The organism is Streptomyces sp. NPDC041135, from assembly GCF_055592085.1.
Genome location: NZ_JBVIYZ010000018.1, coordinates 1 through 56,260, shown reverse-complemented (window position 1 = coordinate 56,260; position 56,260 = coordinate 1). Strand labels below are relative to the sequence as shown.

Below are 56,260 nucleotides of genomic sequence, written 5' to 3'. Positions count from 1 at the left end.
CGTCGGCGACGGCGAGTTGGACGTGCACGTGTTCGAGGCGCGGGTCTCCGAGGCGCGCGCCGCGCACGCCCGGCGCGACTGGGCGGGCGTGCTGCGCGCCTGCGCGGCGGCGCTCGCGCTGTGGCGCGGCACGCCGCTCAGCGGGCTCCCCGCCGACCTCGGCGGGTACGCCCTGGTGCAGCGGCTGACGGAGGCGCGACTGCTGCTGCTGGAGTGGCGGTACGACGCCGAACTGGCCCTGGGCGGCGCGCGGTCCGGCGGACTCGTGCCCGAGCTGGCGGCCCTCGTCGCCGAACACCCGTTGCGCGAGGCGTACCACCGTCAGCTGATGCTCGCCCTGCACCGCACCGGCCGCCAGGCCGAGGCCCTCGCGGTCCACCGCGACCTGCGCAGCCGCCTGATCGAGGAACTCGGCGTCGAGCCGGGGCCGGCCGTCCGGGACACCCATGTGGAAGTGCTGCGGGACAGCGCCGACCCGGGCGGCGGAGGCGAACTCACGGTACGTGGGGCCACGGAGCCAGGGCCCGTCGCGCCGGTGGTGTCTCCGTCCGGGACCGACCGCCCCGAGGTCACCGCGCCACCGGTACCCGGACCGGCCCCGGAACCGGCCCCCGTACCGGAGGGCACCGCATCGCCGGGCGCCGCCCCCGACGACACCGCCCCGCACCCCACCGCGCCCGGCACCGACGCCGCCCCCGCCGCCACTGCCTCGGCCACTCCCCGCCCCGCGCAACTGCCCCCTCCCCCCGCCCACTTCACCGGCCGTGCCGCCCTCCGCGACGATCTCCGCCGGGCGCTGACCAGGACAGCGGCGACCCACCCGGCCGATGCGGCCGACGCCACCGCCGTGACCGCCGTGATCAGCGGCATGGCCGGGGTGGGCAAGAGCGCGCTCGCCCTGCACGTGGCGCACGAGCTGCGGGAGCGGTTCCCGGACGGGCAGCTGTACGTCCATCTGCACGGCGCCACCCCCGGCATGTCCCCGCTCACCCCGCCGCAGGCGCTCGCCGCGCTGCTGCGGGACCTCGGCGCGGACCCCCGCCGGATTCCCGAGCATCCGGACGCGGCCGCCGCGCTGTTGCGCTCGCTCCTCGCGCCCACCCGCACGCTGATGGTGCTGGACGACGCGGCGAACGCGGCGCAGGTACGGCCGCTGCTCCCGGCCGGCGCGGGCTGCGCGGTGATCGTGACGAGCCGTTCCCCGCTGGCCGCGCTCGACGGCGCCCACCGCGTCGCGGTCGGTCCCCTGACCGGCGAGGACAGCGCGGCGCTGCTGCGCGCGGTGAGCGGGCGCAGCGGGCTCGACGCCGGTCACCCCCTGGTGGAGCTGACGGGACGACTCCCGCTGGCGCTGCGCGTCGTCGCGGCCCGGCTGGCCGCCCGCAGCGCTCTCACCCCGGCGGTGCTGGCCGGTCAGCTCGCCGCGACCGCGGGGCGGCTGCACCATCTGGAGTACGACGACCTCAGCGTCCGGCGGTCCCTGGCCGTCGCCCACGACGCGCTCGCCGCCGCCGGGCGGGAGGCCGACCGGGACGCGGCGCTCGCCCTGCGGCGTATCGGCGCGCTCGACCTGCCGACGTACGGCGCCCCGCTGGTCGCCCGCCTCATCGGCACCGACGAGCGGCGCGCCGAAGCCGCGCTGGACCGGCTGGTCGACGTCGCCCTCCTGGAGGAGACGGCGTACGGCCGTTACGCCCCCCACGACCTGGTCCGCGACTTCGCCCGCGAGCTGGCGGACGGTGCGCCCGGCCACCGCCCCGACCCCGGGACAGGCACGGGGACCGGTGGCGGGGCCGTCCCCGACCGCACCGCGCTGCGCTGGTACGCCGCCGCAGCCGAGCGCCTCCTGACCGCCATCGTCGAACCCGGGCTCGACCTGGACGACCGCCGCCGCCCCACCGCCGCCCAGCCGCCCGGGCACGCCGCCGACGTGGCCCGGCTGCCGTCCTTCGACTGCCCGGAGCAGGCCTTCGCGTGGGGGGACAGCGAACTGGAGAACATCGTCGCCCTGGTGGAGCGCAACGCGGCCACGCCGGACGACCGCACGGCCGCCCACCTCTCCGTGCTGGTCCGGCTGTTCCTCCCGTACGTACAGCGCAGCGGCCGGGTCGCCGAGATGGAGGTGCTCGGCCGGGCCGCCCTCGGCGCGGCGCGCCGGCTCGGGGACGCGGCGGCGGAGGCGTACGCACTGGCCGACCTCGCCGGACTGCACTTCCTCACCGGCTGCCAGAACGAGGCTCTCGCCCTGACCGACCAGGCACTGGAGATCTGGCGGCGGCTCGGCCGGGTCTCCTGGATCCGGCGCTGTCTCAACCACCGGGGGCTGCTGCTGGAAGGGCTGGGCCGGTACGCGGAATCCGGAGCGGCGCTGCGGCTGAGCCTGAAGTACTCGCGGCAGCTGAACGATCCCCACGGCGAGGCCGTCACCCACAGCCACCTCGGCAACCTCTACGAGCACACCGACCCCCGTGCCGCCATCGAGCAGCACCGGCGCTCACTGGCCATCGGGGACGCGATCGGCGCCGTCATCGTGCAGCACTCGGCACGCTGCAACATCGGCTACGCCCATCTCGCCCTGGGCGAACCGGCGGCCGCCGCCGAGCACTTCGAAGAGAGCCTGCGCATCCTCGGCCGCCACGGCGACTGGCACGGCGAGTCGCAGAGCCGGCTCGGCCTGGTGCGGGCGCTGCGGCAGCTGGGCCGGACCGGGCGCGCCGGGCGCGAGTGCGCGGAGCTGCTGCGCCGCGCGGACGCCCGCGCCGACCACTACACCGGCGCCCTCGCCCGCCACCAGCACGGCTTCCTGCTGCGCGAGCAGGGGCGCGAGGAGCAGGCCCACGAGGCCTGGCGCGCCGCGCTCACCGCGCTGGACGGCACCGACGAGCAGGCGGTCCTGGCGGAGCTGCGGGACCTGATCGCACACGGCCGCTGAGCGCAGACCCGCCGTACCGGACGCGCACCGCGGCTCAGCTCGGCTCACTCGGCCAGCTGCGCTCACTTCGCGTCCGCGTAGCACTCCACCACCGCCGTGGTGAACGGGAACCGCACCGGCGTCTGCCCGAACGTCAGCCGACCCGCCAGGTCCGCCGCCTCCTGGATCGCCCGTACGACCGTCTCGGCCTCCTCCTGCGGGCAGTGCACGATCACCTCGTCGTGCTGGAAGAAGACCAGCTCGGCCGAGAGGTCCGCGCAGGCCCGGCGCAGCCCGGCGAGCAGCAGCAGCGCCCAGTCGGCGGCGCTGCCCTGGACGACAAAGTTGCGGGCGAAGCGGCCACGCGCGCGGGCGCGGGTGGAGGCGTGGCCCGGCCCCCGGGACGGTCCGTCGGAGTCGTCGTCGCCGAGCGGGATGCCCGCCTCCTCGGTCGGGTCCTCGCCCGTGGCGGCGACCGGCGGGCAGGTGCGGCCGAGCCAGGTGCGCACCAGTCGCCCTTCCTCACCGGCGCGGGCCGCCTCGTCCACGTAGGCCACCGCCCTCGGGAAGCGGCGGCGCAGCGCGGCGAGGTTCTTCAGGCCGTCGCCGGAGGTCTGGCCGTAGACCGCGCCGAGCACGGCGAGCTTGGCCTGGGCGCGGTCGCCGGAGAACGCGCGCTCGGAGACCGCCTGGTAGAGGTCGCTGTCGCGGCCGGCCACCTCCATCAGTCCGGGGTCGCGGGAGATCGCGGCCAGCACGCGCGGCTCCATCTGGTCGGCGTCGGCGACCACCAGCCGCCAGCCGGGGTCGGCGACGACGGCCCGCCGGATCACCTTGGGGAGCTGCAACGCGCCCCCGCCGTTGGTGACCCAGCGCCCGGTGACCGTCCCGCCGGCCAGGAACTCCGGCCGGAACCGGCCCTCGCGCACCCACTCCTGCAGCCAGGACCAGCCGTGCGCCACCCAGATGCGGTACAGCTTCTTGTACTCCAGGAGGGGTTCCACGGCCGGGTGGTCGACGGACCGCAGCTCCCAGCGGCGGGTCGACCTCACCTTGATCCCGGCCTGGGCGAACGCCTTGACCACGTCCGCCGGGAGGTCGGGGCGGACCCGGCGCCCGAAGGCGGCCGAGACCTCGTCGGCCAGTTCGGCGAGACGGCGTGGCTCACCGCCGCCCGCGTACCGCTCGCCGAGCAGGTCGCGCAGCAGCTCGCGGTGCACGTCGGCGCGCCAGGGCAGGCCCACGTGGTTCATCTCGGCCGCCACCAGCATCCCCGCCGACTCGGCGGCGGTCAGCAGCCGCATCCGGTCGGGCTGGAGCGCCGCGCGGTGGCGCCGCTGCTGGTCGGCGTAGACCGCGAGGAGGTCGTCGAGCGGCAGCCCGGTCTGCTGGGGCTCGAACAGCGGGGACTGGGCGCTCGGCCCGGTGGGGCGGGGCGGGTCGGGCGGAACGGGGCCGCCCCGGAGGCGGGCCAGCGCCGCGGCCGCCGAGCGTGGCTCGCCGTGCCGTCCCTCGTGGCCCAGCAGCAGTGTCTCGGCGTCCTCGACGTCGTAGCACCGCTCCACCCGCACCCCGGCGGCGAGCAGGCGCGGGTAGACCTCGGGCGTCGACCGCCACACCCAGCGCGTCACCTGCGGGCGGCCGCGGACCGCCTCGGCGAGATCCGGCTCCCGCCGCACGGGTCCGGCGGGCAGCCCGTCCGGGCCGAGGGGGGCCAGGTCCACCCCGCCGTCCTCGGCCGGTGCGAGCGCCCACCGGTCGGTCATGCCCCGAGTGTCGCAGCCGGCTCTGACAACGGGCCCGACCTGAGCCGCTGCCGTCTCTCGGCGCCGGTCGCTACGCCTGTCCCTGGTCTCCTGCCGCCCGCTGCTGCACCAGCAGTGCCAGCACCCGGGCGACGTACTGCTCGCTCCGCGCCTTGTCGACGCCGAGGCCGCTCAGGACGCCCTCGCCGTTCTCCTGCTCCAGCAGGGCCAGCAGGATGTGCTCGGTGCCGACGTAGTTGTGGCCCAGGCGCAGCGCCTCACGGAAGGTGAGTTCCAGGGCCTTCTTGGCGTCGGGGCCGTAGGGGACCAGCTCGGGGGCCGCGTCGGAGGCGGGCGGGAGCGCGCCGGCGGCGGCGGCGCGGACCGCGTCGAGCGAGACGCCCTGGTCGGTGATCGCCTTCGCGGCGAGGCCGTCGGGCTCGGCGAGCAGCCCGAGGACCAGGTGCGCGGGCAGGCCCTCGGTGTTGCGGGCCTTCTTGGCCTCGTTGTGCGCGGCCATGACCACGTTGCGGGCCCGCGGGGTGTAGCGGTCGAAGCCCTGGTTGGGGTCGAGGGCGGTCGACTCCTTGGGGACGAAGCGCTTCTGCGCCGCCTGCCGGGTGACTCCCATGCTCTTGCCGATCTCGGTCCAGGAGGCGCCGGAGCGGCGGGCCTGGTCGACGAAGTGGCCGATCAGGTGGTCCGCCACGTCACCGAGGTGGTCGGCGGCGATGACCGCGTCCTGGAGCTGGTCGAGCGGCTCGTGATGCACCTTCTTGATGGCCGCGATGAGGTCGTCGAGACGTACGGACGACGTGATGGCGGGGCCGGCCGGTCCGGCCGGGTCGTTCGGTTCGGTCGTCATGCGTCAACCTTAGGTTGACAGCGGGGCGGCGTCAACCCGGAGTTGACGCCTGAACGCTGACTCCCCAGGTTGTCCACAGGCTGTGGACAACTTCTGGGACTGTCGGCGTCCCGTGGCACGATCGAGGAGTGACCAGCACCGACAGCAGCACCGTCGACCGAGCCTTCCAGGCCGCGCTGTACGACGACACCGATTCCGGCCTCGACACGGGCGCCTCCCTCCTCGCGGCCGACCCCGCCGCGGACGCGGAACTGGCCCGGCGCGGCGAGGAGTTCGTGGCGGCGGCCTGGCGGCGCGGCTGGCAGCCCGCCGACGTCGTACGGCTGGTGCGGCGGGACCTCGGCGGCCCGCACCTGACCCTCGTCGCGGAGCTGATCCGGTCGCAGGCTCCGGGAGACCGGCCGCGCGGCCGGCGCTGGGCCGCCCAGCTCGACGCCCTCGGCGAAGCGCAGGAGAGCCCAGCGCGTGCGGCGGACCGCTTCTCCCAGGCCACCACCGCCCTCGAGCTGTACCGCCTGCTGCTGCGCCTGCCCACCCTGGAACCCCTGGAGGAGCCTCTCCAGGGGCACCGGCCCGCCGCCTCCCGGATGCTCACCCGCATCCGCGCGCTGCTCGCCAAGGCCGAGGCGACCGGGTTCCCCGAGGAGGCGGAGGCACTGAGCGCGAAGGCGCAGGAGCTGATGGCCCGGCACAGCATCGACGAGGCGCTGCTCGCCGCCCGGGCCCCGGCACCGGACGCGCCCGGAGCTGCCCGGATCGGGGTCGAGCCGCCGTACGAGCAGGCCAAGGCGGTGCTGCTGGACGCGGTGGCGACCGCCAACCACTGCCGGGCGGTGTGGAACGAGCCGTTCGGTTTCTCCACGGTCGTCGGCTTCGAGGCGGACCTCGAGGTGGTCGAGCTGCTGTACACCTCGCTCCTCGTGCAGGCCACGCACGCGATGACCCGGGCCGAGGCGGCGCAGCGAGCCGGCGGGCGAAAGCGTACGAAGACCTTCCGGCAGTCCTTCCTCGCGGCCTACGCGCACCGCGTCGGCGACCGGCTGGCCGCCGCCGCCGTGACCCAGGTGACCGAGGACCTGCTGCCGGTCCTGGCCACCCGCGACATAGCGGTCACCGACCGGCTGGAGCGGATGTTCCCGCGGACGACGACCAGCCGGCTGCGCGGGGTGACCGACGCGGCCGGCTGGGAGGAGGGCGCGCGGGCGGCGGACCGGGCCCAGGTCAGAGGCCGTCCGGCGATCGGATGACCGGTCGGACCGGTCGGGCCGGCCGTCCGCCTGTGGGCCCGGGCTCAGTCGCCCGCCTGCTGGAAGGCGCTCACGGAAGCCTGCGCGGTGCTCGCGCCGCCCTGACCGGCCACGGGGCCGTACGTCCAGGGGAACTCCTTGGCTGCGTCGTCGCCGGGGAGGGTGACCTGCAGCTTGGTGGCGTCGAGGCTCGCCTTGTCGCCCGACCCGGCGCGGACGTACATGACCGAGAAGGACGCGGCGTCGCCCTTGGCCAGCTTCAGCTTCTGCGGCTTCGCGCCCTGCTGCGGGTCCAGCCGGTCGGAGGTGCCGCCCCCGCTCAGGCGGACGGAGGGAAATCCGTCCAGGGTGCACGGGCCGCTGTGGTTGGTGATGCTGACGGGCACCTCGCCGGTGTCACCGGCCGCGGGGGCCGCGCTCGCCGCGCCGACCTGGAGGGAGACGGTGCCGAGCCGGCAGGCCGAGTCGTCCTTGCTCTTGCCGCCGCTGTCACCGCCGTTGCCGCAGGCGGTCAGGGCGAGGGCGGCGGCGAGGGCGGTGACGGTGAGCGGAATGGCGCGCATGTGTGGTCCCTGTCGAGGCGGTGGCAGTCTCCGGACATCATCCCGCCGACGAGCGCCGCCCGCTCGCGCGCCCCCGCCCGACCGGCACCCTTCGCACCCACTCGCAGGCGCACGTCACACCTCGCCGGCGCGCACCCACGGACGCACGCCCCCGGCCCACTTCGCCGCGCCGGGCCCCGCGGCCTCACTGCCCGAAGGCGGTGGGCAGACCGGACGGCAGCCGGCCGCCCTCGGCCTTGGTGTACGTCTCCTCGCCGAGCTTGCCCGACCAGGTCACCTTCATGGCCTTCGAGCCGACCGAGTCGACCATGCCGGTCGTCCGGGACGTGCCGCCGTCGGCGCAGGTCAGGTGGATCATCCGCATGCCCGCCTCCTGACCGGCGGTGCCGCTGCACACGGTTCCCCCGGTCGCGAAGAGGCCGGCCTGCTTCCCCGTGATCACCAGGGCCACGACCTTGCCGCCGGTCGTGGTGATCCAGCTGCCCTGGAGCTTGCCGGACGCGGTCGCCGTACCGCCCGTACCGCCCGTGCCGGCGGAGCCGGAGGCCGTCGCGGAGGCCGGCGAAGCGCTCGGGGTGCCCGCGTCGCCGTCGGAGCCGCCGTCACCGCTGCACGCGGTCAGCGCGAGGGCGCCCACCAGCCCCGCGGCCGCGGCCGCGCTCCGCACCCTCGCCGTCGGAGATGTCACTGGAAGCTCCCAAGCTGTAGCCGGCCCGGCACCCGGTGGCCGGGAGAGTCCGCAGCAAGCTACCAGGCAGTTCGCGGCCAGGAGGAGCCCCCGAGGCCGTCGGGTCACACGGCTCGCCCGAGCGGAATAAGGTGGCAATGGTCATCGTTTTCAGGCACATGGCACGCAACGAAATCCGCCCGGTCGTCAAGCTCCGGTCCACCGCCCGGACCGGTTTCACCTACGTCACCCGCAAGAACCGCCGCAACGACCCCGACCGCCTGACCCTGCGCAAGTTCGACCCGGTCGCCGGCCGGCACGTCGACTTCCGCGAGGAGCGGTAACCCACCGGCGCGCACGCCGGGGACCGGCCGCTGACCGCACACCACGACAGGCAGGGATTCACCCGCGAGTCACGCGGGTGAATCCCTGCCTGCGTGTCCGGGGGCGTTCCGCTGACCGCTGCCGGAGGCCCGGCGCGCGCGTCCGGCCTCCGTCGACGTGCGGGTTCTCTCCTACGGCAGGCAGCGGAGGCCGTCCGTCCGGTGGACGGGGGCCGATCCGGCCGATTCCGCGGGCTGGACCAATATGCGGACACGGGAACAGGAAGGCCTCCACGCGCGTCTGTTCCTCATACATGAGGGATTCGATCCGGACGACCTTGCGCGGGCGACGGCACGACGACGGCACGACGACGGCACGGACGATCACGGCGGGGGCCGGCGACCGCATGGTGCACGGGCCCCGGGGCAGACGCTGAACCAGCTTCGATGAAGCGTGCGCCCATGCTGTAACCGCAGGAACACCGCGCGTGCACGTGCATCTGCCCATGCAGCTGCACGTGAACAACGTTATGATCCGGATCAGTTGACCACAGCATCTATGGCCACATCAGCCAGTGCACCACCGGGGAGCGACCTGTGGACCGCGACGTTGACAGCGTGAACGGGTACGACGTGTACAACGGCATGGCTGCTACGCAGCTGAACGGAGTGGCCTGGCAGAAGAGCCGGCACAGCAATTCGCAGGGTTCCTGCGTGGAGTTCGCCCGATTGCCCGGCGGCGACGTCGCGGTGCGCAACTCGCGCTTCCCGGACGGGCCCGCGCTCGTCTACACGCGCGCGGAGATCGAGGCGATGCTGCTCGGGATCAAGGACGGCGAGTTCGACCACCTGACAGCGAGCTGAACGCCCCGTTCCGGCGGCGCCGTCGCCGGTGCGCGGGCGATGGCCGCTCGGTCCGCCCGGTCGACGCGCGTAGCGTCAGCGGTCGTGGTGGTGGCGAGGACGGCAGTGGTGCCGCACGGAGCGGCGGCGGGCCGGCCGGGCGGCTGAACGCGCGTAGAAAGAGGGCGTCAGGCGGCGCCCCTCGGTGTCACTCGGCCGGTTGCAGCCGGAACAGCGCCCAGACGACCTTGCCGCTGAGGGTGCCCGCGAGGGGATGCCAGCCCCAGCCGTCGCTGAAGGAGTCGACGAGGAACAGGCCCCGGCCCGACTCGGCCGAGAAGTCGTCGGAGTCCCGGGCGGTGGGTGTCTCGTGACTGGGATCGCGCACCGCGCACACCAGCCGCTCGGTCCACCGCATCAGGTGCAGCCGGACGGACGGGGAGTGCTCGGCGCAACCGGCCGGGTCGGCGGGCAGCGCGTGCCGCAGGGCGTTGGTGACGAGTTCGGAGACGACGAGACAGACGTCGTCGAAGCGGTCGCCGGCGTCCCACTGGTCCAGGGTTCTGCGGGTGAAGTGCCGGGCTTCGCGCACCGCTTCGTAGCGGGAGGGCAGTGCGCAGGAGGCGGCGCTGGACACGGCCGCGGGATCAAGCGGCGGAAGGCCCTGCCGTAACGGCTTGAGCATGGTCGATCCATTCGTCCCCATGCGAGGCACTCCCGGAATTCGCGGTCGTTGCGATGCAGCGGTGGCGCGGGACCATGGTTTCGGATGCGCACAGCAGATGCAAGGGCAGATGCACGTGCACGCGACCGAATTGAACCCTCCCGTACCGCTTCTTGGCCATTTTTTCCGCCATCTTCCCCTGGTTGGCTCACCTTCTCCTTGCGCCTTCCTGCGCGGTAACTTTGGCTCCTTTCCGTTTCCGTAACCGGACGAGTACTGCTCGAAGTGTTTTAGTGGCAGACTGCGGCCCCTGAAGACGGTTGGGGAGGCTGGCGAACGTGAGCGCGGGAGAGCCGGGATCGGTGGTGCGGCGCATGCTGCTCGGATCACAACTCAGGCGACTGCGTGAGGCGCGGGGGATCACGCGCGAGGCGGCGGGTTACTCGATCCGCGCCTCCGAGTCGAAGATCAGCCGGATGGAGCTGGGCCGGGTGAGCTTCAAGACACGGGACGTCGAGGACCTGCTGACGCTGTACGGCATCACCGACGAGGCGGAGCGGGAGTCCCTGCTCTCCCTCGCCCGGGAGGCCAACGTCGCGGGCTGGTGGCACAGCTACTCCGACGTGCTGCCCAGCTGGTTCCCCACCTACGTGGGCCTGGAGGGCGCGGCGTCGCTGATCCGGGTGTACGAGGTGCAGTTCGTGCACGGCCTGCTGCAGACCGAGGAGTACGCGCGCGCGGTGGTGCGGCGCGGTATGAAGGGCGCCTCGGTGGCCGACGTGGAGCGGCGGGTCGCGCTGCGCCTGGAGCGGCAGAAGTACCTGGTGGCCGAGAACGCCCCGGAACTGCACATCGTGCTCGACGAGGCCGCCCTGCGCCGCCCCTACGGCGACCGCGAGGTGATGCGCGGACAGCTCCAGCACCTCATCGAGATGTCCGAGCGCCCCAACGTACGGCTTCAGGTGATGCCGTTCGGCCTTGGCGGGCACTCCGGGGAGAGCGGCGCCTTCACCCTCCTCAGCTTCCCCGAGTCCGACCTGTCGGACGTGGTCTACCTGGAGCAGCTCACCAGCGCCCTCTACCTGGACAAGCGTGAGGACGTCGCCCAGTACGAGCAGGCGCTGAAGGAGCTGCAGCAGGACAGCCCCGGGCCGGACGAGAGCCGGGACCTGCTGCGCGGACTGCGGCAACTGACCTGACTTCCGCGCGACTTCGTTCTGAGACATCCCAACCGGTCTGTCGCGCAAGTACCATGACGCCTGATCAGACCGTGCAGTTGACCGGGTGTCTGCCGCTGCCCCGGGCAGCAAGGGATCGAGGGATCACATGTCGTCCTGCTTCTCCGACCTGGCTCAGCAGTTCATCGACGGTGAATGGCGCCCCGGCAGCGGCTCATGGGAGATCATCGACTTCAACCCCTACGACGGCGAGAAGCTGGCCTCGATCACGATAGCCACCGTCGACGAGGTCGATCAGGCCTACCGGGCGGCCGCCCGCGCCCAGCGGGACTGGGCCGCCACCAACCCCTACGCCCGGCGCGTCTTCTTCGAGCGGGTGCTGCGCCTGGTGGAGGAGCGGGAGCGCGAGATCACCGAGCTGATCATCGCAGAGCTGGGCGGCACGCACCTCAAGGCCCGCTTCGAGATCGGCCTCGCCAAGGAGTTCCTGCGTGAGGCGGCCCAGCTGGCGCTGCGCAACGAGGGCCGGTTCCTGCCCTCGCCGATCGACGGCAAGGAGAACCGCCTCTACCGCGTCCCCGTCGGCGTGGTCGGCGTCATCAGCCCGTTCAACTTCCCGTTCCTGCTGTCGATCAAGCCGGTCGCCGCCGCCCTCGCCCTCGGCAACGCCGTCGTCCTCAAGCCCCACCAGGACACCCCGCTCACCGGCGGCACGCTCATCGCCAAGCTGTTCCAGGACGCGGGCCTGCCGCCCGGGCTGCTGAACGTGGTGCTGACCGACATAGCCGAGATAGGCGACGCGTTCATCGAGCACCCCGTGCCGAAGGTGATCTCCTTCACCGGTTCCGACAAGGTAGGCCGGCACATCGCCACCACCTGCGCCGCGCAGCTCAAGCGCTCGGTGCTGGAACTGGGCGGCAACAGCGCGCTGGTGGTGCTCGACGACGCCGACATCGACTACGCCGTCGACGCGGCCGTCTTCAGCCGCTACGTCGACCAGGGCCAGGTCTGCATGGCCGCCAACCGCGTCCTGGTGGACCGCTCGGTGCTGGACGAGTTCACCGCGAAGTTCGTCGCCAAGGTCAGGACGCTGAAGACCGGCGACCCGAGCGACCCGCAGACGGTGATCGGCCCCGTCATCAACTCCCTCCAGGCCAACGCCATCACGGCGGCGATCGAGCAGGCCGTCGCCGAGGGCGCCACGGTCCTGGTCCGCGGTGCCAGCACCGACAACCTGGTGGAGCCGTCCGTCCTGACGGACGTGCCGGCCGCCTCGTCGCTGCTGCACAAGGAGATCTTCGGCCCCGTCGCCCTGCTGGTGCCCTTCGACGGCGAGGAGGAGGCCGTGGCCATCGTGAACGACACGCCGTACGGCCTGAGCGGCGCCGTGCACACCGCCGATGTCGAGCGCGGGGTCGCCTTCGCCAAGCGGGTCGACACGGGGATGTTCCACGTGAACGACGGCACGGTCCACGACGAGCCGCTGGTGCCGTTCGGCGGCGAGAAGAACTCCGGGATCGGCCGGCTGAACGGCGAGACGACCCTGGACGCCTTCACCACGCTGAAGTGGATCTCGGTGCAGCACGGACGGACCGCCTTCCCGTTCTGACCGGCCCCGCTGCGACCCGGGCCGGATCATCCCGGATCGATCCCGTCCCAGCCCGCCATGGCGGACAGGATCTGACCTCGATGGCCCGTAGCGTCGTCGGTGTCAGGCGGACGCGGGCAAGCGGCCGCCGGAACCGAGGAAGGGCGGACCGGTCATGGTCACTCACGTGCGGGCAGAGGCGAAGGGCGACGAGGTCGGGGCGCTGCTGTCGTTCCTCGCGGAGCAGCGCGGCGGCATCCGCCGGGCGGTGCTCGGGCTGACGGAGGAGCAGGCCACCGCCCGGCCCAGCGCGAGCGAGCTGTCGCTGGGCGGGCTGGTCAAGCATGTCGCGGAGACGGAACAGGCCTGGCTGGCGCGGGCCAGGGGCGAGGAGCCGGCGGTGCGGCGGGACCGGTCGAACTGGCACGAGTGCTTCGTGCTGGGCGCGGGGGAGACCCTCGCCGGGCAACTGGCGTACTGGGCGGAGGTGGCCGACGGGACCGAGCGGTTCTTCCGCGCCGCCTCCAGCCTCGACGACACCTTCGCACTGCCCGCCGAGCCGTGGTTCCCGCCGGACGAACGGGTCTCGCTGCGCTGGCTGGCCCTGCACCTGATCCGCGAGAGCGCCCGGCACGCCGGCCACGCCGACATCATCCGGGAGTCGCTGGACGGCAGGACGGCGTTCGAACTGGTGGCCCTGGAGGAGAAGGCCGGGTAGGCGCCCGGGGGGAGAACGGGGAAGGGCCGGGGCGGGCGGGGGCCCGCCCCGGCCGCCGTCAGTGGTGGAACCCGGTGGCCGCCTGCCGGTCCCGGGTGAGCGGGCCCGGCTGGCGGCGCAGTTCCGGCAGCAGGCGGGTCAGGTCCTCGATGAACAGGTCGGCGAGGTCGTGGCTGAAACCGTTGCGGCACACGATCCGCAGCGCGGACAGGTCCTCCCGGTTCGGCGGGAAGGTGTACGCCGGCACGAGCCAGCCGCCCTCGCGCAGCCGCCGGGAGACGTCGAAGACGTCGTAGGAGGTGACCTCGTCGGTGGTGGTGAAGGCGAAGACGGGCAGTTCGTCGCCGCGGGTGAGCATGCGGAAGTCGCCGAGCGCCTCGATCCGCTCGGCGAGCCGGCGCGCCACGTCCCGCGTCGACTGCTGCACCAGCCGGTAGCCCTCGCGGCCCAGCCGCAGGAACGTGTAGTACTGCGCGACCACCTGCGCGCCGGGCCGGGAGAAGTTGAGCGCGAAGGTCGGCATGTCCCCGCCCAGGTAGTTCACCCGGAAGACCAGCTCCTCGGGCAGCGCCTGCTTGTCCCGCCACAGCGCCCAGCCCACCCCGGGGTACACCAGCCCGTACTTGTGCCCCGAGGTGTTGATCGAGGTCACGCGCGGCAGCCGGAAGTCCCACTCCAGGTCCCCGTCGAGGAAGGGCGCCACCATGGCGCCGGAGGCCCCGTCCACGTGCACCGGGACGTCCAGCCCGGTCCGCTCCTGGAGGTCGTCCAGGGCCGCGCAGAGGTCGGCGATGGGCTCGTACGACCCGTCGAAGGTGGAGCCGAGGATGCCGATCACACCGATGGTGTTCTCGTCGCACAGCTCGGCAGCCGCCCGCGGGTCCAGGTGGAAGCGGTCGCCCTCCATGGGGACCTGGCGGGCCTCCACCTCCCAGAAGTTGCAGAACTTGTCCCAGCAGACCTGGACGTTGACGCCCATCACCAGGTTCGGGCGGGCGCCGGGGTACCGGTCGGCGTTGCGCGTGGCCCAGCGCCGCTTCAGCGCCATCCCGGCCAGCATGCACGCCTCGCTGGAGCCGGTCGTCGAACAGCCCACGGCGGCCGACGGGTCCGGCGCGTTCCACAGGTCGGCGAGCATCGCCACGCAGCGCCGCTCCAGCTCGGCGGTGCGCGGGTACTCGTCCTTGTCGATCATGTTCTTGTCCCGGCAGTCCGCCATCAGCACCCCGGCCTGCGGCTCCATCCAGGTGGTGACGAAGGTGGCCAGGTTCAGCCGCGCGTTGCCGTCCAGCATCAGCTCGTCGTGCACCAGCTGGTACGCCGTCGCCGGCGGCATCGGCGAGTCCGGCAGCCGGTGCTGGGGCGGCGCCTCGGCCATGCCGCCGACCGGGTTGGCCTCGCTGTAGAAGGGGTTGACCGACAGCGGCCGTTCGTCGTGCTTCGCGGGGCCTTTGTGCAGGGCCATGGGACACGCCTCCAGATCGGGTACGGGGTCAGTGGACCGCGGTGCCGTCCTCGCGCAACTGCATCTGCGCCCGCCCGGTGACCACCAGCCAGGTGGGCAGGGAGGCGAGGCACAGCAGGGCGAGGATGGCAGGTGTCATGACGAGGACGGCGGCGGTGAACAGGCTCACCCAGCCCTGCCGGGTGGTGGCCATGAGGATGCCGAGGACGGCCGTCGCCACGCCCAGGGCGGGGGGCACCGCGGGCACCAGCGCGTGCGCGCACAGGCCCAGGGCGGTGCCGACGAACACGGCGGGGAAGATGCGGCCGCCCCGGAAGCCGCAGGACGCGGCGACGACCAGGGCGGCCAGCTTCACCACGGCCATCGTGGCGAACTGCCCGGCCGACCAGCCGTCCGGGTCGTGCGCCAGCGTCCCGATCTCCGCCAGCCCCTTGAACAGCGTCAGATGGCCGCCCACGGCCGCCAGGCCGCCCAGGACGAGGCCGCCCGCCGGGAGCATGAGCATCGGGTGGCGCAGCCGCTGAAAGGCCGCGTGGGTGTACGGGAAGACGTGCACGGCGCACATCCCGAGCACGGCGGCGGCCGGGGCGATCACGACGGCGGCCAGTGCGTCCGCCGGGCCGGGGTGGTAGAGGGGCGGCAGGTTCAGGTCGAACGTCGGGTGCGACACCAGCGTGGTGGTCATGGCGCCGAACGCGGCGGCGGTCAGCGGTGCGAACAGGTTGTCCCACAGCAGTCCGCGCACCGGCCGGCCGACCAGCGCCTCCGACATGACCAGCGCCGCCGCCACCGGCGTGCCGAACAGCGCGCCGATCGTCGCCGCCTCGGCCAGCATCGGCCACAGGGCCCCGGGCGCCCGGGGGAGGAAGCGGCTGCCGGCCCAGGCCGCCAGACCCACGTTCACCGCGATGATCGGGTTCTCGGGACCGAGGCTCGGGCCGCCGGCCAGCATCAGCCCGGCCGCCAGCACCAGGCCGGGCAGCACCACCGGTCTCAGCACCGGGGCGTCCAGGCCGGTGCGGGCCGGGTCGGGGCCGGCGTGCCCGGGCGCCTTCCACACCACGAGGCCCACCGCGGCGCCGGTGGCCACGAGCATGACGCACATCCACAGCACCGAGTAGGGGCCCACGCCCAGGGCGGCCGGCAGGGGGCCCCACAGCACGTGCTGGAGCCGCTCCGCCGCCGCGCTCACCCCGACGAAGACCAGGCTCGCCGCCACCCCCACGGCGGCGGCGGGCAGGAGCAGCGGCAGCAGGGCCCGGGCCGGGGTCGCCGGGCGGGTCGTGGGAGCCTGCTGCGCGGTGTCCTGGGCCACGCGCTCACCATAAGGGGAGAAAACGGGCACAACACCCGGAAGGGGCCCGGCTTGCACCTCACGTGGCGTGAGCCGCCAGGCTGGCGGACGTACCGACGACAGGGAGCGGAAGATGAGCTACTCCGTGGGACAGGTCGCCAGGTTCGCCGGGGTCACGGTGCGCACCCTGCACCACTACGACGAGATCGGGCTGCTCGAGCCCGGCGAGCGCACGCACGCCGGCCACCGGCGCTACGACGACGCCGACCTCGACCGGCTCCAGCGGATCCTGTTCTACCGGGAACTCGGCTTCCCGCTCGACGAGGTCGCGGCCCTGCTCGACGACCCGGACGCGGACCCGCGCGCGCACCTGCGCCGCCGGCACGACCTGCTGACCGCCCGGATCGAGAAGCTGCAGAAGATGGCCGCGGCCGTGGAGCACGCCATGGAGGCACGCGCGATGGGCATCAACCTCACCCCCGAGGAACGGTTCGAGGTCTTCGGTGACAAGGACCCCGAGGAGTACGCGGCGGAGGCGGAGCGGCGCTGGGGCGGCACCTACAGCTACGCCGAGTCGCAGCGCCGGGTCGCCCGCTACACCAAGGACGACTGGCAGCGCATCCAGTCCGAGGTGGCCGCGTGGGGCGAGGCCTACGCGGCCCTCATGACCGCCGGGGAGGCACCCGCCTCGCAGCGGGCGATGGACCTCGCCGAGGCCCACCGGCGCCACATCAGCACCTGGTTCTTCGACTGCCACCCCAGGACCCACGAGCGCCTGGCGGAGATGTACGTCACCGACGAGCGCTTCCGCGCCTACTACGAGTCGGTGCACCCCGGCCTGCCCGAGCACCTCAGGGAGGCCATCACGGCGAACGCGGCCCGGCAGGCGGCGTCCGGCTGACCGGTGGCGTCCCGGCCCGGGAGCCGCTCCCGGGCCGGTGCCTGCGCGGCCGGCGGCTTTGTGCCGACCGGTGCACAGTGCATCCTGGAGACCCGGTGGAACCTGGGTCGGGCGCCCGGCGTTGATAGCTTTGTGCGGCGGTCCGCCGTATCAGGTGCCGCATCGCCTTCACCCCTCAGGAGCCCGGATCCGTGATGACACTCGCCCTCGGCCCGAGCTGGCTGGACCCGAACCACCTGCTGAACACCTACAGCATCTGGGGCCTGCTGCTGATCGTGTTCGCCGAGTCGGGCCTGCTCATCGGCTTCTTCCTGCCGGGTGACTCGCTGCTGTTCACCGCCGGCCTGCTGATCACCTCGGGGGAGATGGACTTCCCCCTGTGGGCGGCCGTCGCGCTGATCTGCCTCGCGGCGGTCCTCGGTGACCAGGCGGGCTACATGTTCGGCAAGAAGGTCGGCCCGTCGCTGTTCAACCGCCCGGACTCCCGCCTGTTCAAGCAGGAGAACGTGGTCAAGGCGCACGAGTTCTTCGAGAAGTACGGCCCGAAGTCCCTGGTCCTGGCCCGTTTCGTGCCCATCGTGCGGACGTTCACCCCGATCATCGCGGGCGTCAGCGGCATGCGGTACCGCTCGTTCCTGACCTTCAACCTCATCGGCGGCGTCCTGTGGGGCGCGGGCGTCACCCTGCTGGGCTCCTGGCTGGGCAACATCGAGGTCGTCAAGAACAACATCGAGGCGATGCTCATCCTGATCGTGCTGATCTCGGTGATCCCGATCGCGATCGAGTTCCTGCGGGCGCGCGGCAAGGCCCGGAAGGCGCCGGGCACCGGCTCCGGCACCCCCCGGCCGCCGCAGGCCCACCCGCAGCCGCACGCCGGGCACCAGCAGCCCCCGGCGATGGACGACGCGACGACCCGCCTGCGCCGCATAGAGCCGGAGCAGCCCTACCAGCAGCCTCAGCAGCCCCAGCAGCCCCGGCAGTACGCCGACCAGGGCTACGGCGACCCGTACCAGCAGCAGTACGGCCGGCAGGGCTACGACCAGGGGCAGTACGACGGGCAGCAGTACGGCGCGCAGGGCTACGGGCAGCCGCAGCCCCACGGCGCGCAGCAGCACCACACGCGGCAGCACGACCCCCGGCAGCCGTACGGCGCCCAGCAGCAGCCCTACGACGAGCAGCAGCCCTACGACGAGCAGCAGCCCTACGACGAGCAGCAGCAGTACCCGTACGACTACGAGCAGGGCACCTACCGCGCCCCGTGAGGCGGACGCTCAGAAGCCGCGGGTCCGCTTGGCCGCGCGGCGCTTGCCGGCGGAGCCGACCCGAAGGAACAGCCGGGAGATTTCGGAGCCGAGGTTGACCCCGATGGCGATGGCCATGGCCAGCGACGCGGCCTTCGCCAGGGACACCAGGCCCTTGTCCAGCTCGTTCTGCGCCATGCTGAGCAGCCCGAAGTAGGTGGCCGAGCCGGGCAGCAGCGGCCCGATGGCCGCCGTCGTGTACGGCAGCGCCGAGGCGAACCGGTAGCGCGACAGCAGCTGCCCGAACAGCCCCACCAGCCCCGCCGCCACCGCGGTGGAGGCCACCGGGGAGGTGCCGCCGACGTAGTGCAGCGCGCCGTACACCGACCAGGCGACGCCGCCGTTCAGGGTCACGGCCAGCACGGTGGACCGCTCCTGCTGGAGCAGCACCGCGAAGGTGAGCGACAGCAGCATGGACGCGGCGATCTGCACCAGCGGCCGCTCGGCGATGTTCAGCGCCGCGTCCGGGTTGAGCATGGCGCCGAGCTGCACGCCGAAGTACAGGACGACCAGCACGCCGACGACGATGCCGACGAAGAAGTACATGACCTCCAGCAGCCGCGCGGAGGCGGTGATGTAGAAGCCGGTCAGGCCGTCCTGGACGCCGGCCACCAGCGCGCGTCCGGGCAGCAGCGCGAACAGCCCACCGGTGATCACGGCGGACGCCTTCACGTCCACGTGCGCCAGCGTCAGCGCCACCCCGATCGCGGCGGGCGGCATCGCGGCCACCGTGAACTGGTAGAACTCCGGCAGCCCGCGCCCCGCGCACAGCCACGCCAGCCGGTCGCCGAGCATGGCGCCCAGCGCCGCCGCGACGAACACGACGAGGTCGCCGCCGACCAGCACGGAGGCCGCGCCCGCCAGCAGCCCCGCGGCCGCGGTCAGTGCCCAGCCGGGGTAGGGGTGCCGGTTGCGGCGCATCTCGGCGAGGCGCCGGTAGGCCTCCTCCAGCGAGATGTGGGTCTCCGGGTCGGTCAGGTCGTCCACCAGCCGGAAGACGGCCGCCAGCCGCGTGTAGTCGGTGCCCCGGCGGCGGACCGTCCGGGACGCCGTCACCGGGTCATCCACCAGGGACGGCTGGTGGGAGATCGACAGCAGGGTGAAGGTGACGGTGGGCTCGCAGCGGTCGAGGCCGTAGGAGCGGCACACCGCGAACATCGCGGCCTCCACGTCCTCTGCGCCCTCGCCGCCCGCCAGCAGCAGCTCGCCGATGCGCAGGGTCAGGTCGAGGACGCGCGGGACGGCCGGGCCGCCCTCCTCCTCGGTCTTCTGCACCGGCTCCGGGGCCGGCCGCTCGGTCACCGGCATGCGCAGCATCGTGCGCATCCGGTCCTGCCAGGGCGCGTCCTTGGTCAGGCTGACCAGGGGAACCCCGGTGGCCGGGGTGACGGCGGCCGGCTGCTGGGCGCCGTGGTTGCGCGGGGTGCTGAACGCCGACCCCTCGGGCTCGGCGCCGGGCGCGTGCGGGGTCTGCAGCCCCTCGGGGACGGCGAACTCGGAGGTCGTCTCGGACTCGCCGGCGCCCCTGGGGACCGCGAGGCCCACGGGGAGGGCGAACTCGCTGGTGATCTCCGGGTCGTAGGTGGTCCTCGCCTCGTCCGAACGAGGCTTCTGGTCTGCCGCCTCCGTCACTCCACCAAGCTCCCTGAACGACACATTCCGCAGACTTCAGTATGCGCACAGAGATGCCGATGGGCCGCACGCGCCCGCGTGCGGCCCATCGGCATCTCTGTGCGCAGGGGTGTCAGTGACCGCCCTGCTCCTTGAAGCGCTTGTAGGACCGCTCGATCTCCACCTCGGCGTCCACGCGGCCGACCCAGTTGGCGCCCTCGACCGACTTGCCGGGCTCCAGGTCCTTGTAGACCTCGAAGAAGTGCTGGATCTCCAGGCGGTCGAACTCCGACACGTGGTGGATGTCGCGCAGGTGCTCCACGCGCGGGTCGGTGGACGGCACGCACAGCAGCTTGTCGTCGCCGCCCGCCTCGTCCGTCATCCGGAACATGCCGATCGCGCGGCAGCGGATGAGGCAGCCCGGGAAGGTCGGCTCGTCCAGGATGACCAGCGCGTCCAGCGGGTCGCCGTCCTCGCCGAGAGTGTTCTCGACGAAGCCGTAGTCGGTCGGGTAGGCGGTCGAGGTGAAGAGGCGACGGTCCAGGCGGATCCGACCGGTCTCGTGGTCCACCTCGTACTTGTTCCGCGAACCCTTCGGAATCTCGATCGTGACGTCGAACTCCACCGGTGGCTCCTCCATGATCAACACATAGTTCTGGTGGTTAAGTGTCCCTCACGCAGGTGTGTGATCGCGAAAGGGGCTGGTGGTCGTGCCAGAGCTGAGGCCTTGGCGGGCCGCGAGACCGCACGTGGTGCGGATCGCGGATGCCGTACGACCGCGTCTGGCCCGTGCCGCGACCGCCGCGGGACCGCGGGTCGCGCGGCTGGCCGGAGCGGTGCGGCCGCGGCTCGCGCGGGTCGCGCACCTCCCCGGGCCGCGGACCGTCAGAACCTGGCAGTACACCGCGGGTGCCGTCACGGCCGGGCTGGCGCTGGCCGCCGGAGTGGTGACCGTCGCCGGTCCCTGGGACGGCAACGGTCAGCGTACGGCCGAGCGGGACCGGGCGGCCGCCCTGGAGCGATCAGGTGGCGCAGATCACGATGGCCCCGGCACGGCGGCCGGGGCGCCCCGGCCGGCGCCGAGCGCCGCCTCCGTGCTCACCGGGCTGGGCGGCGCGACCGGTGCCGTGCTGCCCCGGAAGGCCGCACCCGACACCCGGCCCGTCGCTGACGTCCTCGACCCCCTGATGGGCGCCGGCGCCCTCGGCGGCACCCACAGCGCGGTGGTCGTCGACGTGGCCACCGGCCGGCACCTGTACGACGCCGGCGCCGGCCAGGCCCTCACGCCCGCCTCCACCACCAAGATCGCCACCGCCGTCGCCGCCCTGTCCGCCCTGGGCCCCGACCACCGCCTCACCACCCGCACCGCGTTCGAACCGGACACCGGCGAGCTGGTCCTGGTCGGCGGCGGCGACCCCACCCTCACCGCCCGCCGGCCGGCAGGGGGCTGGGCGAGCCTGCGCACCCTGGCCGCGGACACGGCGGACGCCTTGGCCGAGCGCGGCGTCCACGGCGTGACGCTCTCCTACGACACCACCCTGTACAGCGGCCCCGCGCTGCACCCCATCGGCGTCAACGACAACCTCGCCCCCGTCAGCGCCCTCAGCGCCGACGAGGGCCGCACCGATGACTCCGTCAGCGGCCCCGCGCCCCGCACCGCCGACCCCGCGGCGGAGGCCGCCCGCACCTTCGCCACCCTGCTGGAGAACGCCGGCGTCAAGGTGAGCGCCCCCGGCCCGTCCAAGGCCTCCACCCGCGCCGAGACCCTCGCCACCGTCTCCTCGCCCCCGCTGTCCGCCCTGGTCGAGCGGATGCTGACCAACAGCGACAACGACATCGCCGAGGCGCTGGCCCGCCAGACCGCCCTCGCGACCGGCGGCCGGGGCAGTTTCGACGGCGGCGCCCGGGCCGTCGCCGCCCGGCTGAAGCAGCTCGGCCTGCCGCTGTCCGGCGCCGCCTTCCACGACGGCAGCGGCCTCGACCGCGACGACCGGCTCACCGCGAACCTTCTGACCGCCCTCCTCGTCACCGCCGGCGACCCCGCCCGGCCGGGCCTGCGCCCCGTCCTCACCGGCCTGCCCGTCGCGGGCTTCACCGGCACCCTGAGCAGCCGTTACACCGACGGCGCGGCCGGCGTCGTACGCGCCAAGACCGGCACCCTGACGGGCGTCAACACCCTCGCGGGCACGGTCGTCGACCAGGACGGGCGGCTGCTGGCCTTCGCCTTCCTGGCCTCCGGGACCACCAGCCCCCTCGACGCACAGGCGGCCCTGGACAAGGCGGCGACGGCGCTGGCCGGCTGCGGTTGCGACTGACCCGCGGACCGGCCCGGCGCCCGCGCCCCGCTCCGGCGGCCCGCACCCCGGCCGCCCCACGGCCTGCCCGAAGTCAGGGCCCTCACGTACGGTTGACGCATGACGAGCATCGGTGGCGCAGCATCCGGGATGGTCGACTGGAACCTCGCGGTCGCGACCGCGACACGGCTCGTACGGCCGGGACCGGAGGTCAGCCGGGACGAGGCGCGGGCCGTCGTGGCGGAACTGCGCCGGCACGCGAAGGCCTCCGAGCAGCACGTCCGGGGCTTCACCCGGATGGGCACCGAGGACACCCACGACACCCCCGTCCTCGTCGTCGACCGCCCCGGCTGGGTCCGGGCGAACGTCGCCGGCTTCCGCGAGATCCTCAAGCCGCTGCTGGACAAGATGCAGGAGCGCCGCGGCAGCTCCGCGGGCAACGCGGTCCTCGGCGCCGTAGGCGGCAAGGTGACCGGCGTCGAACTCGGCATGCTGCTGTCGTTCCTCTCCTCCCGGGTCCTCGGCCAGTACGAGACCTTCGCCCCCGCCGGCCGCGACCTGCCCGCCGGGGGGAACGGCGGCGGCCGGCTGCTGCTGGTGGCGCCGAACATCGTGCACGTGGAGCGCGAACTCGACGTGCAGCCGCACGACTTCCGTCTGTGGGTCTGCCTGCACGAGGAGACCCACCGCACGCAGTTCACCGCCGTGCCCTGGCTGCGCGACCACCTCGAGGGCGAAATCCAGTCTTTTCTGGCCGAGACCGACGTCGACCCGATGACCGTCCTGGAGCGCGTCCGGGAGGCCGCGCAGTCCCTGGTGGGTGGCCGGCCCGAGGCCGAGGAGGACGACGGCGGCCGCTCGTTCGTGGAACTGGTGCAGACCCCGGCCCAGCGCGAGATCCTCGGCCGCCTCACCGCCGTCATGTCCCTGCTGGAGGGGCACGCCGACTTCGTCATGGACGGGGTCGGCCCGGACGTCGTCCCGAGTGTCGAGGAGATCCGCGAGAAGTTCCAGCAGCGCCGCGCCAAGGGCGCCTCCCGGCTGGACACGGCCCTGCGCAAGCTGCTGGGTCTGGACGCCAAACTCAGGCAGTACCGGGACGGCGAGCGCTTCGTGCGGGGCGTCGTGGACGAGGTCGGCATGGACGGCTTCAACCGGGTGTGGACCTCGCCCAACACCCTGCCCACCAAGGCCGAGATCGCCAAACCGGCGGACTGGGTCGCGCGGGTGCACCGCAGGGGCGACGCGTGAGCGGTGCGCGGCGGGCGTGAAAGGAATCCGGCCGACGGCAGGCGAACGCCCCTCCAATCACCCGTCCGAGGGACCGTGAGCGGGGGGTAGGCGTGCAATGCTCGGGGAACGGCCTGGTTCTGTCACCATCTACACACTCTGCGTGACCGAACCTCGGGCTCACCCCCCGACAACTTCATGAAGGGAACCGGACATGGGTCCCCATCCTGCGGTCGCGGCGATACGCCTGGCGGTCCGCCGCGTCCTCCACGACATCCTCATCGACCACCAGACCTCCACCCCCGCCGGCCGCCGCACCACCACGGCCGGCCCAGGCGTCCCCGCCGCCCCGGACCACCCCCCGCACGAGCCGTCCGCGCCCCCGCTCGTGCTCGTCGCGTGCTCCGGCGGCGCCGACTCCATGGCCCTCGCCTCCGCCCTCGCGTTCGAGGCCCCCCGGCTCGGCATCCGCGCCGGCGGCATCACCGTCGACCACGGCCTCCAGCCCGGGTCCGGCCTGCGCGCCGAGGAGGTCGTCCTGCGCATGCGCGGACTCGGCCTCGACCCGGCCGAGTCCGTCGCCGTGACCGTCGGCCGCGAGGGCGGGCCCGAGGCCGCCGCCCGCGACGCCCGCTACGGCGCCCTCGACGACGCCGCCGCCCGGCACGGCGCCGCCGCGGTCCTGCTCGGCCACACCCGCGACGACCAGGCCGAGACCGTCCTGCTCGGCCTCGCCCGCGGTTCCGGCATCCGCTCCCTGTCCGGCATGGCCGCGGTCTCGGGGGCCGGCGGCCGTTACCGGCGCCCCTTCCTGCACCTGGACCGGCAGACCGCCCGCAAGGCCTGCATGGTCCAGTCGCTGCCCGTCTGGGACGACCCGCACAACGCCGACCCCGCCTACACCCGCTCCCGGGTGCGCCACGAGGGGCTGCCCGCCCTGGAGAAGGCACTCGGCAAAGGCGTCGTGGAAGCCCTCGCGCGCACCGCCCAGCTCTCCCGCGACGACGCCGACGCCCTCGACGCCTGGGCCCGGCAGGCCGAGGCCTCCGTGCGCGACGGCGCGGGCCTGCTGGAGTGCGCCAAGCTCTACGCCCTGCCGCCCGCCGTGCGCCGCCGCATCCTGCGCCGCGCCGCCATCGAGGCCGGGGCACCGGCCGGCGCGCTGTTCGCCCGCCACATCGAGGAAGTCGACCGGCTGATCACCGGGTGGCGCGGCCAGGGAGCCATCAATCTCCCGGGCAAAGTCGTCGCCCAGCGCCAGGGTGGCAGACTGGTGATTCGGCAGGGCTGAATCCCGGCCGCCCGGAGGAGCCGTGCGACGGACCCTCCCAGGGTCCCGCGAGGGACCGGGACCCTGCCGGTCCGGGCAGCCGGGTCCGGTGACAGCCGGTGGCCGTAAGTGCGGGACGACCGAAAGTGATGCGGGTGGACGCGAAAGACATGGGTGCCGACCTCAAGCAGGTGCTCATCACCAAGGAAGAGATCGACGCGAAGCTGGCCGAGCTGGCCGCCAAGATCGACGCGGAGTACGCGGGCAAGGACCTGCTGATCGTCGGCGTCCTCAAGGGCGCGGTGATGGTCATGGCCGACCTCGCCCGGGCGCTGTCCACCCCCGTCACCATGGACTGGATGGCCGTGTCCTCCTACGGCGCGGGCACCCAGTCCTCCGGCGTCGTCCGGATCCTGAAGGACCTGGACACCGACATCAAGGGCAAGCACGTCCTGATCGTCGAGGACATCATCGACTCCGGCCTGACCCTGTCCTGGCTGCTGTCCAACCTCGGTTCGCGCGAGCCCGCCTCCCTCAAGGTGTGCACGCTGCTGCGCAAGCCCGAGGCGGCCAAGGTGGCCATCGACGTGGAGTGGGTCGGCTTCGACATCCCCAACGAGTTCGTCGTCGGCTACGGCCTCGACTACGCCGAGAAGTACCGCAACCTGCCCTTCGTCGGCACGCTCGCGCCGCACGTCTACGGCGGCTGAGCCGGACGGGCACGCTTCCCGGCGTGATCGGGAACCCCAGCGGCCCCCGCGGCGTTGGAGCTAACAGAGACGGGAATGACAGCCGTCCGGTGCGGCTTCGTGCGGCTTCGGGCGACAATGCTGGGGTACCGTCAGAAGAACTGTCTTATCAAACTCACTATGGCAGGAGGGACGGGGCGGCTCCGCTCCGTATGGATGGACGTGAAGCGATACTTCCGTGGGCCGGTCATGTGGATCGTGCTGGCCGTCCTTGCCGTGGTCGTGTTGATGCAGGTCGTCGGCTCGTCCGGCGGCTACAAGACGGTGGACACCGGCCAGGTCGTGGCGGCGATCAACAACAACAAGGTGCAGTCGGTCAAGCTGACCACCGGTGACGAGCAGACCGTCAAGGCCACGCTGAAGGACGGCGTGAAGGTCGACGGCAGCTCGAAGATCCAGGCGAGCTACATCGGCGACCAGGGCGTGGCCATTGCCGGCACGCTGCAGGGCAAGTACCAGGACAAGCAGATCCCGGACGGCTACACCGTGTCGCCGTCCAAGCAGAACCCGTTCCTCGGCGTCCTGCTCTCCCTGCTGCCCTTCGTACTCATCGTGGTCGTCTTCCTGTTCCTGATGAATCAGATGCAGGGCGGCGGCTCCCGGGTCATGAACTTCGGCAAGTCCAAGGCCAAGCTCATCACCAAGGACACCCCGAAGACGACCTTCTCCGACGTCGCCGGCTGCGACGAGGCCGTCGAGGAGCTCCAGGAGATCAAGGAGTTCCTCCAGGAACCGGCCAAGTTCCAGGCCGTCGGTGCCAAGATCCCCAAGGGCGTGCTCCTCTACGGCCGCCCCGGTACCGGCAAGACGCTCCTCGCGCGCGCCGTCGCCGGTGAGGCCGGGGTGCCCTTCTACTCGATCTCCGGTTCCGACTTCGTCGAGATGTTCGTCGGTGTCGGTGCCTCCCGGGTCCGTGACCTCTTCGAGCAGGCCAAGGCGAACGCCCCGGCGATCGTCTTCGTCGACGAGATCGACGCCGTCGGCCGGCACCGCGGCGCGGGCCTCGGCGGCGGTCACGACGAGCGCGAGCAGACCCTGAACCAGCTGCTCGTGGAGATGGACGGGTTCGACGTGAAGGGCGGCGTCATCCTGATCGCCGCCACGAACCGCCCGGACATCCTCGACCCGGCGCTGCTGCGCCCCGGCCGGTTCGACCGGCAGATCGCGGTCGACCCGCCGGACCTGATGGGCCGCCTGGAGATCCTCAAGGTCCACCAGAAGGGCAAGCCGGTCGCGCCCGACGTCGACCTGGCCGCGGTCGCCCGCCGTACGCCCGGCTTCACGGGTGCGGACCTGTCGAACGTGCTGAACGAGGCGGCGCTGCTCACGGCCCGCAGCGACAAGAAGCTCATCGACAACTCGATGCTGGACGAGGCGATCGACCGTGTGGTCGCGGGCCCGCAGAAGCGGACCCGGATCATGTCGGACAAGGAGAAGAAGATCACCGCGTACCACGAGGGCGGTCACGCCCTGGTCGCGGCGGCGTCTCCGAACTCCGACCCGGTGCACAAGATCACGATCCTCTCCCGCGGCCGGGCCCTCGGTTACACGATGGTCCTCCCGGACGAGGACAAGTACTCGACCACGCGCAACGAGATGCTCGACCAGCTGGCCTACATGCTGGGCGGCCGCGCGGCCGAGGAACTGGTCTTCCACGACCCGACCACGGGCGCCGCGAACGACATCGAGAAGGCCACGGCCACCGCCCGCGCGATGGTCACCCAGTACGGCATGACCGAGCGTCTGGGTGCGATCAAGTTCGGCGGCGACAACACCGAGCCCTTCCTCGGACGTGAGATGGCTCACCAGCGCGACTACTCGGAAGAGGTCGCCGCGCTGGTGGACGAGGAAGTCAAGAAGCTCATCGAGAACGCGCACAACGAGGCCTGGGAGATCCTGGTCGAGAACCGCGACGTCCTCGACAACCTGGTGCTCCAGCTGCTGGAGCGGGAGACGCTCGGCAAGGAGGAGATCGCCGAGATCTTCGCCACCATCGTCAAGCGCCCCCCGCGGCCCGCCTGGACGGGCTCCTCGCGCCGCACGCCGTCCACCCGCCCGCCGGTGCTCTCCCCCAAGGAGCTGGCACTGACCAACGGGGCGAACGGCTCGACGCCGGCCATCAGCACGGTGAAGTCCACGGCGGCCGAGTCCGCCCCGGTGACCGAGGCGGCCCCCGAGGACCGCTCCGAGAGCTGACCGACCGGCTCCCGGAGCCGGAATGGATGCCGCGCCCCCCAGGTTCTAGCCTGGGGGGCGCGGCATTTCGCATGCCCGCAGATGACACGCACAGGAACGAGGCTGCACATGACCGACCCCGTGACGCTGGACGGCGAGGGGGCGATCGGCGCGTTCGACGAGAAGCGCGCCGAGAACGCCGTACGCGAACTGCTGATCGCGGTCGGCGAGGACCCGGACCGCGAGGGCCTCCGGGAGACGCCGGCGCGGGTGGCGCGGGCCTACCGGGAGATCTTCGCGGGGCTGTGGCAGGAGCCGCAGGACGTGCTGACGACGACGTTCGACCTGGGCCACGACGAGATGGTGCTGGTGAAGGACATCGAGGTGTACAGCACCTGCGAACACCATCTCGTGCCCTTCCGCGGAGTCGCCCACGTCGGGTACATCCCGTCGGAGACCGGGAAGATCACCGGTCTGTCGAAGCTGGCCCGGCTGGTCGACGTCTACGCCCGCAGGCCGCAGGTGCAGGAGCGGCTGACCACGCAGATCGCGGACTCGCTGATGGAGATCCTCGAGCCGCGGGGCGTGATCGTGGTCATCCAGTGCGAGCACATGTGCATGTCGATGCGCGGCATCCGCAAGCCCGGGGCGAAGACCATAACGTCGGCGGTGCGCGGGCAGCTGCGGGACGCGGCGACGCGCAACGAGGCGATGAGCCTCATCATGGCGCGCTGACCGCGTCCGGGGCCGGTCAGGCCGCGGGCTGGGCCCCGGCGCGGTCCTGCTCGTCGTCCTCCGGGAGCTTGCACACGCGCTCCAGGAAGAGGGCGGCCGCTATCACCGCGATCCCGGCCAGGACCGAGAACCCGGCGTAGAAGGCCTGGTCGCGGCGGGCGGGCTGGTCGAGCAGTTCCAGCAGGAACACGCCCGTACCGCCGTACATGCCGGCGACGAGGGCGGCGACCAGGGCGCTGGCCTGTCCGAAGACGACCGCGCGGGCGGCCATCAGCGGGTCGACGCCCTTGGCGCCGGGGCGGCGCTCGCGCTGGGCCCGGAGCCGGGCGCGCAGCGAGAGCGCGGTGGCGAGCAGGACCACGGCGATCAGGGCCAGGACGATGGGGGCGGCCAGGGGGATGCCGGGGAGGGTCCCGACCGAGTTCCACAGGCGGGCACCCGCCCAGGACAGGACGCCGGCGACGACGAACACGCCGGCCAGCACCCTGATGCGCAGCTCTTTCACGGTGTCCCTTCAGCTCCCCCGGACCGCCGGGGTCGGCGGCCGACCCCGGCCGCCGTACCCGTGCCCGTTCCCGTATGGGCGGTCGTCCCGGACGCCGCCGTGGCCCTGTCGACCTTAACGACTACTCGGGCAGTCGGAGTTCCAGGTCCTGGCGTACGGCCACGCCGTCGTCGGTGAGGACGGACAGCAGGTCGGCCACCGGGCCCCGGCCGGGCAGCTGGGCCCCGGGGTCGACGTCCCGCCAGGGGGCGAGGACGAAGGCCCGCTGGTGGGCGCGCGGGTGGGGGAGGGTGAGCTGCGGGTCGTCGGAGACGACGTCGGCGTAGGCGACGATGTCGACGTCCAGGGTGCGCGGGCCCCAGCGCTCGTCGCGGACGCGGTGGAAGGCCTCCTCGACGGCGTGGGCGCGCTCCAGCAGCGACGACGGGGGCAGCGTGGTCTTCACGACCACGACCGCGTTGAAGTACGACGGCTGGCTGCCGGGCTCGACGCCCCAGGGCTCGGTCTCGTAGACCGGGGAGACGGCCTTGACCCGCACGCCGGGGGTGTCCTCCAGGGCGTCGACGGCGCCCTGGAGGGTCTCCAGGCGGTTGCCGAGGTTGGAGCCGAGGGAGAGCACGGCGCGCCGGGGATTGCTCAGCGTGACGTCGGCGGCGTCGACCTGCGCGACGACGGAGGCGGGCACCGGCTGGACGGTCGGGTCGCTCAGACCACTGGTGGAAGGTCGCGTCATACTCGGCTCCGGATGATGGTGACGGTCACGTCGTCGAAGGGGACGGTGATCGGCGCGTCCGGCTTGTGGACGCGCACCTCGACCTCCTGGACCGCCTCGTGCTTCAGACAGGTCTGGGCGATCCGCTCGGCGAGCGTCTCGATGAGGTTGACCGGCTCGCCCTCGACCACGGCGACGACCTCCTCGGCCACGATGCCGTAGTGCACGGTCTTCGCCAGGTCGTCGTCGGCGGCGGCCGACCGGGTGTCCAGGCCGAGGACGAGATCCACGATGAAGGTCTGGCCCTCCTCGCGTTCCTTGGGGAACACACCGTGATGCCCGCGGGCCTTCAGGCCGCGCAGCGCGACACGATCCACGCGAATCACTCCTGCAATCGTCGGGAAGGGCCGGTCGGTGCCGCGTGCGGGCGGCGTCTCCGGCCTCGGACGAATCTACCTGCGGGCACCGGCGCGGCCTCGACTCCGGGGGGTGCGGGTCCGGCCCGCCCCAGGCGGGTTCGTGACGCGTTTTCCCCGGGGAACCCGGCGGCTCACCGGTTGGTAGCCGCATTTACCCGCGACATGGTGAGTCCAACCACGTCCCGGTCGCGGCCGGCCCGGCCGTGCGTTCACAGGGGCGGCTGGTCGTCCGGGTCGACGCCGTTCACCCCGCCCGCTCCCTCGCCGCCCTCCGCCTCGTCGGCGTCGTCGTCGCTCTCGGCCAGGACGGGTGAGGCGTGGTGCGCCCAGAGTTTCCAGCCGGAGGCGGTGCGGCGGAAGACGTTGGTGGCGACGACGAGCTGGCCGATCAGCGGGCCCAGCTCCTCGCCGCCCTCCGGGGCCGGCCCGCCGCTGAGGATGTTCTCCGTGCAGGTCACCAGGGCGGTGTCACCGGTGACGGAGACGTGCACGTCGGTGAGGAAGAACTGGATGTAGTCGGTGTTCGCCATGATCAGGGCGTACGACCGCAGGACCTCGCCGCGGCCGGTGAGCACCGGCCAGCCGGGGTGCACGCAGGAGATCACGCCGGTGTCCGCCGGGTCGTGGTACTCCTCGTCGACGCCGACGTCGGAGGGCGTGAGCCACAGGTCGGACAGTTCCTCGAAGTCGCCCTGCTCCAGCGCCTCGTAGAAGGCGGTGTTGGCGGCCTCGACCTGCTCGACGTCCGTATGGGGGGCGCTCACCGGGTTCCTTCCGCGCCGGGCGTGCGGGACGAGGGCTGCGCCGGGGAGATGCCGCCGGCGCCGGGTGCGTGTCCTGAGGCGTGCACGGGGCGCGTGTCGTCGGCGCCCGGCGCTCGGCCGGCGCCGCGCGCCCCTTCCACGGCGCGGGCGACGCGTACCGCGTCGGCGGTCGCGCGCACCTCGTGCACGCGGACCGCCCACGCCCCGGCGTGCGCGGCGAGGGCGGAGACGGCGGCCGTGGCGGCGTCGCGCTCCCGCGCGGGCGGGGGCGCGCCCTCCGGTCCGGCGAGGACGCGGCCGAGGAAGCGCTTGCGGGAGGCGGCGACGAGCAGCGGGTGGCCCAGGGCGCGCAGACGGTCGAGGTGGGCGAGCAGGGCGAGGTCGTGCTCGGCGCCCTTGGAGAAGCCGAGGCCGGGGTCGACGACGACGCGGTCGGGGGCGACGCCGCCGGCGAGGACGGCCTCCACGCGCGCGTGCAGTTCCTCGACGACTTCCGCGACGACGTCCTCGTACACGCCCTGCACGGCGCCGCCGCGCAGGAAGCCGCGCCAGTGCATGACCACGAAGGGGACGCCCGCCTCGGCCACCACCGGGATCATCGCGGGGTCGGCCAGGCCGCCGCTGACGTCGTTGACGAGGACGGCACCGGCCGCGAGGGCCCGGGCGGCGACGGAGGCGCGCATGGTGTCGACGGAGACGACGACGCCCTCGGAAGCGAGGCCGCGGACCACCGGGACGACCCGGCGCAGTTCCTCGGCCTCGTCGACGCGGGTGGCGCCCGGACGGGTGGACTCGCCGCCGACGTCGACCAGGTCGGCGCCCTCGGCGACCAGTTCCAGGCCGTGCTTGACGGCGGCCGTCGTGTCGAACCAGCGGCCGCCGTCGGAGAAGGAGTCGGGGGTGACGTTCACGACACCCATGACCGCGCACCGGTCCCATGCCGGAAGGCCTGCCACCAGGCCGCGCCCGCTGTGGTTGCTCATACGTTCAGCGTAGGCCCCAGGGCGGAGCGGATCATGCCCGGTGGCCGGGGAGCCGGTCCGGGGCCGCCCGCGTCCCGCGCAGCCCGCCCGGGGCCGCCGGCGCCCCGCGCAGCCCGCCCGGGACCTACGCGGCGCGGGCATCCCGTTCGGTGAGCCGGTGGGCGCAGGCGCGCGCCGGGGCCGCGCGGCGGCGCAGGAAGCGCGGCAGGGTCAGGGCGAGATCGAGGAAGCCCTCGGCCTGGAGGGCGGCGAAGCCGATCCGGGGCAGGTCGCCGGGGGCCCGGTAGACGACGAAGCGCGGTTCCCACCGGGGCTGGAACTTGGCGTTGAACCGGTACAGCGACTCGATCTGGAACCAGCGGGACAGGAAGACGAGCAGTCCCCGCCAGGCGCGCAGCACCGGCCCGGCGCCGATCTTCTCCCCGCGCGCGAGGGCGGCGCGGAACATCGCGAAGTTCAGCGAGATCCGGGCGACGCCGAGCCGCGGGGCGGCCTGGAGGGCGGCGACGATCAGCAGTTCGTTCATGCCCGGGTCGGCCGAGCGGTCGCGGCGCATCAGGTCCAGGGAGACGCCGTCCGCCCCCCAGGGGACGAAGTGCAGGATCGCCTTCAGGTCGCCGAACTCGCCGGGCCGGTCGCCGTCCCGGCCGTCTCCCGGCACCGCCCGGCCGGCGGCGTCGTGCGCCACCGCGTCGACCCGGTGGGCGGTCGCGATCAGGCAGTCGCCGTCGGCGGGGTCGCCGATGCGGCCCAGTGCCATGGAGAAGCCGCGCTCGGTGTCGGTGCCGCGCCAGGCCTCCGCCGCGCGGCGCAGCCGGTCCAGTTCGGTGTCGCCGATGTCACGGACGCGCCGGACCCGGGTCTCGTAGCCGGACCGCTCGATGCGCTTGACCATCTGGCGCACATTGCGCATCGCGCGTCCGGCGAGCGAGAAATCCGCGACGTCCACCACCGCCTCGTCGCCCAGTTCGAGGGCGTCCAGGCCGGTCTCCCGGGTCCACACCTCGCCGCCCGTCTCGGAGCAGCCCATGACGGCGGGGGTCCAGGAGTGGGCCTTGGCCTCGTCCATGAAGCGCTCGATGGCGCCGGGCCAGGCCTCGACGTCCCCGATGGGGTCGCCGCTGGCGAGCATCACGCCGGAGACGACGCGGTAGGTGACCGCGGCCTTGCCGCTGGGGGAGAAGACGACCGCCTTGTCGCGCCGGAGCGCGAAGTGGCCGAGGGAGTCGCGGCCGCCGTGCCGCTCCAGCAGGGCCCGCAGCCGGGTCTCGTCCTCCTGCGTCAGCCGCGCGGCGGGGTGTTCGGGGCGCAGGGCGAAGTAGGCGGTGGTGACGGCGGTGAGCAGGCCCAGGGCGCCGAGGGAGCAGGCCACGGTCCAGGAGGTGGAGCCCTGGTAGTCCACCGGGCCCTCGAAGCCGAACAGGCCGTAGACGACGTGCGTGAGACGGTCGGCCACGCTCGGGTCGCCGACGGTGCGCCCGGGGTGGACGCTGACGACGACCAGCCCGAGGGCGAGGGAACCCGCGCTCATCAGGACGAAGTTGGCGAGCGCCCGCCAGCGGCTGCGGGGGTCGGGCAGGGCGGCGAACTCGTTGCGGTGGCGCAGCAGGGGCACCAGCAGGGCGACCGAGATGAGCATCCCGAGGACCGAGTGGCGGTACGCGAACTGCGCCAGCGCGCCGGCCGGCAGCAGCGCGACCGCGGCCCGCCACGCCCGGCGCTTGTGCCGTTTCAGCCCGTGCGCGAGCAGCAGCAGCAGCACCCCGGTGCTGAGCGAGAGGGCCGCGGCGAACGGGCCGAGCGCGCCGGGCAGCACCTCGGCCATGGTGTGCATACGGCTGTGGCGGAAGCGCGGGAAGACGCCCGCGGCGATGTCGAGGGCACCCACCAGGGCGCTCGCCCGGCCGACCAGGGTGGGGACGGCCTCGGGGCGCGGAGCGCGCAGGGCCCGCCGCGCCGCGCCCGGCCGGTCCACAACCGTGCCCGATATTTCCCCATCTATCCTGACTGGCATCGCATCCCGTGGTTCCGCGAGAGACCGTGATCCCGGTGCCCGATTCGGGCATCCGGCGACATTGCGCCCTCTAGGACGGTGTCCCGGGGACGGAGGTTCACTGCCCTTCGGAAAGCCGGGTCAAAGGCCCGGGAAAGCACGGGGCAAGTCCGCGCGGTGGCGCGTGGACGGTCCGCGGGCGCAGAGCGCAGGCAGGAAGACGGCCCATGGGTCTCACGAGCGACAAGGTGCTGGCCGCGGCGGTCGCGTGCGCCGTCCTGCTGTTCGCCGGCACGGTCCGGTGGTGGCCGCTGCTCGCCCCCCGCAGCCGGCGGGCCGTCGGCGGGCGCGTCGGCCTGCTGCTCGCCACCCAGCTGGCGCTCTGCGGCTGCCTGGGGCTCGCCCTCAACCAGGCCTTCGGCTTCTACGCGAGCTGGGCGGACCTGTTCGGCCGGGAGACCGGCCAGGGGGTGGTCGTCGACCACACGGGCGCCGGCGCCGGCGGGCCCCTGCGGGTGCTGTCCACGGCCCCGGTGCGCGGCGCGGGCGGTGCGGCGCCGGGCACGGCCGGGCAGCTCCACACGGTGGCCGTCACGGGCCGCACCACCCGCCTCACCGCACCCGCGTACGTCTACCTTCCGCCGGAGTACGTCCAGCCGCGCTACCGCACGCGTACGTTCCCCGTGGCCGTCGTGCTGACCGGCTACCCGGGAACCGCGCGGGCGCTGGTGGACAAGCTGGGCTACCCGGGGACGGCCCGGCGGCTGGCCGGGGACGGGCGGATGCAGCCGATGGTCCTGGTGATGCTGCGGCCCACGGTGGCGCCGCCGCGCGACACCGAGTGCGTGGACGTCCCCGGAGGGCCGCGCACGGAGACGTTCCTCGCCGAGGACCTCCCGGAGGCCGTGCTGGCCCACTACCGGGTGGGGGCCGCACCCGGCGGCTGGGGCGTCATCGGCGACTCCACCGGCGGCTACTGCGCGCTGAAGCTCGCCATGCACCACCCCGGGGTGTACGCCGCGGGCGCCGGCCTGTCGCCGTACTACCGGGCGGCGAGCGACCCCACGACCGGTGACCTCTTCCACGGCGACCGGAACCTGCGCGACCGCGCCGACCTGTGGTGGTGCCTGGCGCACGCGCCCGCGCCCGACACCTCGCTGCTCGTCGCCGGCAGCAGGACCGGGGAGGCCGGCTACGGCGACCTGCGGAAGTTCGTCGGGCGGGTGAAGGCCACGGGCACGACCCGGATCTCGTCCATCGTCCTGGACAGCGGCGGGCACAACTTCACCACGTGGCGGCGGGAGATCCCGGCGGCGCTGCAGTGGCTGAGCGGCCGGCTCAGCCACCGGTGACACCCGGCCGCCCCCGCAGGGCTGTCCCGAGTGGCGCGAACGTCTCGGGATGGCTGTGTTTTTGCGGTGCGGGGGCCCATGAAACGCCTACTCGCGGTAAGTTTCTGGCCATGCCACGTGGACGCCACCGCCATTCCCCGCCGCTGCACAGGCTGTTGCCCCCTTCGGCCATCGCCGGGGTCTCCCTGGTCTGCGCGCTGGGCCCCTGGGTGTTCTCCGGGACCGCCGCGCTGCGCACGCTGGCGGCGGCCGCCGCGGCGACGGCGGTCCTCGGCGCGGTCGTGATGCGCCGCTGGGACGTGCAGGCCGGCAAGCGGGTCGCCGAACTCACGCGCGCGCGGGCCGGCGACGAGTGGCGGTTCGAGGAACGGGTCGCCGAGCTGGAGACCGACCTCGAGGAGTCGCGCGAGCTGCGCGGCAAGCTCGAGCAGCGGCTGCGCGCCAAGCGCGCGGAACTGGCCGGGCTGCGCAACGAACACGCGGCGCTGCTGCGGCGGTACGCCACGGCGGAGACCGAGCGGGCCAGCGCCCTGGAGGGGCGCCGGCTGCTGGAGATCGAGGCGGCCGTGCCGGGGCCGCGCGAGCTGATGCCCGTGCCGGCCACGGGCACGGCGGCGGTGGGCACGGCGGCGAAGGACGCCCAGGCCGAGGACGCCAAGGTCAAGGACGCCAAGGCGGAGGACGCCAAGGCGGAGGAACCGGCCGCGACGGCGGCGCCCGAGGCGTCCGGTGGCGACGACGAGCCGCGGGCGGCCGGGGTGTTCTCCCCGGCCGGGTCGAAGCTGTTCCTGCGCGCCCAGCTGGCCCTGGCCCGGTTCGACGGCGGCCCGGCGGCCGGGGCCGGCGCGGCGGCTTCCGCCGCCGGCGACTCCGCCGGTGACTCCGCCGAGGGGGCCGGGGAGCCGGCCGCCAAAGGAGCGGACCGGGACGACCGGGTGAGGGGCACGGCCGACGGGGCCGCGCCGGAGGACGAGGCGCAGGGGCAGTCCGAGGCGGCCGGCGAGCACACGCGCGCGGCCGCCGCCACGACACCGCCCGCCAAGCCGGCCGGGCAGCAGCCCGCGGGACACTTCACGGTGCCGACCGCGGTGGCCGTCGTACCGGCCGCCGCGCCGGTGCGGCGCCCGGCCGCCGAGGGCGGGTTCGACTTCTTCGGGACACAGCAGGACGCCACCGCCGGGGCGCTGGACGCCGTGCAGAACGAGGACCTGGCGGACGTGGTCGGCCAGGAGGCGCTCGCGCTGCACAAGGCCGAGTCCGAGGCCGGGTTCAAGCCCGCGGACGCGGAGTCGCGCGCGGTGGGCCAGGTCATCGACCTGACGGCCCATGACGAGACCGAGCAGATCGACGTGCAGCGCCTGCGCGGCGCCGCCGCCTCCTGACGGACCCTCAAGAGGGCAGTCCCCAGGGACGCGGACGCCTCGCCCGCGGGCTCAGGCCATCCAGCGGTCCGGGCGGGCGTCGCGGCGGCCGGTGCGGGAGCGCTCCGCCTGGGCGTGCAGCAGCCGCACGGCCTCCTCGGCGTCCCGCAGGCGGGCCGTGACGGTCCGGCCGGCCCCCGTGTCCACGTGGACGTCGGCGAGCCGCCACAGGCGCTGCCAGGGCCCCTGGGTGAGCCGCACGCTCTGCACCTTGGCATGCGGGACCAGGGACAGACTGCGGCCCAGCAGACCGTGCCGGACGGCGAACACGGTGTCCGTGGCCGCGAACCCGTGGCCGCGCCACCACAGCGGCAGGCACCGCCAGGCCCGCCGGGGCGGCCGCGCCAGCACCGGCGGCACGCCGACGCCCGGCAGCACGCGCGCGAGGAGCGGCTCGGCGACCGCGCGCGGTGCCACCGGCAGCAGCACGGAGTTGTCGGAGCCGGCCACGTCGAGTTCCACCCGCACCCGGCCCGCCCCGCCTTCCGGCCTCCCCGCGCGCGGGGACCTGCGCCGCCACAGCAGCGGCTCCACGAGCCGCACGGCCTGCACCCGGCCCGGCGGCACCGTCTCGTGCGCCCGGTCCAGCAGCCCGCGGTCGATGCGCAGACCGTCCGGGGACTCGCCCACCGTCCAGTCGTACTCGGCGACGAACCGTCCCGCGCTGCTCGCCACGGCCGCGGTCAGCAGCGGCAGTCCGGCGGCGAGGACGGTCCACACGCTGTGGGTGGCGAGCCACAGCAGGGGCGGCACGACCAGCGCGGCGGTCAGTGAGCCCCAGGTGGCACCGGTCAGCGCCAGGGCGACCGCCAGCTCGCGCGGGGGCACCCGCAGCAGCTCGCGGGAGGGCGCCTCACCGACCTCGTGCGCCGTCTCGGGCGCGAACCCGGCGGCGCGCGCGAGCAGCTCCGCGCGCAGGGCCCGCGCGTCCTGCTCGCCCAGGAAGGCCAGTTCGTCCTTCTTGTCCGTGCCGACGACGTCGATGCGCAGCTTGGCGACGCCCGCCACGCGCGCGAGGAGGGGACGCGTGACGTCGATCGCCTGGATGCGCTCCAGCCGGATGTGGGCGGTGCGCCGGAACAGCAGACCGGTGCGGATGCGCAGTTCGGTGCCGGTGACCGAGAACCGGGTGAACCACCAGGACAGGAAGCCGTAGAGGGCGGCCACCGGGAGCAGCACGGCGAGCCCGCCCAGCAGCACGGCCGTGGTGAGCCGCGCCAGCTGCTCCTGGGCCTGGGCCGGGTCGTGCACCGCCCAGCCGACGAGGACGGCGACCGGTGCCCACGCCCGCCGCAACGGCGTCACCGGGTGCAGCCGGCGCTCCGCGGCCCGGACGGCCGCCCCGTCCCGCCCCGCCCCCTCGGCGGGCGCCTCGTCCCGCCCCGCCCCCTCGGTGGCGTCCCGGGCGCTCACAGGCCCGCCGACCGGGCCTCGCCCAGCTCGGTGAGCCGGTCGCGCAGCCGTTCCGCCTCGGCGGGGTCCAGGCCCGGGATGGTGGCGTCGCTCGCGGCGGCCGCCGTGTGCAGTTGCACCCGGGCCAGCCCGAAGTACCGTTCCACCGGCCCCGAGGTCACCTCCACCAGCTGCATCCGCCCGTACGGCACCACGGTCTCCTCCCGCCACAGCACCCCGCGGCTGATCAGCAGGTCGTCGGCGCGCTCGGCGTACCGCCAGGAACGCCAGTTGCGGCCCAGCAGGCGCCAGCACCACACGGCCGCGGCCGGCGGCAGCAGCGCGAAGGCGGCCCACGCGGGCCCCGTCAGCAGCCACAGCGGCACTCCCACGGCCAGGGCGGCGGCCCCCGCCCACGCCACCAGCAGCAGCCGGCGCATCCGCAGCAGTGCGGGCGGCAGCCCCCGCCACTGCGGCTCCGGCTGGGTCCCCCTCGTCCCGGCGACCGCCGGGCTCCCCGTATCCATGGGGCCAGCGTACGTAGGGGAGACTGGGGCCATGACGCCTACGACGGAGACCACGGTCGGGATCGGCGGTGCCACCGAGAGCACCGACATGGTGCTCAACATCGGGCCCCAGCACCCGTCCACGCACGGTGTGCTGCGGCTGCGGCTCGTGCTGGACGGTGAGCGCATCGTGCACGCGGAACCGGTCATCGGGTACATGCACCGGGGCGCGGAGAAGCTGTTCGAGGCGCGTGACTACCGGCAGATCATCATGCTCGCCAACCGCCACGACTGGCTGTCGGCGTTCTCCAACGAGCTGGGCGTGGTCCTCGCCGTGGAGCGGATGCTCGGCATGGAGGTCCCCCCGCGCGCGGTGTGGACGCGCACGCTGCTCGCCGAGCTGAACCGGGTGCTCAACCACCTGATGTTCCTGGGGTCCTACCCCCTGGAGCTGGGCGGGATCACCCCGGTGTTCTACGCGTTCCGGGAGCGCGAGGTGCTCCAGAACGTCATGGAGGAGGTCTCCGGCGGGCGCATGCACTACATGTTCAACCGCGTCGGCGGCCTCAAGGAGGACCTGCCGGCCGGATGGACCGGCCGCGCGCGTGCGGCCGTCGCCGCCGTGCGCTCCCGCATGGACGTCTTCGACGACCTGGTCCTGGGCAACGAGATCTTCCGGGGACGCACGCGGGGTGTCGGGGTACTCACCGCGGCGGCCGTGCACGCCTACGGGGTGAGCGGGCCCATCGCGCGTGCCTCGGGCGTCGACCTCGACCTGCGGCGCGACGAGCCCTACCTCGGCTACGCGGAGCTGGGGGACGTCCTGAAGGTGGTCACCCGCGGCGAGGGCGACTGCCTGGCCCGCTTCGAGTGCCTCCTGGAGCAGACCCACAACGCCCTGGACCTCGCCGACGCCGCCCTCGACCGGCTGGCGGACCTGCCGCCGGGGCCGATCAACCAGCGGCTGCCGAAGGTGCTGAAGGCGCCCGAGGGACACACCTACGCGTGGACCGAGAACCCGCTCGGCATCAACGGCTACTACCTGGTCAGCAAGGGCGACAAGACGCCGTACCGGCTGAAGCTGCGCTCGGCGTCGTACAACAACATCCAGGCGCTGACCGAGCTGCTCCCGGGGACGCTGGTGGCGGACATGGTGGCGATCCTGGGGTCGATGTTCTTCGTGGTCGGGGACATCGACAAGTAGGGCCCACGGGCCGGCCGGGAGGCCCCCGGGGTCACCCCAGCGGCTGGGCGATCCCGACGGGCCGCAGCAGCCAGCCGAAGTCGCCGAGGCCGCCCGCCGCCGTCAGCTCGGCGGCCTCCCCGGCGCCGGCGAGGGCGCGGACGTAGGCCGAGGGGTCGGTGGAGGCCAGGGCGAGCGGGGGGCGCGTGCCCTCGACGCCCAGGCGCCGCAGCGCCTCGCGCTGCGGCAGCAGCAGGGCACCGCCGGTCCCGGTCCCGGGCGGCGGGGGCAGCGCCGCGCAGGCGTCCAGGGCGACGTGCGCCGTGATGTCGCAGGACCCGTCCGGCACGGGCGCCGTCTCGCGGCCCTCCCGGAAGCCGGTGAGCGTCCCGAACGGCGGGCGCGCGTCCGCGGTGTGGGCGTAGTCCACGGCCACCGCGAGCCCCCGTGCCACGCTCGACACCGCCGACGCCCACGCCGTGTCCCGGGGCAGCCCGATCTCCGCGCGCAGGCCCTCCTCGGGCGGCAGCGGCCACCACCGGGCCAGCCACCGCGCCGCCGCCCCCGTCACAGCCTCCCCGAGCCGTTCGCTGCCGTCGTCCCCGACGAGCACCAGCCGGGGCACGCCCGCGGAGTCGACCTCGGCGACGTCGACCGGCACGTTGTCCAGCCACTCGTTGGCGAACAGCAGCCCGGTGATGTCCGCGGGGGGCGCGTCCAGCCAGGCGATCCGCGGGTCCAGGCGCTCGGGGCGGCCGGCGAGCTCCACGGCGTACGCCCGCGTACGGGTGGCCACGGAGGCGGGCAGCGCGGCGAGCACGCCGGTGACCAGCTCGCCGCGCCCCGCCGCCATGTCGACGAAGTCCAGCACCGCGGGCCGCCCCAGCGCCTCGTCGACCCGGCACAGCAGCCGGGCCACGGCGCCGGCGAACAGCGGCGAGGCGTGCACCGACGTGCGGAAGTGCCCCGCCGGGCCCTCGGGCCGCCGGTAGAAGCCGCGCGGCCCGTACAGGGCGTCCTGCGCCGCCGCCCGCCAGCCCCGCCCCGTGCCGTCCGTCGTCGTGTGCGCCACCCGGCCAGCGTAGGGGAACCGGTGATCACGGCCTCCACCTTGCGGAGTACACGGGCCGGACCCGGATCGGCCCTCCGGTTGACCCCTGCACGCATCGCGCGTCCCTACGCTGGGTTACGTGCAGCGCCTCTATGACTTCCTCCGCAGACACCCGACCGGGGTCGACGTCTTCTGGGCCGTCGTCCTGCTCGGGCTCTCCTGCGTGAGCGTGACGAGCGTCAACGGGGCGCCGGACCACCACGGCTCGGTCCCGGCCGCCCTGGCCGTCTCCGCCGTCCTCAGCGCCGTCGTGGCGCTGCGCCGCCGGCTCCCCGAGCAGATGCTGGTGCTGGCCCTCGTGACCGGGCTGGCCCAGCTGGTGCTGGACGTCGGGACGACCGTAGCCGACTTCGCCCTGCTGGTGATCACCTACACGGTCGCCGCGGTCGGCGCGCGCTGGGCGTCCCGGCTGGCCCTGGCCACCGGCCTGTGCGCGGCCACCCTGGCCCAGATCCGCTGGCCGGCCCACGAGTCGAGCCTGCTGGGGAACATCGCCATAGCGGTGTTCCAGACGGTGCCGTTCGCCCTCGCCTGGGTGCTCGGCGACTCCATGCGCACCCGCCGCGCCTACTTCGCGCAGCTGGAGGAGCGCGCCACGCGCCTGGAGAAGGAGCGCGAGGCGCAGTCCAAGGTGGCGGTGGCCGCCGAGCGGGCCCGTATCGCGCGCGAGCTGCACGACGTGGTCGCGCACAACGTGTCGGTCATGGTGGTGCAGGCCGACGGCGCCGCCTACGTCCTGGACTCCGCGCCCGACCAGGCGCGCAAGGCCCTGGAGACGATCTCCTCCACCGGCCGCCAGGCCCTCGCCGAGATGCGCCGCCTGCTGGGCGTGCTGCGCACCGGGGAGCACCAGGAGGGCGGCGAGTACGTGCCGCAGCCCGACGTCGAGCAGATCGACGACCTGGTCGAGCAGTGCCGCAGCTCCGGTCTCCCGGTCGACTTCAAGGTCGAGGGCACCCCCCGGCCGCTGCCCAGCGGTGTCGAGCTGACCGCCTACCGCATCGTGCAGGAGGCGCTGACCAACACCCGCAAGCACGGCGGCCCGAACGCGGGGGCGAGCGTCCGGCTGGTGTACTTCGACGACGGGCTCGGCCTGCTCGTGGAGGACGACGGCAAGGGCGCCCCGCACGAGCTGTACGAGGAGGGCGGCGCCGACGGCTGCGGGCACGGCCTGATCGGCATGCGCGAGCGGGTCGGCATGGTCGGCGGCACCCTGGACGCGGGACCGCGTCCGGGCGGAGGATTCCGCATCAGCGCGCTGCTCCCGCTCAAAGCGGCGCACTGATGCCCGCGCACGCCCCCCGTTGACACCTGTACATCCCCTCGTTGACCCCTGTACAGCGACTGACACCCGTAGCTCGAATGGAAGAGGACCGATGCCGATCCGCGTGATGCTCGTCGACGACCAGGTGCTGCTGCGCACCGGGTTCCGGATGGTGCTCGCCGCCCAGCCGGACATGGAGGTCGTCGCGGAGGCGGGCGACGGCGTGGAGGCCCTCCAGGTGCTGCGCGCGACGGCGGTCGACGTGATCCTGATGGACGTGCGCATGCCGAAACTGGACGGTGTGGAGGCCACCCGCCGCATCTGCCTGGAGCCCGAGCCGCCCAAGGTGCTGATCCTGACCACCTTCGACCTCGACGAGTACGCCTTCTCGGGGCTGAAGGCGGGCGCCTCCGGCTTCATGCTCAAGGACGTGCCGCCCGGCGACCTGCTGGCCGCCATCCGCTCGGTGCACAGCGGCGACGCCGTCGTCGCGCCCTCCACCACGCGCCGGCTGCTGAACCGCTTCGCGCCGATGCTGCCCGCCACCGGCGGCGAGCCCCGGCACAAGGAGCTGGAACGCCTCACCGAGCGCGAGCGCGAGGTCATGATGCTGGTCGCCCAGGGCCTGTCCAACGGGGAGATCGCGGCCCGCCTGGTGCTGTCCGAGGCGACGGTGAAGACCCACGTCGGCCGCATCCTGACCAAGCTCGGCCTGCGCGACCGGGTGCAGGTGGTGGTGCTGGCCTACGAGACCGGCCTGGTGCGGGCGGGCGGGCACGGCTGAGACCGGGCCCCCGCGGTGACACCGCCGCCCGCCGGTCCGGTCAGCCCCCTGCGGGCGGCCCGGCCTCTGTGGGCAGCCGTGCCACGAACTCCCCGACGGCGTCCCGCACGTCGCCGGCCGTCCACTCCAGGCCGGCGCCGCGCACGGACACCTCGGTGACGGCCAGGCCGGGACCGCTCCGCTGCCAGCCCCCGGCGAACAGCAGCGTGCCCGTCTCCTCGGCCTGGCGCAGCGCGGCCTCCGCGAGCACGTCGGGGTCGTACGGCAGCCAGACCTGGAACTCGTGGGTGTGCGGCTGCCCGGGGTGCACGCGCGCCCACGCCACGCCCGCCCCGGCGAACCCCTCCCGCAGCGCGGCGGCCACCACGCGAGCGTGCCGCACGTAGGCGGGCAGCCGGGGCAGTTCGCGCTCCAGCCCGACGAGCGCCGACAGGGCCGTGGGGAACTGCTGGTAGACCATGCCGCCGTAGCGGTGGCGCCAGGTCCTGGCCTCCTCCACCAGGGTCCGCGGCCCGGCGAGCACGGCGCCGCCGAGACCGGCGAGGGACTTGTAGAACGAGACGTACACGCTGTCCGCCAGGGCCGCGATCTCGTCCAGGGGGCGGCCGAAGTGGACGGTGGACTCCCACAGGCGCGCGCCGTCGAAGTGCACCACGGCGTCCCGGTCCCGCGCGGCCGCGACGACCGCGGTCAGCTCCTCCCAGGTGGGCAGGACGAACCCGGCGTCCCGGAGGGGCAGTTCCAGCATCAGCGCCCCGAAGGGCTCCTCGAAGTCGCGTATCTCCTGGGCCGTGGGCAGCCGGGGTTCACTCGTCACGTGCACCGGGCGCAGGCCGCTGACCCGGCTGAAGGCGTTGCGTTCGTGCACCTCGGGGTGGGCGAGGGGGTGCAGGGCCACCGTGGGGTTCCCGGTGCGGGCCGCCCAGCAGCGCAGCGCCACCTGCTGGGCCATCGTGCCGGTCGGGAAGAAGACGGCGGCCTCGGTGCCCAGCAGCGCCGCGACGCGCTCCTCCAGGGCGGACACGATCCGGTCGCCGTAGGCGTCCGCCTGGTCGTCCAGGTCGTACACCTCCGGCCCCGCCTCCAGCAGCAGCTCCAGCCGCTCGCGGATGGTGCCCCGGGCGCCGCCGCGGGACAGCGTGCGCCGGGCCTGCCGGAACGCGGCCAGCCGCCGCTCGCGCAGCTCGAGCGGCGCCGGCCGCCCGCCACCCCCTCCTGCCGGTCGCGCCGGTCCGGCCGGTTCCGTCGCCCGTCCGGCCGTGTGCTGCGTCGCCTGATCCGCCGTATCGCTCATGCGGGGATCATGCCGTGCGCCCGCGCCCGACGGCACCGGCATTTCCACCGGAGAAACCCACAGCCTGTGGACGAACCACCGCCCCTCGCCCGATAGCGTTAACATGACGAGAAATCGTCCGGTACCCAGAGCGGACTGGAACGGGAAGGCCGCCGTCGCGTGAGTACAGTCCACCAGCCAGACCTCAGGGACCGCCCCGCGCGGCTCACCGTCGGCGTCGTCGGCGCCGGACGGGTGGGCCCCGCGCTCGCCGCGTCCCTCCAGCTCGCCGGGCACCGCCCGGTGGCCGCCTCGGGCGTCTCCGACGCCTCCCGGCGGCGCGCCGAGCAGATGCTGCCGGACGTCCCGCTCGTCCCGCCCGCCGAGGTGCTCCAGCGCGCCGACCTGGTGCTCCTCACCGTCCCCGACGACGCCCTGCCCGGCCTCGTCCAGGGCCTCGCCGACACCGGTGCCGTACGGCCCGGGCAGCTGCTGGTGCACACCTCCGGGCGGTACGGCGCCGGCGTGCTCGACCCCGCCCTGCGCGCGGGCGCGCTGCCGCTGGCCCTGCACCCGGCGATGACCTTCACCGGCACCCCCGTCGACGTCCAGCGGCTGGCCGGCTGCTCCTTCGGCGTCACCGCGCCCGAGGAGCTGCGGCTGGCCGCCGAGGCCCTGGTCATCGAGATGGGCGGCGAGCCGGAGTGGATCGCCGAGGAGAACCGCCCGCTCTACCACGCGGCCCTGGCCCTGGGCGCCAACCACCTGGTGACCCTGGTCGCCCAGTCCATGGAGCTGCTGCGCACGGCCGGCGTCGAGGCCCCCGACCGGATGCTCGGCCCGCTGCTCGGCGCCGCCCTGGACAACGCCCTGCGCTCCGGTGACGCGGCCCTGACCGGCCCCGTCGCCCGCGGGGACGCCGGCACGGTCGCCGCGCACGTCACCGAGTTGCGCCGGCACGCCCCGCAGACCGTGGCGGGCTATCTGGCGATGGCCCGCGCGACCGCCGACCGCGCCCTGGCCCACGGGCTGCTGAAGCCGGAACTCGCCGAGGACCTCCTCGGGGTGCTGGCCGACGGCGCCGCCGGGGACGCCCGATGAACCGGCCCGGCCCCACCACCTCGCAGGAGGGCCGCCCGGTGACGCGCGTGCCCGGGAACGGAGACCGCCGATGACCACCGCCCTGCTGAGCACCGCCGACGAGCTGCACGCGCGCGTGCGGGAGGGCCGCCGGGCCGTCGTGATGACGATGGGCGCCCTGCACGAGGGCCACGCCACGCTGATCCGCTCGGCGCGCGAGATCGCCGGCCCCGGCGGCGAGGTCGTCGTCACCGTCTTCGTCAACCCCCTCCAGTTCGGCGCCGGTGAGGACCTCGACCGCTACCCGCGCACCCTGGACGCCGATCTGAAGCTCGCCGGGGAGTCCGGCGCCGACGCCGTGTTCGCACCCTCCGTGGACGAGGTCTACCCGGGCGGCGCACCGCAGGTGCGGATCACCGCGGGGCCCATGGGCGAGCGCCTCGAGGGCGCCTCCCGGCCCGGTCACTTCGACGGGATGCTCACCGTCGTCGCCAAGCTGCTGCACCTCACCCGCCCGGACACCGCCCTCTTCGGCCAGAAGGACGCCCAGCAGCTGGCCCTGATCCGCCGCATGGTGCGCGACCTGAACTTCGGCGTCGACATCGTCGGCGTGCCCACCGTGCGCGAGGAGGACGGCCTGGCCCTCTCCAGCCGCAACCGCTACCTCTCCGCCCGCGAGCGCCGTACCGCCCTCGCGCTGTCCCGGGCCCTGTTCGCGGGCCGCGACCGGCACGCCGCGCAGGAGGCGCTGCGCGCGCGGGCGCTGGAGGTGCCCGCCACGCACGCGCGTGCCGAGGCGCTGAGCGCCATAGGCGAGTCCCGAGCGGCGGCCGACGCGCACGCCGTCGCCAAGGCGGCGCCCGGCGGTCCCGCGGCCGTCCGCGCGGCCGCCCGCCAGGTCCTCGACGAGGCGCTGCGCCTCGACCCGCCGCTCACGCTGGACTACCTCGCCCTGGTCGACCCGTCCGACTTCACCGAGATCGGCCCCGACCACACCGGGGAGGCCGTCCTGGCCGTCGCCGCCCGGGTCGGCGCCACCCGGCTGATCGACAACATCCCCCTCACCTTCGGATCCTTCGGAGCCGCCTCGTGACCAGCACAGGCATACGACTGCACGCCCCCGCCCCCGGGTGGTCCATCTCGGCGGACGTGGTGGTCGTCGGCTCCGGGGTCGCCGGGCTGACCGCGGCGCTGCGCTGCGAGGCCGCGGGCCTGAGCACCGTCGTGGTCACCAAGGCCCGCCTCGACGACGGCTCCACGCGCTGGGCGCAGGGCGGCATCGCGGCCGCCCTCGGCGAGGGCGACACCCCCGAGCAGCACCTGGACGACACCCTGGTCGCGGGCGTGGGCCTGTGCGACGAGGAGGCCGTACGGATCCTCGTCACCGAGGGACCCGACGCGGTGCGGCGGCTCATCGAGACGGGCGCCCACTTCGACGAGTCCGCGGAAGGCGGCCTGGAACTCACCCGCGAGGGCGGCCACCACCGCCGCCGCATCGCGCACGCCGGCGGCGACGCCACCGGCGCGGAGATCTCCCGGGCGCTCGTGGAGGCGGTACGCACGCGGGGGCTGCGCACGATCGAGAACGCGCTCGTGCTGGACCTGCTGACGGATGCGGACGGCCGGACGGCCGGGATCAGCCTGCACGTCATGGGCGAGGGCCAGCACGACGGCGTGGGCGCCGTGCACGCCCCGGCGGTCGTCCTCGCCACCGGCGGCATGGGCCAGGTGTTCTCCGCCACGACCAACCCGGCGGTGTCGACCGGTGACGGCGTCGCCTTGGCGCTGCGCGCGGGCGCGGAGGTCAGTGACCTGGAGTTCGTCCAGTTCCACCCGACCGTGCTGTTCCTCGGCGCCGACGCCGAGGGCCAGCAGCCGCTGGTCTCCGAGGCGGTGCGCGGCGAGGGCGCCCACCTGGTCGACGGCGACGGCGTGCGCTTCATGGTGGGGCAGCACGAACTGGCCGAGCTGGCGCCCCGGGACATCGTCGCCAAGGGCATCACGCGGCGGATGCAGGAGCAGGGCGCCGCCCACATGTACCTCGACGCCCGGCACTTCGGCGCCGAGATGTGGGAGCACCGCTTCCCCACCATCCTGGCCGCCTGCCGCGCCAACGGCATCGACCCGGTGACCGAGCCCGTACCGGTCGCCCCGGCCGCGCACTACGCCTCCGGAGGCGTCCGCACCGACGCCCACGGCCGCACCACCGTGCCCGGCCTGTACGCGTGCGGCGAGGTCGCCTGCACCGGCGTGCACGGCGCCAACCGGCTGGCCTCCAACTCGCTGCTGGAGGGCCTGGTCTACGCCGAGCGCATCGCCGCGGACATCGCCGCCGGCCACGCGGGCGACGGCCTGCACGCACGCGTGCCCGCGCCGGTCCCGCAGCCCGGGGAGCCCGCGCACCCGCTGCTCGCCCCCGAGGCCCGCTTCGCCATCCAGCGGATCATGACCGAGGGCGCGGGCGTGTTGCGCTCGGCGCACTCCCTCGCCACCGCGGCCGAGCAGCTCCAGCGGCTGCACGCCGAGGCCCGCGGCGCCCTGGAGGAGAACGGCAAGACGGCCGAACCGGGTGTCGACACCTGGGAGGCCACCAACCTGCTGTGCGTGGCCCGTGTCCTGGTGGCCGCCGCGCAGCGGCGCGAGGAGACCCGCGGCTGCCACTGGCGCGAGGACCGCGCCGAGCGCGACGACACCCACTGGCGGCGCCACATCGTCGTACGGCTGAATCCGGACCGCTCGCTGGCCGTACGCACCACGGACACCGCAGACTTCCCCCCTACCCGGCAAGACCAGCGCCCCCAGGAGCAGTGACAGACGTGAGCACCGACGACCTTCCCCTCGCCCCGTCCGGCGGTTGCGGCGACGGCTGCGCCTGCGGCGCGGACGGCGACGAGGGCGCCGAGGAATACGTGGAGTGCGGGCTCGACCCCGCGCTCGCCCAGCTCCTGGCCGACGCCGGACTCGACCCCGTCGAGGTCGAGGACATCGCCAACCTCGCCATCCAGGAGGACCTGGACCACGGCGTGGACGTGACGACCGTCGCGACCATCCCCGAGGAGGCGGTGGCCACCGCCGACTTCACCGCGCGCGAGGCCGGCGTGGTGGCGGGCCTGCGGGTCGCCGAGGCCGTGCTGTCCGTGGTCGCCACCGACGAGTTCGAGGTCGAGCGGCACGTGGAGGACGGCGACCGGGTGGCGGCCGGGCAGAAGCTGCTGTCGGTCACCACCCGCACCCGCGACCTGCTGACCGCCGAGCGCAGCGCGCTCAACCTCCTGTGCCGCCTGTCCGGCATCGCGACGGCCACGCGCGCGTGGGCGGACGCCCTGGAGGGCACCGAGACGAAGGTCCGCGACACCCGCAAGACCACGCCCGGCCTGCGGTCGCTGGAGAAGTTCGCCGTGCGCTGCGGCGGCGGCGTCAACCACCGCATGTCGCTGTCCGACGCGGCCCTGGTCAAGGACAACCACGTGGTGGCCGCCGGCGGCGTGGGCCAGGCCTTCAAGGCCGTGCGGGAGGCGTTCCCGGACCTGCCGATCGAGGTCGAGGTCGACACCCTGCACCAGCTGCGCGAGGTCGTCGACGCGGGCGCCGACCTGATCCTGCTGGACAACTTCACGCCGCTGGAGTGCGAGGAGGCCGTCGCCGTCGTCCACGGGCGGGCGCTGCTGGAGGCGTCGGGCCGGCTGACCCTGGACAACGCCCGGGCGTACGCGGACACCGGTGTCGACTTCCTGGCCGTCGGTGCCCTCACCCACTCCGCGCCGATCCTGGACATCGGCCTGGACCTGCGCGAGGCGGAGTAACGGCCATGCTCCTCACGATCGACGTCGGCAACACGCACACCGTCCTCGGCCTCTTCGACGGCGAGGACATCGTCGAGCACTGGCGCATCTCCACGGACGCGCGCCGCACGGCGGACGAGCTGGCGGTGCTGCTCCAGGGCCTGATGGGCATGCACCCGCTGCTCGGCGAGGAGCTGGGCGACGGCATCGACGGCATCGCCATCTGCGCGACCGTCCCCTCGGTGCTGCACGAGCTGCGCGAGGTCACCCGGCGCTACTACGGCGACGTGCCCGCGGTGCTGGTCGAGCCGGGCGTGAAGACGGGCGTGCCGATCCTCACCGACAACCCCAAGGAGGTCGGCGCCGACCGGATCATCAACGCGGTCGCGGCCGTCGAGCTGTACGGCGGCCCGGCGATCGTCGTGGACTTCGGCACGGCGACCACCTTCGACGCGGTCTCCGCGCGCGGGGAGTACGTCGGCGGGGTCATCGCCCCCGGTATCGAGATCTCCGTGGAGGCGCTCGGCGTCAAGGGTGCGCAGCTGCGCAAGATCGAGGTGGCGCGGCCGCGCAGCGTGATCGGCAAGAACACGGTCGAGGCCATGCAGGCGGGCATCGTGTACGGGTTCGCCGGGCAGGTCGACGGCGTGGTGGGCCGGATGGCCCGGGAGCTGGCCGGGGACCGCGACGAGGTGACGGTCATCGCGACCGGCGGACTCGCCCCGATGGTGCTGGGCGAGTCCTCGGTGATCGACGAGCACGAGCCGTGGCTGACGCTCATCGGCCTGCGGCTGGTCTACGAGCGCAACGTCTCCCGCATGTGAGCCGGGCCGCGCGGCTTCCGGGACCGGCCTCACCGGCCCTGGAAGCCCCGCGGCCTCGCGTCCAGCCGGGTGGCGCATCCGCGCCACACCCGCTTCCTGTGCCGGGTTTGTCTGATTAGCGCGTACGGTCGGCCCATGCCCACGCCATACGGATCCCGCGGCGGCATGGCGTTCGGCGTGGAGGAGCTGCGTGTGCTCCGCCGCGCCCTCGCCCTCGCCCTTCACCCCGGCCCCGCCACCGCCGACGACGTCCAGGACTGTCTCCGGCTCGCCGGCTCGCTCGACGAGGCGATGCGCGAGGGGGTCCGGCTGCGCGCCTTCCTGGTGGCCGACCTCGCCCGCTACCGCGCCGCCCTGCCGGGCAGCGCGGCGGGGTACCTCACGCTCCTGGAAGAGGCGCTGGGCGCCGGGCACCGCCCCACCTCCGACGACCTGGCCGCCCTGGGGGCCCTGAGCGGCAGCCCCGCCGCCGCGGCGCTCCTGGAGCGCTGCCAGGGGCTCGCCGAGCGGGACGTGCGGGCACGCTTCGCGCAGGGCGCCCGGAAGGTCCCCGCGCCCGCCGTGCCCGCCTGCCGCACCCGGCTGCTGGCCCTGCCGGGCGGCGCGGCGGCGGCCGAGCCGGGCAAGCCGGCCCGGCGGCCCGGGGCCGAACCCGCCCGCGAGCCGGCCCGGGAACCCGCCGGCAAGCCCGCGGGCCGCCCCGGCGGTGAACCCGACGCACCCAAGCGCCCCATCCCCACCCCCGGCGAGGTCTTCCCCCGCGGCAAGCCCGCCCCGCAGTCGCCCAGCGAGCCCCGGGAGCTGGCCGCGGGCTGAGAGCGGCCGTCCGGGGGGCGACGGGGGCGGTTCGCCCACCCCGGCCCCATTCGCCCGGTCCGCCGTGGCTACCCTGAGGGCATGGACTACGTCTCCGCGCTCGTGCCCCCCATCGTGATGGCCGCGTTGTTCATCGCCGTGGTGAGAGTGATCGTGAAATCCCAGGGCGGTGCCGCCAAGACCAAGGAGGACGCCGCCGTGGACGCCGTCCTCGCGCGCGCGGAGGGCACCCGGCAGACCTCCACCGGCCAGGACACCGCCTGACCTGCCGCGTCCGGCACCGGCGGCGCCCCCGAACGGGGGGCTGACCGCCTGCCGGTCCCGCGGTCCTCCGTGGCGTACGACCCCGCGCGCGCACCTGCGCTTTCGGGTCGTACGCCCTTTTTGTTCCTGTTTGTCGCGGAAACCGCCCGTCCGGCAGGCCATTGACCGGATCTCCCACTATTGTGCTGAGCGTGCCTCGCCCATTGGGAGAACTCGAAGACGCGGTCATGACGCGGGTGTGGAAGTGGAACCGCCCGGTGACCGTTCGAGAAGTCCTGGAAGACCTTCAGCGGGAACGGTCCATCGCCTACACCACGGTGATGACCGTTTTGGACAATCTCCATCAGAAGGGCTGGGTCCGCCGCGAGGCGGAAGGGCGGGCCTATCGATATGAGGCCGTCTCGACGCGGGCCGCCTACGCCGCCGCCCTGATGAACGACGCCTGGTCGCAGAGCGACAACCCGGCGGCCGCACTCGTCGCCTTCTTCGGGATGATGAGCGACGAACAGCGCCAGGCCCTCAGGGACGCCGTACGCATCGTCCAGGGCCCGGAACCCGCCCAGCCCCCACCGCCGGAAACCGCGCAAGGCGAACAGCACAACCCCGGCTCCCCCGGGACCGGCGACGGGCGATAGCGTCCGCTCATGTCCGCAGAGCGCACCGAAGTCTCCGCAAAAGCCATCACCGTCCGGCGGGCCAGGACCGGCGATGTCCCGGCCGTGCGCCGCCTCCTCGACACCTACGTCCGCGGCCGCATCCTGCTCGACAAAGCCACGGTCACCCTTTACGAGGACATCCAGGAGTTCTGGGTCGCCGAACGCGACGACAACGCCGAGGTGGTGGGCTGCGGCGCACTGCACGTCATGTGGGAAGACCTCGCAGAAGTCCGCACTCTCGCGGTGAAGCCGGGCCTGCAGGGCGCCGGCGTCGGCCACCAGTTGCTGGAGAAGTTGCTGCACACCGCGCGCTGGCTGGGCGTGCGCCGGGTTTTCTGCCTGACCTTCGAAGTGGACTTCTTCGGCAAGCACGGCTTCGTCGAGATCGGTGAGACGCCCGTCGACACCGATGTGTACGCGGAGCTGTTGCGTTCCTATGACGAGGGCGTCGCGGAGTTCCTCGGTCTCGAACGAGTGAAACCGAACACCTTGGGCAACAGCCGGATGCTTCTGCATCTGTGATCGTCATTGAACGGGTGGCCTATGTCCGAAACGCGCATGTTTCCGGGCCGGGGCGGGCCCCTGAGTCTCTCCCAGGGGTTTGTGTTTTTCCCGCAAAAGCGGTTTGCTTTCCGCGTACTGCAGTACTGCATATAACAGGGGGCGGCGAAACGGCGGACGCCGCAGACCCCCGGCCCTCACGTTATCGATGAAAGGAAATGCGGTGGCACAGAAGGTTCAGGTCCTTCTTGTCGACGACCTCGACGGCGGCGAGGCGGACGAGACCGTGACGTTCGCGCTGGACGGCAAGACGTACGAGATCGATCTCACGACTGCCAATGCGGACAAGCTGCGCAGCCTTCTCGACCCTTATGTCAAGGGTGGTCGTCGCACCGGAGGCCGCGCCTCGGGCGGGCGCGGAAAGGTCCGTGCCGCTTCCGGCGGCAGCCAGGACACCGCGCAGATCCGCGCCTGGGCCAAGGAGAACGGCCTCGAGGTCAACGACCGCGGCCGCGTTCCGGCGTCCATCCGCGAGGCCTACGAGAAGGCCAACGGCTGATTCCGCGCGGCGGCGGGCGGCCCGGTGCGTACGCGCCGCAGCCGGATGCGGTGGCAGCGCGTGGCCACCGTGTCCACCAGCCGTACCAGGTCGGGGGCGCTCGTGGTGCCTCCCAGCGCCGACAGCGTCGGCAGCGAGGCCTCGACCTCGCACCCCGGCTCGGGGGGCCGCAGCCATACGGCGGCCCCCTGGTGCACGGCGTCGGTGACCGGCCCGGCGCCGGTCCGCCGGGCCCCGGTGACGGGCCGCCCGGGCGCGGCCGGTGCCTCGACGTGTCCCCCGGCGCCCACGGCCCGCAGGTCCAGGGCCAGCGTGCCCCACTCCAGCCATTCCAGCAGTCCCGGCAGCTCCTCGGCGCTGCCCGCGGCCACCAGCAGCAGCATCCGGTCGCCCCGCACGGCCACCGGAGAGCCCGGCGCCAGGTGCCTGAGCGCCCCGGCGCCCGCCTCGGCCGGCACCTCCAGGACGTCGAAGCGCACACCCGTGACGAGTCCGGGCGGCGAACCGGGCACGGTCGGCCATCCCAGCACGTTCTCGTAGAAGAGCCGGGCGCAGTCCGCCGGCTCCGCCGGAGGGCGACCGCCGTCCGGACCGCCGCGAGCGTCCCGGTCGGGTGACCGACGGGGGAAGGGAACCGAGGGGGTCATGTCGACCGTGCCAGCCATGCCCGTGCAACCGCCGGAGCACCGCCCGGGTTACGCTGGGTGTTCCCGTGCCTGCGCACAGTTCCGGAACAGGGGGCGCAAGGGGGTCCGGGGAGGCGCGACGTTGTTCGCCCATAGCGGAGGGAACCGGTGCGCGCGGCATGGACTGTCCGTGCGTGCGGGTAAGACATCCCTAGTGGGAGGGGGCGACACGCAGTTCGGGCCGTCTCACGTTCGCCATCGGCGTACTGGCGAGTGGGGTAACTGCCTGGCCTGCGGGAACATCGTCTCGCACCATCGGGTTGGAGCAGATGTCGGCGTTCGGGGTCAGGAGGCCATCGACGGTGTCGGCAGTTGGAATGAGCGGTCCCCGCTTGCGGGACTAAGCTGCGGAAGGACAGGGAGGGGAAGTTCCCCCCACTGCCTGACCGCTCTGAGGAGCGATTAACGATGTTCGAGAGGTTCACCGACCGCGCGCGGCGGGTTGTCGTCCTGGCTCAGGAAGAAGCCCGGATGCTCAACCACAACTACATCGGCACCGAGCACATCCTCCTGGGCCTGATCCACGAGGGTGAGGGTGTCGCCGCCAAGGCCCTTGAGAGCCTCGGGATTTCGCTCGAGGCGGTCCGCCAGCAGGTGGAGGAGATCATCGGCCAGGGCCAGCAGGCCCCGTCCGGGCACATTCCCTTCACCCCCCGTGCCAAGAAGGTCCTGGAGCTGTCGCTCCGCGAGGCCCTTCAGCTGGGTCACAACTACATCGGCACGGAGCACATCCTGCTCGGCCTGATCCGCGAGGGCGAGGGCGTCGCCGCCCAGGTCCTGGTCAAGCTGGGCGCTGATCTGAACCGTGTGCGGCAGCAGGTGATCCAGCTGCTCTCCGGTTACCAGGGCAAGGAGACCGCCACCGCCGGCGGGCCTGCCGAGGGCACCCCCTCGACGTCCCTGGTCCTCGACCAGTTCGGCCGGAACCTCACCCAGGCCGCTCGTGAGTCCAAGCTCGACCCGGTCATCGGGCGCGAGAAGGAGATCGAGCGGGTCATGCAGGTGCTGTCCCGCCGTACCAAGAACAACCCGGTGCTGATCGGTGAGCCCGGCGTCGGCAAGACCGCCGTCGTCGAGGGCCTCGCCCAGGCGATCGTCAAGGGCGAGGTGCCCGAGACCCTCAAGGACAAGCACCTCTACACGCTGGACCTCGGCGCCCTGGTCGCCGGTTCCCGCTACCGCGGTGACTTCGAGGAGCGCCTGAAGAAGGTGCTCAAGGAGATCCGCACCCGCGGCGACATCATCCTGTTCATCGACGAGCTGCACACGCTGGTCGGTGCGGGTGCCGCCGAGGGCGCCATCGACGCGGCCTCGATCCTGAAGCCGATGCTGGCCCGCGGTGAGCTGCAGACCATCGGCGCGACCACGCTGGACGAGTACCGCAAGCACCTGGAGAAGGACGCGGCCCTGGAGCGCCGCTTCCAGCCCATCCAGGTCGCGGAGCCGTCCCTGCCGCACACGATCGAGATCCTCAAGGGCCTGCGCGACCGCTACGAGGCGCACCACCGCGTCTCGATCACGGACGAGGCGCTGGTCCAGGCCGCCACCCTGGCCGACCGGTACATCTCGGACCGCTTCCTGCCGGACAAGGCGATCGACCTGATCGACGAGGCCGGTTCCCGGATGCGCATCCGCCGGATGACCGCGCCGCCGGACCTGCGCGAGTTCGACGAGAAGATCGCGGGTGTCCGCCGGGACAAGGAGTCCGCGATCGACTCGCAGGACTTCGAGAAGGCCGCCTCCCTGCGCGACAAGGAGAAGCAGCTCCTGGCCGCCAAGGCCAAGCGGGAGAAGGAGTGGAAGGCCGGCGACATGGACGTCGTCGCCGAGGTCGACGGCGAGCTGATCGCCGAGGTCCTCGCCACGGCCACCGGCATCCCGGTCTTCAAGCTGACCGAGGAGGAGTCCAGCCGCCTGCTCCGCATGGAGGAGGAGCTGCACAAGCGGGTCATCGGCCAGGTCGACGCCGTCAAGGCGCTGTCCAAGGCGATCCGCCGTACCCGCGCCGGTCTGAAGGACCCCAAGCGTCCGGGTGGCTCGTTCATCTTCGCCGGCCCGTCCGGTGTGGGTAAGACGGAGCTGTCCAAGGCGCTGGCGGAGTTCCTCTTCGGTGACGAGGACGCGCTGATCTCCCTCGACATGTCGGAGTTCAGCGAGAAGCACACGGTCTCCCGTCTCTTCGGCTCGCCCCCCGGTTACGTGGGCTACGAGGAGGGCGGCCAGCTGACCGAGAAGGTCCGCCGCAAGCCGTTCTCCGTGGTCCTGTTCGACGAGGTCGAGAAGGCCCACCCGGACATCTTCAACTCGCTGCTGCAGATCCTGGAGGACGGTCGGCTGACCGACTCCCAGGGCCGGGTCGTGGACTTCAAGAACACGGTCATCATCATGACGACCAACCTCGGCACCCGGGACATCTCCAAGGGCTTCAACCTGGGCTTCGCGGCCTCGGGCGACACGAAGACCAACTACGAGCGCATGAAGAACAAGGTCTCGGACGAGCTGAAGCAGCACTTCCGGCCCGAGTTCCTCAACCGCGTCGACGACGTGGTCGTCTTCCCGCAGCTGACCCAGGCGGACATCCTGCGGATCGTCGACCTGATGGTCGGCAAGGTGGACGAGCGCCTGAAGGACCGGGACATGGGCATCGAGCTGTCCCAGTCCGCCAAGGAGCTGCTGTCCAAGAAGGGCTACGACCCCGTGCTGGGCGCCCGGCCGCTGCGCCGCACCATCCAGCGCGAGATCGAGGACACGCTCTCGGAGAAGATCCTCTTCGGCGAGCTGCGCCCCGGTCACATCGTGGTCGTGGACACCGAGGGCGAAGGCGACACCGCCACCTTCACCTTCCGGGGTGAGGAGAAGTCGGCGCTGCCCGACGTCCCGCCGATCGAGCAGGCGGCCGGCGGTGCCGGGCCGAACCTGAGCAAGGACGCGTAGGCGTCACGGCGACACCCGTAGGGGCCGGTGCTGACAAGCACCGGCCCCTACGTGCTGCCCAGGCCCTAGGTGTATTGATCACGAGCGTTGTTGACAGACCCGGGGTCTTGAACATGGCGAAGACCTCCGATGTGGTGGAGCTGTCTAGGAACACACCGC

51 protein-coding genes (1 of these 51 cut by a window edge) are annotated in these 56,260 nt (G+C 73.4%); 31 read left to right on the top strand and 20 right to left on the bottom strand.

What is annotated here, in order from left to right; all coding sequences use genetic code 11:
* Positions 1–2,932, top strand: partial view of an AfsR/SARP family transcriptional regulator gene (locus tag ACZ6CZ_RS29445; RefSeq protein ID WP_469027294.1) — the 3' portion only. It extends 440 nt beyond the left edge of the window; 2,932 of the gene's 3,372 nt are visible here — the last part of the coding sequence; its start codon lies off the left edge, out of view; its stop codon occupies positions 2,930–2,932.
* A 62-nt stretch (positions 2,933–2,994) separates the two neighbouring features.
* Here the strand turns inward: ACZ6CZ_RS29445 and ACZ6CZ_RS29440 are convergent, their stop codons facing one another.
* A complete protein-coding gene (locus ACZ6CZ_RS29440) occupies positions 2,995–4,677 on the bottom strand; it encodes a bifunctional 3'-5' exonuclease/DNA polymerase (RefSeq protein WP_469027183.1) in 1,683 nt (560 codons plus the stop codon).
* Between the two features lie 70 nt (positions 4,678–4,747).
* Positions 4,748–5,521, bottom strand: coding sequence for a Clp protease N-terminal domain-containing protein (locus tag ACZ6CZ_RS29435; RefSeq protein WP_469027181.1), 774 nt, complete (start codon positions 5,519–5,521; stop codon positions 4,748–4,750).
* 128 nt (positions 5,522–5,649) lie between these two features.
* On the opposite strand from ACZ6CZ_RS29435, the gene ACZ6CZ_RS29430 reads away from it, so the two are divergent.
* Entirely contained in the window at positions 5,650–6,768 is a 1,119-nt protein-coding gene (locus ACZ6CZ_RS29430; RefSeq protein ID WP_469027178.1) for a DUF2786 domain-containing protein, read from the top strand.
* 44 nt (positions 6,769–6,812) lie between these two features.
* Here ACZ6CZ_RS29430 and ACZ6CZ_RS29425 read toward each other — a convergent pair whose 3' ends face one another.
* Positions 6,813–7,331 (bottom strand): DUF4232 domain-containing protein, encoded by a 519-nt coding sequence (locus ACZ6CZ_RS29425; RefSeq protein WP_469027176.1) that lies wholly within the window; start codon positions 7,329–7,331, stop codon positions 6,813–6,815.
* A gap of 184 nt (positions 7,332–7,515) precedes the next feature.
* A complete protein-coding gene (locus ACZ6CZ_RS29420) occupies positions 7,516–8,019 on the bottom strand; it encodes a hypothetical protein (RefSeq protein ID WP_469027174.1) in 504 nt (167 codons plus the stop codon).
* 158 nt (positions 8,020–8,177) lie between these two features.
* Here ACZ6CZ_RS29420 and rpmG point away from each other — a divergent pair, with 158 nt between their 5' ends.
* The gene (rpmG, locus tag ACZ6CZ_RS29415; RefSeq protein WP_469027171.1) at positions 8,178–8,342 is read left to right on the top strand and encodes a 50S ribosomal protein L33; all 165 of its coding nucleotides are present in this window, start codon (positions 8,178–8,180) and stop codon (positions 8,340–8,342) included.
* A 576-nt stretch (positions 8,343–8,918) separates the two neighbouring features.
* Positions 8,919–9,185, top strand: a complete 267-nt coding sequence (locus ACZ6CZ_RS29410) for a DUF397 domain-containing protein (RefSeq protein WP_469027168.1) — start codon at positions 8,919–8,921, stop codon at positions 9,183–9,185.
* A 187-nt stretch (positions 9,186–9,372) separates the two neighbouring features.
* Here ACZ6CZ_RS29410 and ACZ6CZ_RS29405 read toward each other — a convergent pair whose 3' ends face one another.
* Positions 9,373–9,849 (bottom strand): ATP-binding protein, encoded by a 477-nt coding sequence (locus tag ACZ6CZ_RS29405; RefSeq protein ID WP_469027166.1) that lies wholly within the window; start codon positions 9,847–9,849, stop codon positions 9,373–9,375.
* Positions 9,850–10,202: 353 nt separating this feature from the next.
* On the opposite strand from ACZ6CZ_RS29405, the gene ACZ6CZ_RS29400 reads away from it, so the two are divergent.
* The 3 genes from ACZ6CZ_RS29400 to ACZ6CZ_RS29390 all read left to right on the top strand — a co-directional run bounded on the left by ACZ6CZ_RS29400 (position 10,203) and on the right by ACZ6CZ_RS29390 (position 13,312).
* Entirely contained in the window at positions 10,203–11,027 is an 825-nt protein-coding gene (locus ACZ6CZ_RS29400; RefSeq protein WP_469027292.1) for a helix-turn-helix domain-containing protein, read from the top strand.
* Positions 11,028–11,154: 127 nt separating this feature from the next.
* Complete coding sequence (locus ACZ6CZ_RS29395) at positions 11,155–12,615, top strand: aldehyde dehydrogenase family protein (RefSeq protein WP_469027164.1); 1,461 nt, start codon at positions 11,155–11,157, stop codon at positions 12,613–12,615.
* 154 nt (positions 12,616–12,769) lie between these two features.
* Entirely contained in the window at positions 12,770–13,312 is a 543-nt protein-coding gene (locus ACZ6CZ_RS29390) for a DinB family protein (RefSeq protein WP_469027161.1), read from the top strand.
* A gap of 58 nt (positions 13,313–13,370) precedes the next feature.
* On the opposite strand, the gene ACZ6CZ_RS29385 is transcribed toward ACZ6CZ_RS29390, so the two are convergent.
* Both ACZ6CZ_RS29385 and ACZ6CZ_RS29380 read right to left on the bottom strand, forming a co-directional pair.
* A complete protein-coding gene (locus tag ACZ6CZ_RS29385) occupies positions 13,371–14,777 on the bottom strand; it encodes a glutamate decarboxylase (RefSeq protein ID WP_469027159.1) in 1,407 nt (468 codons plus the stop codon).
* Positions 14,778–14,805: 28 nt separating this feature from the next.
* Positions 14,806–16,092, bottom strand: a complete 1,287-nt coding sequence (locus tag ACZ6CZ_RS29380; RefSeq protein WP_469027156.1) for an ion channel protein — start codon at positions 16,090–16,092, stop codon at positions 14,806–14,808.
* A gap of 112 nt (positions 16,093–16,204) precedes the next feature.
* Between ACZ6CZ_RS29380 and ACZ6CZ_RS29375 the strand changes: the two genes are divergently transcribed.
* On the top strand, positions 16,205–16,972 hold the full coding sequence (locus tag ACZ6CZ_RS29375) for a MerR family transcriptional regulator (RefSeq protein WP_469027154.1): 768 nt from the start codon (positions 16,205–16,207) through the stop codon (positions 16,970–16,972).
* A gap of 191 nt (positions 16,973–17,163) precedes the next feature.
* Positions 17,164–18,234 (top strand): DedA family protein, encoded by a 1,071-nt coding sequence (locus ACZ6CZ_RS29370; RefSeq protein WP_469027152.1) that lies wholly within the window; start codon positions 17,164–17,166, stop codon positions 18,232–18,234.
* Positions 18,235–18,243: 9 nt separating this feature from the next.
* Here ACZ6CZ_RS29370 and ACZ6CZ_RS29365 read toward each other — a convergent pair whose 3' ends face one another.
* Positions 18,244–19,905 carry a threonine/serine exporter family protein gene (locus ACZ6CZ_RS29365; protein WP_469027150.1) on the bottom strand — a complete coding sequence of 554 codons (1,662 nt, stop codon included), beginning with the start codon at positions 19,903–19,905 and terminating at the stop codon, positions 18,244–18,246.
* Positions 19,906–20,017: 112 nt separating this feature from the next.
* Positions 20,018–20,509 (bottom strand): inorganic diphosphatase, encoded by a 492-nt coding sequence (locus ACZ6CZ_RS29360; RefSeq protein ID WP_469027289.1) that lies wholly within the window; start codon positions 20,507–20,509, stop codon positions 20,018–20,020.
* 79 nt (positions 20,510–20,588) lie between these two features.
* Between ACZ6CZ_RS29360 and dacB the strand changes: the two genes are divergently transcribed.
* The 6 genes from dacB to folE all read left to right on the top strand — a co-directional run bounded on the left by dacB (position 20,589) and on the right by folE (position 28,337).
* Positions 20,589–22,199: a D-alanyl-D-alanine carboxypeptidase/D-alanyl-D-alanine endopeptidase gene (gene dacB, locus ACZ6CZ_RS29355; protein WP_469027148.1), complete on the top strand. Its 1,611-nt coding sequence runs from the start codon at positions 20,589–20,591 to the stop codon at positions 22,197–22,199.
* A 99-nt stretch (positions 22,200–22,298) separates the two neighbouring features.
* Positions 22,299–23,429, top strand: a complete 1,131-nt coding sequence (locus ACZ6CZ_RS29350; protein ID WP_469027145.1) for a zinc-dependent metalloprotease — start codon at positions 22,299–22,301, stop codon at positions 23,427–23,429.
* 193 nt (positions 23,430–23,622) lie between these two features.
* Complete coding sequence (tilS, locus tag ACZ6CZ_RS29345; protein WP_469027143.1) at positions 23,623–24,699, top strand: tRNA lysidine(34) synthetase TilS; 1,077 nt, start codon at positions 23,623–23,625, stop codon at positions 24,697–24,699.
* Between the two features lie 128 nt (positions 24,700–24,827).
* A complete protein-coding gene (gene hpt / locus ACZ6CZ_RS29340) occupies positions 24,828–25,388 on the top strand; it encodes a hypoxanthine phosphoribosyltransferase (RefSeq protein ID WP_037681206.1) in 561 nt (186 codons plus the stop codon).
* Positions 25,389–25,583: 195 nt separating this feature from the next.
* A complete protein-coding gene (ftsH, locus tag ACZ6CZ_RS29335) occupies positions 25,584–27,623 on the top strand; it encodes an ATP-dependent zinc metalloprotease FtsH (RefSeq protein WP_469027142.1) in 2,040 nt (679 codons plus the stop codon).
* Between the two features lie 108 nt (positions 27,624–27,731).
* Positions 27,732–28,337 (top strand): GTP cyclohydrolase I FolE, encoded by a 606-nt coding sequence (gene folE / locus ACZ6CZ_RS29330; protein ID WP_469027140.1) that lies wholly within the window; start codon positions 27,732–27,734, stop codon positions 28,335–28,337.
* A 16-nt stretch (positions 28,338–28,353) separates the two neighbouring features.
* Here the strand turns inward: folE and ACZ6CZ_RS29325 are convergent, their stop codons facing one another.
* The 6 genes from ACZ6CZ_RS29325 to ACZ6CZ_RS29300 form a co-directional block, all read right to left on the bottom strand.
* A complete protein-coding gene (locus ACZ6CZ_RS29325) occupies positions 28,354–28,842 on the bottom strand; it encodes a DUF3180 domain-containing protein (protein WP_469027139.1) in 489 nt (162 codons plus the stop codon).
* A 121-nt stretch (positions 28,843–28,963) separates the two neighbouring features.
* Positions 28,964–29,575: a 2-amino-4-hydroxy-6-hydroxymethyldihydropteridine diphosphokinase gene (gene folK / locus ACZ6CZ_RS29320; RefSeq protein WP_469027136.1), complete on the bottom strand. Its 612-nt coding sequence runs from the start codon at positions 29,573–29,575 to the stop codon at positions 28,964–28,966.
* Positions 29,572–29,931 carry a dihydroneopterin aldolase gene (gene folB, locus ACZ6CZ_RS29315; protein WP_469027134.1) on the bottom strand — a complete coding sequence of 120 codons (360 nt, stop codon included), beginning with the start codon at positions 29,929–29,931 and terminating at the stop codon, positions 29,572–29,574. Before folB ends, folK begins: the two co-directional genes overlap by 4 nt.
* 251 nt (positions 29,932–30,182) lie before the next feature.
* Complete coding sequence (locus ACZ6CZ_RS29310) at positions 30,183–30,737, bottom strand: nuclear transport factor 2 family protein (RefSeq protein WP_469027132.1); 555 nt, start codon at positions 30,735–30,737, stop codon at positions 30,183–30,185.
* The gene (folP, locus tag ACZ6CZ_RS29305; protein ID WP_469027129.1) at positions 30,734–31,720 is read right to left on the bottom strand and encodes a dihydropteroate synthase; all 987 of its coding nucleotides are present in this window, start codon (positions 31,718–31,720) and stop codon (positions 30,734–30,736) included. The genes ACZ6CZ_RS29310 and folP overlap by 4 nt, the downstream gene beginning before the upstream one ends.
* A 124-nt stretch (positions 31,721–31,844) precedes the next feature.
* Positions 31,845–33,734 (bottom strand): phosphatidylglycerol lysyltransferase domain-containing protein, encoded by a 1,890-nt coding sequence (locus tag ACZ6CZ_RS29300; RefSeq protein WP_469027127.1) that lies wholly within the window; start codon positions 33,732–33,734, stop codon positions 31,845–31,847.
* Positions 33,735–33,940: 206 nt separating this feature from the next.
* Here ACZ6CZ_RS29300 and ACZ6CZ_RS29295 point away from each other — a divergent pair, with 206 nt between their 5' ends.
* A complete protein-coding gene (locus tag ACZ6CZ_RS29295) occupies positions 33,941–35,065 on the top strand; it encodes an alpha/beta hydrolase (protein WP_469027125.1) in 1,125 nt (374 codons plus the stop codon).
* Positions 35,066–35,175: 110 nt separating this feature from the next.
* Positions 35,176–36,447, top strand: a complete 1,272-nt coding sequence (locus ACZ6CZ_RS29290; protein ID WP_469027122.1) for a hypothetical protein — start codon at positions 35,176–35,178, stop codon at positions 36,445–36,447.
* 51 nt (positions 36,448–36,498) lie between these two features.
* On the opposite strand, the gene ACZ6CZ_RS29285 is transcribed toward ACZ6CZ_RS29290, so the two are convergent.
* Both ACZ6CZ_RS29285 and ACZ6CZ_RS29280 read right to left on the bottom strand, forming a co-directional pair.
* Positions 36,499–37,899, bottom strand: a complete 1,401-nt coding sequence (locus ACZ6CZ_RS29285; protein ID WP_469027120.1) for a PH domain-containing protein — start codon at positions 37,897–37,899, stop codon at positions 36,499–36,501.
* Positions 37,896–38,405 (bottom strand): PH domain-containing protein, encoded by a 510-nt coding sequence (locus ACZ6CZ_RS29280; RefSeq protein ID WP_469027118.1) that lies wholly within the window; start codon positions 38,403–38,405, stop codon positions 37,896–37,898. Before ACZ6CZ_RS29280 ends, ACZ6CZ_RS29285 begins: the two co-directional genes overlap by 4 nt.
* A gap of 31 nt (positions 38,406–38,436) precedes the next feature.
* Between ACZ6CZ_RS29280 and ACZ6CZ_RS29275 the strand changes: the two genes are divergently transcribed.
* On the top strand, positions 38,437–39,588 hold the full coding sequence (locus tag ACZ6CZ_RS29275; protein ID WP_469027115.1) for an NADH-quinone oxidoreductase subunit D: 1,152 nt from the start codon (positions 38,437–38,439) through the stop codon (positions 39,586–39,588).
* Between the two features lie 31 nt (positions 39,589–39,619).
* Here the strand turns inward: ACZ6CZ_RS29275 and ACZ6CZ_RS29270 are convergent, their stop codons facing one another.
* Complete coding sequence (locus ACZ6CZ_RS29270) at positions 39,620–40,639, bottom strand: SAM-dependent methyltransferase (protein ID WP_469027113.1); 1,020 nt, start codon at positions 40,637–40,639, stop codon at positions 39,620–39,622.
* A 118-nt stretch (positions 40,640–40,757) separates the two neighbouring features.
* Here ACZ6CZ_RS29270 and ACZ6CZ_RS29265 point away from each other — a divergent pair, with 118 nt between their 5' ends.
* Both ACZ6CZ_RS29265 and ACZ6CZ_RS29260 read left to right on the top strand, forming a co-directional pair.
* Positions 40,758–41,963 carry a sensor histidine kinase gene (locus ACZ6CZ_RS29265; RefSeq protein WP_469027112.1) on the top strand — a complete coding sequence of 402 codons (1,206 nt, stop codon included), beginning with the start codon at positions 40,758–40,760 and terminating at the stop codon, positions 41,961–41,963.
* A 91-nt stretch (positions 41,964–42,054) separates the two neighbouring features.
* Positions 42,055–42,726, top strand: a complete 672-nt coding sequence (locus ACZ6CZ_RS29260) for a response regulator (protein WP_469027109.1) — start codon at positions 42,055–42,057, stop codon at positions 42,724–42,726.
* Positions 42,727–42,766: 40 nt separating this feature from the next.
* Here the strand turns inward: ACZ6CZ_RS29260 and ACZ6CZ_RS29255 are convergent, their stop codons facing one another.
* A complete protein-coding gene (locus ACZ6CZ_RS29255) occupies positions 42,767–44,020 on the bottom strand; it encodes a threonine aldolase family protein (RefSeq protein WP_469027107.1) in 1,254 nt (417 codons plus the stop codon).
* A gap of 159 nt (positions 44,021–44,179) precedes the next feature.
* Between ACZ6CZ_RS29255 and ACZ6CZ_RS29250 the strand changes: the two genes are divergently transcribed.
* The 10 genes from ACZ6CZ_RS29250 (at position 44,180) to ACZ6CZ_RS29205 (ending at position 52,481) form a co-directional block, all read left to right on the top strand.
* Positions 44,180–45,100: a Rossmann-like and DUF2520 domain-containing protein gene (locus ACZ6CZ_RS29250; protein WP_469027105.1), complete on the top strand. Its 921-nt coding sequence runs from the start codon at positions 44,180–44,182 to the stop codon at positions 45,098–45,100.
* 70 nt (positions 45,101–45,170) lie between these two features.
* Positions 45,171–46,172 (top strand): pantoate--beta-alanine ligase, encoded by a 1,002-nt coding sequence (gene panC, locus ACZ6CZ_RS29245; RefSeq protein ID WP_469027103.1) that lies wholly within the window; start codon positions 45,171–45,173, stop codon positions 46,170–46,172.
* The gene (locus tag ACZ6CZ_RS29240) at positions 46,169–47,890 is read left to right on the top strand and encodes an L-aspartate oxidase (RefSeq protein ID WP_469027101.1); all 1,722 of its coding nucleotides are present in this window, start codon (positions 46,169–46,171) and stop codon (positions 47,888–47,890) included. Before panC ends, ACZ6CZ_RS29240 begins: the two co-directional genes overlap by 4 nt.
* A 5-nt stretch (positions 47,891–47,895) precedes the next feature.
* Positions 47,896–48,882 carry a carboxylating nicotinate-nucleotide diphosphorylase gene (gene nadC, locus ACZ6CZ_RS29235; RefSeq protein WP_469027098.1) on the top strand — a complete coding sequence of 329 codons (987 nt, stop codon included), beginning with the start codon at positions 47,896–47,898 and terminating at the stop codon, positions 48,880–48,882.
* A 5-nt stretch (positions 48,883–48,887) separates the two neighbouring features.
* A complete protein-coding gene (locus tag ACZ6CZ_RS29230; RefSeq protein ID WP_469027096.1) occupies positions 48,888–49,685 on the top strand; it encodes a type III pantothenate kinase in 798 nt (265 codons plus the stop codon).
* A gap of 165 nt (positions 49,686–49,850) precedes the next feature.
* Positions 49,851–50,501 carry a hypothetical protein gene (locus ACZ6CZ_RS29225; RefSeq protein ID WP_469027286.1) on the top strand — a complete coding sequence of 217 codons (651 nt, stop codon included), beginning with the start codon at positions 49,851–49,853 and terminating at the stop codon, positions 50,499–50,501.
* An 81-nt stretch (positions 50,502–50,582) separates the two neighbouring features.
* The gene (locus ACZ6CZ_RS29220; RefSeq protein WP_469027094.1) at positions 50,583–50,765 is read left to right on the top strand and encodes a hypothetical protein; all 183 of its coding nucleotides are present in this window, start codon (positions 50,583–50,585) and stop codon (positions 50,763–50,765) included.
* A gap of 191 nt (positions 50,766–50,956) precedes the next feature.
* Positions 50,957–51,400, top strand: a complete 444-nt coding sequence (locus tag ACZ6CZ_RS29215; protein WP_469027091.1) for a BlaI/MecI/CopY family transcriptional regulator — start codon at positions 50,957–50,959, stop codon at positions 51,398–51,400.
* Between the two features lie 9 nt (positions 51,401–51,409).
* On the top strand, positions 51,410–51,943 hold the full coding sequence (locus ACZ6CZ_RS29210; protein WP_469027089.1) for an amino-acid N-acetyltransferase: 534 nt from the start codon (positions 51,410–51,412) through the stop codon (positions 51,941–51,943).
* Between the two features lie 202 nt (positions 51,944–52,145).
* Positions 52,146–52,481, top strand: coding sequence for a histone-like nucleoid-structuring protein Lsr2 (locus ACZ6CZ_RS29205; RefSeq protein ID WP_469027086.1), 336 nt, complete (start codon positions 52,146–52,148; stop codon positions 52,479–52,481).
* Here the strand turns inward: ACZ6CZ_RS29205 and ACZ6CZ_RS29200 are convergent.
* Positions 52,460–53,146, bottom strand: coding sequence for an SCO3374 family protein (locus ACZ6CZ_RS29200; protein WP_469027084.1), 687 nt, complete (start codon positions 53,144–53,146; stop codon positions 52,460–52,462). The two genes, ACZ6CZ_RS29205 and ACZ6CZ_RS29200, sit on opposite strands and share 22 nt — an antisense overlap.
* 429 nt (positions 53,147–53,575) lie before the next feature.
* On the opposite strand from ACZ6CZ_RS29200, the gene ACZ6CZ_RS29195 reads away from it, so the two are divergent.
* Positions 53,576–56,101, top strand: a complete 2,526-nt coding sequence (locus tag ACZ6CZ_RS29195; protein WP_469027081.1) for an ATP-dependent Clp protease ATP-binding subunit — start codon at positions 53,576–53,578, stop codon at positions 56,099–56,101.
* Positions 56,102–56,260: the final 159 nt, after the last annotated feature.

What these genes read in the sequence shown, in the direction of transcription:
- ACZ6CZ_RS29440 (WP_469027183.1), bottom strand. Translation starts at nt 4,677, where the DNA reads ATGACCGACCGGTGGGCGCTCGCACCGGCCGAGGACGGCGGGGTGGAC.
- ACZ6CZ_RS29435 (WP_469027181.1), bottom strand. Translation starts at nt 5,521, where the DNA reads ATGACGACCGAACCGAACGACCCGGCCGGACCGGCCGGCCCCGCCATC.
- ACZ6CZ_RS29425 (WP_469027176.1), bottom strand. Translation starts at nt 7,331, where the DNA reads ATGCGCGCCATTCCGCTCACCGTCACCGCCCTCGCCGCCGCCCTCGCC.
- rpmG (WP_469027171.1), top strand. Translation starts at nt 8,178, where the DNA reads ATGGCACGCAACGAAATCCGCCCGGTCGTCAAGCTCCGGTCCACCGCC.
- ACZ6CZ_RS29405 (WP_469027166.1), bottom strand. Translation starts at nt 9,849, where the DNA reads ATGCTCAAGCCGTTACGGCAGGGCCTTCCGCCGCTTGATCCCGCGGCC.
- ACZ6CZ_RS29400 (WP_469027292.1), top strand. Translation starts at nt 10,203, where the DNA reads ATGCTGCTCGGATCACAACTCAGGCGACTGCGTGAGGCGCGGGGGATC.
- ACZ6CZ_RS29395 (WP_469027164.1), top strand. Translation starts at nt 11,155, where the DNA reads ATGTCGTCCTGCTTCTCCGACCTGGCTCAGCAGTTCATCGACGGTGAA.
- ACZ6CZ_RS29390 (WP_469027161.1), top strand. Translation starts at nt 12,770, where the DNA reads ATGGTCACTCACGTGCGGGCAGAGGCGAAGGGCGACGAGGTCGGGGCG.
- ACZ6CZ_RS29385 (WP_469027159.1), bottom strand. Translation starts at nt 14,777, where the DNA reads ATGGCCCTGCACAAAGGCCCCGCGAAGCACGACGAACGGCCGCTGTCG.
- ACZ6CZ_RS29375 (WP_469027154.1), top strand. Translation starts at nt 16,205, where the DNA reads ATGAGCTACTCCGTGGGACAGGTCGCCAGGTTCGCCGGGGTCACGGTG.
- ACZ6CZ_RS29350 (WP_469027145.1), top strand. Translation starts at nt 22,299, where the DNA reads ATGACGAGCATCGGTGGCGCAGCATCCGGGATGGTCGACTGGAACCTC.
- tilS (WP_469027143.1), top strand. Translation starts at nt 23,623, where the DNA reads ATGGGTCCCCATCCTGCGGTCGCGGCGATACGCCTGGCGGTCCGCCGC.
- hpt (WP_037681206.1), top strand. Translation starts at nt 24,828, where the DNA reads ATGCGGGTGGACGCGAAAGACATGGGTGCCGACCTCAAGCAGGTGCTC.
- ftsH (WP_469027142.1), top strand. Translation starts at nt 25,584, where the DNA reads ATGGACGTGAAGCGATACTTCCGTGGGCCGGTCATGTGGATCGTGCTG.
- folE (WP_469027140.1), top strand. Translation starts at nt 27,732, where the DNA reads ATGACCGACCCCGTGACGCTGGACGGCGAGGGGGCGATCGGCGCGTTC.
- folK (WP_469027136.1), bottom strand. Translation starts at nt 29,575, where the DNA reads ATGACGCGACCTTCCACCAGTGGTCTGAGCGACCCGACCGTCCAGCCG.
- folP (WP_469027129.1), bottom strand. Translation starts at nt 31,720, where the DNA reads ATGAGCAACCACAGCGGGCGCGGCCTGGTGGCAGGCCTTCCGGCATGG.
- ACZ6CZ_RS29300 (WP_469027127.1), bottom strand. Translation starts at nt 33,734, where the DNA reads ATGCCAGTCAGGATAGATGGGGAAATATCGGGCACGGTTGTGGACCGG.
- ACZ6CZ_RS29295 (WP_469027125.1), top strand. Translation starts at nt 33,941, where the DNA reads ATGGGTCTCACGAGCGACAAGGTGCTGGCCGCGGCGGTCGCGTGCGCC.
- ACZ6CZ_RS29290 (WP_469027122.1), top strand. Translation starts at nt 35,176, where the DNA reads ATGCCACGTGGACGCCACCGCCATTCCCCGCCGCTGCACAGGCTGTTG.
- ACZ6CZ_RS29280 (WP_469027118.1), bottom strand. Translation starts at nt 38,405, where the DNA reads ATGGATACGGGGAGCCCGGCGGTCGCCGGGACGAGGGGGACCCAGCCG.
- ACZ6CZ_RS29275 (WP_469027115.1), top strand. Translation starts at nt 38,437, where the DNA reads ATGACGCCTACGACGGAGACCACGGTCGGGATCGGCGGTGCCACCGAG.
- ACZ6CZ_RS29260 (WP_469027109.1), top strand. Translation starts at nt 42,055, where the DNA reads ATGCCGATCCGCGTGATGCTCGTCGACGACCAGGTGCTGCTGCGCACC.
- ACZ6CZ_RS29255 (WP_469027107.1), bottom strand. Translation starts at nt 44,020, where the DNA reads ATGAGCGATACGGCGGATCAGGCGACGCAGCACACGGCCGGACGGGCG.
- panC (WP_469027103.1), top strand. Translation starts at nt 45,171, where the DNA reads ATGACCACCGCCCTGCTGAGCACCGCCGACGAGCTGCACGCGCGCGTG.
- ACZ6CZ_RS29230 (WP_469027096.1), top strand. Translation starts at nt 48,888, where the DNA reads ATGCTCCTCACGATCGACGTCGGCAACACGCACACCGTCCTCGGCCTC.
- ACZ6CZ_RS29225 (WP_469027286.1), top strand. Translation starts at nt 49,851, where the DNA reads ATGGCGTTCGGCGTGGAGGAGCTGCGTGTGCTCCGCCGCGCCCTCGCC.
- ACZ6CZ_RS29220 (WP_469027094.1), top strand. Translation starts at nt 50,583, where the DNA reads ATGGACTACGTCTCCGCGCTCGTGCCCCCCATCGTGATGGCCGCGTTG.
- ACZ6CZ_RS29210 (WP_469027089.1), top strand. Translation starts at nt 51,410, where the DNA reads ATGTCCGCAGAGCGCACCGAAGTCTCCGCAAAAGCCATCACCGTCCGG.
- ACZ6CZ_RS29200 (WP_469027084.1), bottom strand. Translation starts at nt 53,146, where the DNA reads ATGGCTGGCACGGTCGACATGACCCCCTCGGTTCCCTTCCCCCGTCGG.
- ACZ6CZ_RS29195 (WP_469027081.1), top strand. Translation starts at nt 53,576, where the DNA reads ATGTTCGAGAGGTTCACCGACCGCGCGCGGCGGGTTGTCGTCCTGGCT.